Origin of the sequence: Micromonospora sp. CNB394, from assembly GCF_000374985.1 — a bacterium.
In the GTDB taxonomy this organism is placed as follows: domain Bacteria; phylum Actinomycetota; class Actinomycetes; order Mycobacteriales; family Micromonosporaceae; genus Micromonospora; species Micromonospora marina.
Map to the genome: position 1 here is coordinate 1 of NZ_KB895832.1, position 57,671 is coordinate 57,671.

Genomic DNA, 57,671 nt, shown 5'->3' on the forward strand with positions numbered 1-57,671 from the left:
GCACCGACGACATCGAGATGCACTTCCTGCCCGGCTACGCCCCTGAACTCAACCCCGTGGAACTGCTCAACCACGACGTCAAACACCATGTCGCACAAGCCCGCCCGGCCAGCCCTACAGATCTGGCCACCGCAGCCAGCCGGCACCTACGCCGCCGGCAGAACCAGCCAGCCACGGTGAAAGCCTTCTTCGGCAAGCCCGAAGTCCGCTACGCCGCAGAATAACCACGGCACATTTGCCCTACCCCTCAATAACGCCTCACCTCACCAGGCTGCGGCCAGGAAGCCGACGGTGATCAGCAGCGGCCCGGCCAGTGCCAGGCCGACCGCCCGGCGCCGCTGCCGCTCGTCGGTGAGCCGGGTGGCCCCGGTCCACCTGGCGATCCCGGCGGCGCAGCCGGCCACCAGGGCCAGCCCCAGCAGCCAGTGCAGGTGCCGTCCGGCGCCGGTGTCCGCGTAGGCGGTGGACCCGTCCGGCCCGGTCATCCGCGCGCGCAGCGAGCTGCCGGTGTCGGTGCGCCCGGCCGGTACGCCGCTGACGCGTACCCCGTGGGCCTGGAACCGGTCGCCGTCGGCGGAGAAGATGCCCCGGCAGCGCTGGGTGAATCCGCCGCCCGCGCACTCGGTGATCATCACGGTGCCGCCGGTCGAGTGCCCGACCGCCAGCCAGAACGGCCCGGCGCTCACCCAGGCGAAGAACGCGGCGAGCAGGCTCAGCGTCACCAGCACGGCCAGCCCGGCGGGCGGGCTCGGCGGCGCGGGCGGGCGGACGCGTTCCCGCCGCGCGGGCGGCCGGCCGGGAGGCGGGCGCGGCTCGTCCCGCAGCGGCGTGCCGTCCCAGTGCACCTCCTCGATCGGTGCCCAGCCGCCGGCCGGGGCGGCCTCGCGCTGCCAGCGCGGCTGGCGCACCGGCACCCGGTTCGGCACGGCGTCCACCGGCGCTCCGGTGGTCGGCTCCACCTCCACCGGCGGGTCCGCCGGGTCGAGCCGTGGCTGCGGGGCGAAGGGCCCGCCGGGCGGCACGGGCCGCGCCGCCCGCCGCGTGGCGGCGGCCGACGGCTCGGGTGCCGGTGGTCTGCTGGTCACGATGTTCATTTCACACCGGTACGTCGGTATTGTCGGTTAGCCGAGGCCGCGTGTCGGCGACAAATCGGACGTACGGTCCGAGCGCACACCCCATTGGTTCGCGGCACACCCGCGGCAATCACTAGGCTTGCTGCTCATGAGTCACGTTCTCGCCGCGGTCGCCTGGCCCTACGCCAACGGCCCGCGCCACATCGGCCACGTATCCGGATTCGGCGTTCCCTCCGACGTCTTCTCCCGGTACATGCGGATGGCCGGTCACGACGTGCTCATGGTCTCCGGCACCGACGAGCACGGCACCCCGATCCAGGTGCAGGCCGACGCCGAGGGGGTCACCCCCCGCGAGCTGGCCGACCGCTACAACCGGGTGATCGCCGAGGACCTGCGGGCGCTGGGCCTGTCGTACGACCTGTTCACCCGCACCACCACGCGCAACCACTACGCGGTGGTGCAGGAGCTGTTCAGCGGCCTGCACCGCAACGGCTACATCGTCCCGAAGGTCACCACCGGGGCGATCTCCCCGTCCACCGGCCGGACGCTGCCCGACCGCTACATCGAGGGCACCTGCCCGATCTGCGGCTACGACAGCGCGCGCGGCGACCAGTGCGACAACTGCGGCAACCAGCTCGACCCGATCGACCTGATCGACCCCAAGTCGAAGATCAACGGGGAGACACCGGAGTTCGTCGAGACCGAGCACTTCTTCCTCGACCTCCCCGCCCTGGCCGACTCGCTGCGGCAGTGGCTGGACACCCGCGAGGGCTGGCGTCCGAACGTGCTGCGCTTCTCCCGCAACCTGCTCGACGACCTCCAGCCCCGGGCCATCACCCGGGATCTGGAGTGGGGCGTGCCGATCCCGCTCGACGACTGGCGCGACCGCCCGGACAAGCGGATCTACGTGTGGTTCGACGCGGTCATCGGCTACCTGTCCGCGTCCATCGAATGGGCCCGACGCACCGGCGACCCGGAGGCGTGGCGCAAGTGGTGGTCGGCGGACGGTCAGGGGAAGGACGCCCGCTCCTACTACTTCATGGGCAAGGACAACATCGTCTTCCACTCGGTGATCTGGCCGGCGCTGCTCGGCGGCTACTCCGGTGAGGGCGCCCGCGACGGCGAGCCGGGCGAGCTGGGCCGGCTCAACCTGCCCACCGAGGTCGTCTCCAGCGAGTACCTGACCATGGAAGGGCGCAAGTTCTCCTCCTCCCGCAAAGTGGTCATCTACGTCCGGGACTTCCTGGAGCGCTACGACGCCGACGCGCTGCGCTACTTCATCGCGGTGGCCGGCCCGGAGAGCAACGACACCGACTTCACCTGGGCCGAGTTCCTGCGCCGCAACAACGACGAACTGGTCGCCGGCTGGGGCAACCTGGTCAACCGGTCGGTGTCCCTGGCGGCGAAGAACTTCGGCGCGATCCCGCCGGTCGACCCGGCCGGGCTCACCGAGGCCGACCAGGCACTGCTGGACACCGCGAAGGCCGGCTTCGCCGTCGTCGGCGACCTGATCGCCCGGCACCGGCAGAAGCAGGCCATCGGCGAGGCCATGAAGGTCGTCGCCGAGGCCAACAAGTACCTCTCCGAGCAGGCGCCCTGGAAGCTCAAGGGCGCTGACGACAAGCCCCGCATGGGCACCGTCCTGCACGTCGCGCTCCAGGTGGTCAGCGACGCCAACACGCTGCTCACCCCGTTCCTGCCGCACTCCGCCCAGAAGATCCACGAGTTGCTCGGCGGCACCGGCGTGCACGCGCCGATGCCGGTCGTCGAGGAGGTCGACGACCTCGACGGCGGACCGTCGTACCCGGTGCTGACCGGCGACTACACGGTCGGGGCGCGCTGGGAGTCCGTACCCCTGGAAGCGGGCCGGCCGCTCGCGGCGCCGAAGCCGGTGTTCCGCAAGCTCGACCCGTCCATCGTCGAGGAGGAACTGGCCCGCCTGGCCGGCTGAGCACACGCGCGGACCGCGGCCCGGGGATCTCCCCGGGCCGCGGTCGTCTCTCCCGTCAGGCGGTCGCCATGCTCGGCTCGCCGATGAACTCCATGATGGCCGTGTTGACCTCGGTGGGATGGGTCCACGGCGTGCCGTGCGGCGCACCCCTCAGCGTGACCAGCTTGGCGTCGGACAGCATGTTCACCAGCCGCTGACCCGTCACCGGGAACGGCAGCACGTTGTCCTTGTCACCCTGGATGATCAGCACCGGCACGTCGATGTTCGGCAGGTCACCGCGGAAGTCGGTTTGCCAGGCGTCCACCGAGTCGTGGGTGCCCTTGGCCGACGCCTGCGCGCCGATCTGCCAGTGCGCGCGGTACGCCTCGTCGCTGACCAGCTTCCCCCGGTTCTCGCTGGCGTTGAAGAACGCGTCGCAGAACTGGGTCAGGTAGGCGAACCGGTCCTGGATGATCGCCTTCTGGAACCCGTCGAACATGCTCTTGTCGACGCCCTCCGGATCGTCGGGCGTCTTCAGCAGGTACGGCGCCAACGGGGCCATCAGCACCGCCCGGTCCACCCGGTCCGACCCGTACGCACCCAGGTAGCGGGTCACCTCACCGGTGCCCATGGAGTGCCCGACCAGGATCGCGTCCCGCAGGTCCAGCTCGGTCATCAGCACGTCCAGGTCGGCCGCGAACGTGTCGTAGTCGTAGCCCATGGCCGGCTGCGCGGAACTGCCGAACCCTCGCCGGTCGTACGTGATCACCCGGTACCCGGCGTCCAGCAGCGGACCGCTCATCTTCTCCCAGGTCGCCCCGTTGAACGGGAAACCGTGGATCAGCACGATCGGCCGACCGGAACCGTGATCCTCGTAGTACAGGTCGATGGGTGCGGCGTTCTCCGTACCGACAGTGACGAAAGGCATGTCGGGGTTCCCCCTCGCGCGGGCTTCTCGGACCCCCCACGCCTTCCCGACCTGCCCTCGTCTATTCGTGGCGGGCCGGATAGGGCACGTCCGCCACCCGGTCGTCGGTCAGCTCGCCGCCGGGCGCCCAGACCTCGTACACGCCGCGTTCCAGGCACTGCGCGCCGGTCGCGGCCACCCCGTCCGGATCCGGGCGGCGCAGCCGCAACCGCAGCCAGCCGCCCTCCTCCCGCAGCACCAGGCACGGCACCCCGCGCCAGACCGCCGTACGCACCCGGCGGGCCGCCGCCTCCACCGGGTACCGGGCCGCCCGGGTCATCGCCAGCACCCGGAACCCGCCCGGCTGGTCGGCCACCGCCTCGTACTCCGAACCGGCGTACGTGCCGACGAGCCGGGTCGAGCGCGGAGCCTCGCCGGTCGGCACGTACTCCTGGTCGGCGGCCAGACCGGGCACCGCGGCGAGCAGGTGCCGCCACTGCGGCCCGGCCAGGCGCAGCCAGCCCCGCTGCTCCGCCTGGTAGGTGTAGAGCACCACCTCCACCCCTTCCGCCGGGTAGGCGAGCAGCGTGGCGTTCGCCGGCATCGGCAGGTCGGCGAACTCCCGGGTGACGAACTCCGGTACGAGCTGCGCGCTGCTCGGCACGAACCCGGTGCCCAGAACCGGCGGCCCGAGCCGGTCCCGGGGCGGCAACGCCATGAGCCCCCGGTGCGCCGGGCCCACCGGCACGTCGTAGTCGGCCGGGTCGGCGGCCCGCCAGCGCAGCGCGTACGCCACGTCGCCGCCCTCGGAGTCGCCCCGCAGCACCGCCATCCCGGCCGGTGTCCGCAGGTGCGCCACGTCGTGCTCCCGGTAACAGAAGCCGTGCGGCAGCCAGCCGCGCACGTACCCGGCGAGCTGCCGGGCGGAGAGCACCTTCACCATCCGGGTACCGGGCCGGACCACCGCCGACGCCCGCACCGCGGCGAGCGTCGGATCGGCCGCCGCGCCCGGCTGCTGGCTGAGCTGATGCAGGTACGCCCAGCCCCGGTCCCGGTGCACCGGCATCAGCAGCGGCGCGTCCGTGTCGTCCGCCGGCTCGGCGCCCCCGTGCACCGCGTCCACCTCGGTCGCGTGCACGAACCGGCGCCACGGATAGCCGTTGCCGGGCCGGGGACACCACTCGAACCCGGGCGCCTCGTCGGCGCTGAACAACTCGTACGCCGCGCCCCGGGCGATCTCCTCCGCCGGATGCACCCGGCCGCCGTACGTCACGCGCAACCCGGCCCGGTCGGAGGCGGGCCCGCCGGCGTGGTCCGTGACGGTCACTCCAGGACGCTAAGCCCGCCAGATGTGAGCCATGTGAACAGGCGGTGGCGGTCCGGGAACGCCGCACCGGGCGGGTGTGTGATGCTGGCCGCGATGACCGAGCAGACCGAGACCCGCAAGCAGCGCGCCGCCCGCCGGGCCGGGGAGTTCCCGCCCGCCCCCGAGCCGCTGCCCGTACCCGTGCCGGACAGCCACACCCATCTCGACATCACCGTCGGCGAGTTCGGCACGCCTCCCGGTGGCGCATCCGGCGACGACCCGGTGGCCGCCGCGATCGACGTCGCCGCCCGGGCCGGCGTGGACCGCCTCGTCCAGGTCGGGGTGGACGTCGACTCGTCCCGGTGGGGCGCCGACGTGGCCGACCGGTACGCCCCGGTGCTCGCCACCGTCGCGCTGCACCCGAACGAGGCGCCCCGGCTGGCCGACCTGGACGAGGCGCTGCGCGAGATCGAGACGCTCGCCGGCCGGGACCGGGTCCGGGGTGTCGGCGAGACCGGCATGGACTTCTTCCGTACCGGCGACGACGGGCGGGCGGCGCAGGAGGAGAGCTTCCGGGCGCACATCGCCATCGCCAAGCGGCACGGCAAGGCGCTCGTCATCCACGACCGGGACGCGCACGCCGACGTGCTGCGCGTCGTCGACGACGAGGGCGCCCCGGACACCGTGGTCATGCACTGCTTCTCCGGCGACGCCGACTTCGCCCGCGAGTGCGTCCGGCGCGGCTTCCTGCTCAGCTTCGCCGGCACCGTCACGTTCGGCAGCGCCGCCGCGCTGCGCGAGGCCGCCGCCGTCACCCCGCCCGCGCAGATGCTCGTGGAGACCGACGCGCCCTACCTCACCCCGATGCCGTACCGGGGACGGCCCAACGCGTCGTACCTGATCCCGCTGACGGTCCGCTTCCTCGCCGAGACCACCGGCACCGACCTGGACGCCCTCTGCGCCGCCCTCTCCACCAACGGTGAGCGCGCGTTCGGCCCGTGGCGTTAAGAAGGGGCCCCTCCATATCGCGAGGCGTTAAGAAGGGGCCCTTCCTTCCCCGCGGGCGGGGGCGCTTACGCTACGGGGCGTGACCGGACTCCTCGGCCCGGCGGAGATCCGGGAACTCGCCGCGCGCCTCGGCGTCACGCCGACCAAGAAGCTCGGCCAGAACTTCGTGCACGACCCGAACACCGTGCGCCGGATCGTCACCACCGCCGGCCTGACCCCCGACGACGTGGCGCTGGAGGTCGGCCCCGGCCTCGGCTCGCTCACGCTCGCCCTGCTGCCGGTCGCCGCGCACGTGCACGCCGTGGAACTCGACCCGGCGCTGGCCGCCGCGCTGCCGGAGACCGCCGCCCGCTTCGCCGGGACGGCCGCCGGGCGGCTCACCGTCCACCCGGCCGACGCGCTGCGGGTCACCGCCGCCGACCTGGGCGACCCGGCGCCGACCGCGCTGGTGGCGAACCTGCCCTACAACGTCGCCGTGCCGGTCGTGCTGCACCTGCTCGCCGAACTGCCCACGCTGCGCCACGGCCTGGTGATGGTGCAGAAGGAGGTCGCCGACCGGCTCGTCGCCGGTCCCGGCTCCAAGGTGTACGGCATCCCGTCGGTCAAACTCGCCTGGTACGCCCGCGCCCGCGCCGCCGGTAAGGTCCCGCCGAACGTGTTCTGGCCGGTGCCGAACGTCGACTCCGGCCTGGTCGCGTTCGCCCGCCGCGAACCGCCCCGGCCGGACGTACCCCGGAGGACCGTCTTCGCGGTCGTCGACGCCGCGTTCGCGCAGCGCCGCAAGACGCTGCGGGCCGCCCTGGCCGGCTGGGCCGGCGGCGCCGACCGGGCCGCCGCCGCGCTCACCGCCGCCGGCGTGGACCCGGGCGCCCGGGGCGAATCGCTCACCGTCGAGCAGTTCGCCGCCATCGCCGCGTCGGCCCCGGGCGCCCCCGGCGGCGAGCAGTAGGCTGGCGCCGTTGCCCGACCCTGCGCCGAGGAGCTGACCGTGCCGAAGCCGTTCGACATCCGCCCACGTCCGGTGGAGTCCGCCCGGTGACCGAGGCATGGCGACCGGAGGACGAGGACGGGCAGCGGCGCGGGTCCAGCGGCCCGGTCAAGGTGCGGGTGCCGGCCAAGGTCAACCTGCATCTCGGCGTCGGGCCGCTGCGGCGTGACGGCTACCACGAGCTGAACACCGTCTACCACGCGATTTCCATCTACGACGAGTTGACCGCCCGTCGCGGCGACACGCTCACCCTCACCATGGAGGGCGAGGGCGCCGGCGAGCTGGCCCTGGACGACACCAACCTGGCGCTGCGCGCCGCGCACGCGCTCGCCGGCTACGCGGGCGTCGCCCCGCACGCCCGGCTGCACCTGCGCAAGCAGATCCCGCTCGCCGGCGGGCTCGCCGGTGGCAGCGCCGACGCCGCCGCCGCGCTCGTCGCCTGCGACACGCTCTGGGGCACCGGGCTGTCCCGCGACGAACTCGCCGGCATCGCCGCCGACCTCGGCTCCGACGTGCCGTTCCTCATCCACGGCGGCACCGCGCTCGGCACCGGCCGGGGCGAGGCGGTCAGCCCGGTGCTGGCCCGCCCCACCTCCTGGCACTGGGTGGTGGCCATCGCCGACGGCGGCCTGTCCACCCCGGCCGCCTACCGGGAACTGGACCGGCTGCGCGACACCGGAGCCGCCGGCACGCCGCTGGGCAGCACCGACGCACTGCTCGCCGCCCTGCGCCAGCGCGACCCCCTGGTGCTCGCCGCCACGCTCGGCAACGACCTCCAGGACGCCGCGCTGACCATGCGCCCGGCGCTGGCCGAGACGCTCAAGGCCGGCGAAGCCGCAGGCGCGCTCGCCGGTATCGTCTCCGGCTCCGGTCCCACCTGCGTCTTCCTGGCCACCGGCGAGGCCGACGCGGTCCGGATCGCCGCCGAGATCACCGCCGCCGGGGTGTGCCGGGAGGCCCGCGTCGCGCACGGTCCGGTCGCCGGCGCCCGCGTCGTCTGACGCCCCGTACCCTTGACTCAGGCGTCCCGGGCCCCCGGGACGCCTGAGTCGTGAGGGGTGGGTCAGTGGCCAACATCGTCAACCTGGACCGGGTGTCCAAGGGGTACGGCGCCGCGGGGCCGCTGCTCACCGACGTCTCGCTCGGCCTCGACGACGCCGACCGGGTCGGTGTGGTCGGTCTCAACGGCGCCGGCAAGTCGACGCTGCTGCGGCTGCTCACCCGCACCGAGGAACCCGACGACGGCCGTGTCACCCACCGCCGCGACCTGCGGGTGGCCTGGCTGCCGCAGCGCCTGGACCTGGCCGGAGACCTCACCGTGCGGGACGTCGTGCTCGGCACCGCCTGGCTGAGCGAGAGCATGGGCGCCGAGCACGAGTGGGCCGGCGACGCGGGTGTGCGCGCCATCCTCGACGGCCTCGGCATGCCCCACCTCGGCCTGGACACGGCCGTCGGTCCGATGTCCGGTGGCGAACGCCGCCGGGTCGCGCTTGCCGCGCTGCTGGTCCGCGACGCCGACCTGCTCGTCCTCGACGAGCCCACCAACCACCTCGACGTCGGTGGCGTCGACTGGCTGGCCCGGCACCTCGTCACCCGCAAGGGCGCGCTCGTCGTGGTCACCCACGACCGCTGGTTCCTCGACGCCGTCTGCACCACCACCTGGGAGGTCGCCGACCAGACCGTCCGGGCGTACGAGGGCGGCTTCGCCGCCTGGACGCTGGCCCGCGTCGAGCGGCAGCGCGTCGCCGCCGCCACCGAGGCCCGCCGGCAGAACCTGCTCCGCAAGGAGATCGCCTGGCTGCGCCGGGGCGCCCCGGCCCGCACCTCCAAGCCCAAGTTCCGCATCGACGCGGCGAACGCGCTCATCGCCGACGTGCCGGAACCCCGCGACACCATGTCGCTGCAACGGCTCGCCACCGCCCGGCTCGGCAAGCAGGTGTACGACCTCGAACACGTCCGGCTGCACGCCGGGCCGAAGGAGATCCTGCACGACACCACGTGGCAGGTCGGCCCCGGCGACCGCGTCGCGATCCTCGGCCGCAATGGCGCCGGCAAGACCACCCTGCTGCGGATGCTCGCCGGGGTGACCGGTCCCGACGGCGGGCGCTTCGCCGCCGGGCAGACCGTCCGGCCCGCGTTCCTGTCCCAGGAACTCGCCGAACTCCCCGGCCACCTGCGCGTGCTGGAAGCCGTGGAGGAGGTGGCCCGGCGTGTGCAGTTCGGCGACCGGGAGATCAGCGCCGCCCAGCTCGCCGAGATCTTCGGCTTCGACGACAAGCGGCTCTGGACCCCGGTGAGCGACCTGTCCGGCGGTGAGCGCCGCCGCCTGCAGATGCTGCGGCTGCTCGCCGGGGAACCCAACGTGCTGCTGCTGGACGAGCCCACCAACGACCTGGACACCGACACGCTCGCCGCGCTGGAGGACCTGCTCGACTCGTGGCCCGGCACGATCGTGGTGGCCAGCCACGACCGCTACCTGATCGAGCGGGTCACCGACGTCGCGTACGGCATGTTCGGTGACGGCCGGCTGGTGCACCTGCCCGGCGGCGTCGACGAATACCTGGCGCGCGCCGCCGCGGCCGGCGGCCCGGCACCCGCCGACCTCACCCCGGCCACGGCGGCGCCGGCGCGCGAGGGCATGTCCGCGGCCGAGGTACGCGTCGCGAAGAAGGAACTCAACCGGCTGGAACGGCAGATCGCCAAGCTCGAACAGAAGGAGGCGGGCCTGCACGAGCAGCTCGCCGCGAACGCCACCGACTACGCCCGGGTCGCCGAGCTGGACGCCCAGCTCAAGGAGGTGCGGGCCGAGCGGGACCGCACCGAGGAGACCTGGCTGGCCCTCGCCGAGGAGCTTCCGGCCGGCTGACCTGCCGCCGGGGTGGGGGGTGTGCGGCGTCACTGACCGGCGTACGGGACAATCACCTGTGGAACCCTCGTCCGTTCGGTCTTTTGGAGACGCAGAGATGGCCCACACCCCCGTCAACCACCCCGCGCGGCCGATCTACCGGGCGATCGGCGGGCTCGTTGGTCTGTACTTCGTCGTCTTCGGCGGCCTCGGCGTCATCGCCAGCGCCGGCAACGACTTCCTCGCCCAGGACGGCACCAAGGTCCTCGGCCAGGGCACCAACATGGCGTTCTCGCTGCTGTCGATGCTGCTCGGCGTCGTGATCCTGGTCGGCATCGCGATCGGCCGCAACCTCGACGTGGCGATCAACCAGTGGCTGGCCTACACGCTGATGATGATCGGCCTGGCCGCGCTGGCGTTCCTCCAGACCGACGCCAACATCTTCAACTTCTCGATCATGACCGACATCGTGGTCCTGACGCTGTCGCTGGTGCTCCTGATGGTCGGCATGTACGGCAAGGTCGGCTCCGACGACGAGCACGAGGCCTGGCAGAAGGCCCGCCTGGTGCTCTGATCCCGCCTCGTACCGAAGGCCCGGCCGCTGCGCCGGGCCTTCGCCGTTCTCCGGACGGGAGCGGACAACCCGGGCGACAATGACCCCGAATCAGTCACACGGCTGGAGGGCATCATGGCGCACTTCCCGGTGAACCACCCCGCACGGCCGCTCTACCGGGTGCTGTCCGGGCTCATCGGCCTCTACATCCTGGTCTTCGGTGTCTTCGGCGTCTTCCAGACCTGGGGCGAAGGACTGTTCGGCCGGGACAGCGACTGGGCGCTCGGCCTGCGCACCAACCTGGCCTTCTCGCTGGTCTCGGTGGTCTTCGGCGCGGTCCTGCTGGTCGGCGCGTCCCGCCGCGACAACCTCGGCCACTACATGAACCTCACCGCCGGGGCGGTCTTCCTGGTCACCGGCATCCTCATGATGTCGGTGCTCCAGACCCCGGCGAACTTCCTGAACTTCTCGATGTCGACGGTCATCGTGTCGCTGCTGTTCGGGCTCGTCCTGCTCGCCACCGGCCTCTACGACAAGGTCGGCTCACCCGAGCACGCCGAGGAGGAGCGGCAGCGCCGCTATCACCCGATCGCCGACAACCGCTGAGGCTCAGCCCCGGGGGATCGGCCCCGGCTTCGACTCCAGGTGCGACAACCCGTTCCAGGCCAGGTTCACCAGGTGCGCCGCCACCGTCTCCTTGCGCGGCTTGCGCACCTCCAGCCACCAGCGGCCGGTCAGCGCCACCATGCCCACCAGGGCCTGCGAGTAGAGCTCCGCCAGCTTCGGGTCGTACCCCCGGATGGAGAACTCGCCCGCCAGGATGTGCTCCACCTGGTGCGCCACGTCGTTCATCACGCTACTGAAGTTGCCCGTCGCCGACATCAGCGGGGACTCCCGGACCAGCACCCGGAACCCGCTGGTCTCCTCCTCGATGTAGGTCAGCAGCGTCAGTGCCGCCTGCTCCAGCAGCTCCCGCGGGTTGCCCGCGGTCAACGCCGTGGTGACGCGGTCCAGCAGGGCGCGGACCTCCCGGTCCACCACCACCGCGTAGAGCCCCTCCTTGCCGCCGAAGTGCTCGTAGACCACCGGCTTGGAGACCTTGGCGCGCGCCGCCACCTCCTCGATCGAGGTCGCGTCGAAGCCGCGCTCGGCGAAGATCTGCCGGGCGATCGAGATCAACTGCTCGCGTCGCTGCGTCGCGGACATCCGCACCCGGGAGGGCTTCGCCGCCGGCACGGGCCGCCGACGGGTGCGGTCGCTGCCGGAAACGTCGGTCACCCGTCCATCCTGCCAGGCGCGGCGCCCCCGGTCAGACCGGTCGCTGTCGTACGTACGTTCTACGTTGTGCCGGTGACCGACCCACTCGCCGCCGAGGCGCGGCGCCTGCGCGTGGACGAGCAGCTCTCCGTCGCCGAGATCCGGGCTCGCCTGGGCATCAGCCGCGACCGGGTGTACGCGCTGCTGCGCGGCATCCCGCCGCCGGAGTGGACCCGGCGGCCGCGAGCCCGGGACGACGCGCGGGCCGAGGCCCTGCGGCTGCGCGCGGTGGGCCGGTCGGTCGACGAGATCGCGGTGTGGCTCGGGGTGGCGAAGTCGACCGCCTACCGCTGGGTGGGGCACATACCGCTCGACGCTTCCTCCGACGCCGCAGCACAACGCCGTCGGGCGGCCGGTGCCCGGCGTGCGCTCGTATGGGCGGGGAAGCGGACGCTGCGCGAGGCGGCCGAGTGCGAGGCGCGGAGACGGGCGGCCGACTGGGTCGGGGCGCTCGCGTCGCGGGAACTGCTACTCGTCGGTGCGGTGCTCTACATGTGCGAGGGCACGAAGAGTAGACCGGCCAACCCCCGATACGACCTGACGTTCACCAACAGCGACATCCGCCTGGTGGAACTGTTCGTCCGCTTCGTCGAGACGACCGGGCGAAGCCGCCATGAGCTGAGATATCGCGTGGCCATCCATGGGAACGCGGACGCCGAGGCGGCCGGTCGATGGCGGGCGGCCGAGCTGGGCGTGGACGTCGGTTGCTTCCAGCGAGGGCATGGCCGCGGCCCCTGCCCCCGATCCGAGACCTCCCGGGATGGACGACACCCGCTAAGCTGTCTGCGTCCCTTCGGCCGTGGTGTAACTGGCAACACCCAAGATTTTGGTTCTTGTGTTTCAGGTTCGAATCCTGGCGGCCGAGCAATTCCAGGTATAGGTGCCCTGGGGTACGCGGCAACCTGCGGGCTGCTCTGGTTAGCATGACCGCGAGACTGTCGCCGTCCCGACGGGAGCCACGTCGTGTCCCAGCCCCACCTCCGCACCGTTGTCGTGCTCGCCGCCGGTGAGGGCAAGCGGATGAAGTCGTCCCTGCCCAAGGTGCTGCACCCGCTGCTCGGCCGTACCCTGCTCGGTCACGTGCTCACCGCGGCCGGTCCGCTCGGTGCGGACCGCACGGTGGTCGTGGTCGGCCACGGCGCCGACCAGGTCCGGGAGCACCTGTCCGAGGTCGCCCCCGGTGCCACGCCGGTGCTCCAGGAGCGCCAGCTCGGCACCGGGCATGCGGTCCGCATGGCGCTGGACGCGGTGCCGGACGCGAGCGGCACCGTCGTGGTCATCAACGGGGACGTGCCGCTGCTGCGGCCGGAGACGGTCCAGGCGCTCGTCGAGGCGCACGAGGACGCCGCCGCCGCGGCGACGGTGCTCGCCGCCGAGGTGCCCGACCCGACCGGCCTGGGCCGGATCGTACGGGACGTGCAGGGGCAGCTGGAGCAGATCATCGAGGAGCGCGACGCCACCCCGCAGCAGCGCGCGCTGCGGGAGATCAACGCGGGTATCTACGCGTTCGACGCGGCCCGGCTGCGGGAGGCGCTGGGCAAGCTCTCCACCGACAACGACCAGGGCGAGGAGTACCTGACCGACGTCTTCGCGCTGCTGCGCGACGCCGGGGAGCCGGTGGCGGTGCACTGCGCCGCCGACTACGTGGAGACGCTCGGCTGCAACGACCGGGTCGAGCTGGCCGCGCTGCGCCGGCTGCTGCGGGACCGGGTGAACGAGGGCTGGATGCGTACCGGGGTCAGCATCCTCGACCCGCACACCACCTGGATCGACGTGACGGTGACCGTCGAGCGGGACGCGGTGATCGACCAGAACACGCAGCTCCAGGGCGCCACGACGGTCGGCGCGGGCGCGCTCGTCGGCCCGGACACCACGCTCATCGACACGGTGGTGGGCGCGGGCGCGAGCATCGTGCGCAGTCACGCGCTCGGCGCCGAGGTGGGCCCGCAGGCGAGCGTCGGCCCGTACGCGTACCTGCGTCCGGAGTCGCGGCTGGGCCGCAAGGCGAAGGTCGGCACGTTCGTGGAGACCAAGAAGGCGTCGATCGGTGACGGTTCGAAGGTGCCGCACCTGTCGTACGTGGGCGACGCGACGATCGGCGAGTACAGCAACATCGGCGCGGCGACCGTCTTCGTCAACTACGACGGGGTACGCAAGCACCACACCACCATCGGCAGTCACGCCCGTACCGGAGCGGACAACATGTTCGTGGCGCCGGTACGGGTGGGCGACGGGGCGTACACGGCTGCGGGTTCGGTGATCACCGGGGACGTGCCGCCGGGCGCGATGGCGGTGGCGCGTGGTCAGCAGCGCAACGTGGAGGGCTGGGTGCTGCGCAAGCGGGCCGGTACGGACGCCGCGGAGGCGGCGCGGCGGGCCGGTGAGGGTGAGCCGGACGTGGGCGGCGCCGCAAGCGAAGGTGACTGAATCCACGGGGATCGGCGGGCCGTGGGTGGATCGCTGAACCGGGGGCATACTGCAACCGAACAGTCCCCGGCCCCACCGCCGCCGGGTACCACCGACATACGGGAGCAGACGGGCCCATGGGCAGCATCGTCGCCGAAAACCGCAAGAGCCTGATGCTCTTCTCCGGGAGGGGTTTTCCGGAGCTGGCCAAGGAGATCGGTGAGGTGCTCGGCGTCGCGCCGACGCCGGCCGACGCGTACGACTTCGCCAACGGCGAGATCTTCGTACGGTACAAGGACTCGGTCCGTGGTTCGGACGCCTTCGTGGTGCAGTCCGTGACGCACGGCGTGAACACCTGGGTCATGGAGACCCTGATCATGGTCGACGCGCTGAAGCGCGGCTCGGCCAAGCGGATCACCGTGGTACTGCCGTTCTACCCGTACGCGCGGCAGGACAAGAAGCACCGCGGCCGGGAGCCGATCTCGGCGCGCCTGATCGCGGATCTGCTGAGGACCGCGGGCGCGAACCGGATCCTGACCGTGGACCTGCACACCGCGCAGATCCAGGGCTTCTTCGACGGCCCGGTGGACCACCTGTTCGCGATGGACGTGCTGGCCGAGTACGTGGAGCACAAGTACGCGGGCCGGCCGATGACGGTGGTCGCGCCGGACTCGGGCCGGGTACGCGTGGCCGAGCGCTGGACCGACCGGCTGGGCGGCTGCCCGCTGGCGTTCATCCACAAGACCCGCGATCCGCTCAAGCCGAACCAGGTGGTGGCGAACCGGGTGGTCGGTGAGGTCGAGGGCCGGGTGTGCCTGATCGTGGACGACATGATCGACACCGGTGGCACGATCACCAAGGCGGCCGACATCCTCAAGGAGCAGGGCGCGGCGGAGATCGTGGTCGCCTCGACCCACGCGCTGCTGTCCGATCCGGCGACGGAGCGGCTGAAGAACAGCCCGATCAGCGAGGTCGTGGTGACGAACACGCTGCCGCTGCCGTCGGAGAAGCAGCTGGACAAGCTGACCGTGCTGTCGATCGCCCCGCTGCTGGCGCGGGCGATTCGGGAGGTCTTCGACGACGGTTCGGTGACCACCCTGTTCGGTGGCCTGAGCTGAGCACGCCGGCCGGTCGCCGGAGAGTCTCCGGCGACCGGACCGATGCCCTGCGGAACCGGCGGGGCGGTGATATGGGGGACTGCCGGAGAGCCGGGAAATCCCTCGGGTAGACTGGTGCGGTTGCCACGGCGAGGGTGCCCGGCGGGCTGCTGACAAGCACCGCACGGAGGCGCCGTCATCGACGCGGTGCTCCGGGCGGTCGTTCATGACCCTAGCCCCAGCGAGCCCCTCGCCCCAGCACCGCCAGACGACAAGCCGCCGCAGCGAAGCATCAGGAGTTTCCCCGTGTCCGAGGTAAAGATCAGCGCCGAGCCCCGTACCGAGTTCGGCAAGGGTGGTGCCCGTCGTACCCGCCGGGCCGGCAAGGTGCCCGCCGTGCTGTACGGCCACGGCGAGAAGCCCAAGCACATCGCGCTTCCGGCGCGGGAGTTCGCCGCCGCGATCCGTAAGGGCGGTGCGAACCAGCTCTTCGCGATCGAGGTCAGCGACGGCACGCAGGTGCTGGCGCTGCCGAAGGCGATCCAGCGTGACCCGATCAAGGACACCTTCGAGCACGTGGACCTGCTGCTGGTCCGCCGGGGCGAGAAGGTCACCGTCGAGGTCCCGGTCCAGCTGACCGGTGAGGCCGCGAGGGACACGCTGATCGTGCACGACCACGACACGCTGTCGGTGACCGCCGACGCGACCAAGGTGCCGGACCACCTGGAGGCGTCGATCGACGGCGCCGAGGTGGGCACCCAGATCACCGCCGCCGACGTCGAGCTGCCGGCCGGCGTCGAGCTGGCCACGGACGCGGAGACGCAGGTCGCCTCGGTGACCGCCGCCCCGACCGCCGAGCAGCTCGAGGCCACCCTCCCCGAGGTCGAGGAGGCCACCGAGGAGGCCGAGGCCGAGGTCGGCGAGGAGACCGCCGAGGCTCCCGAGGGCGCTCCGGCCGCCGAGGGCGAGGAGACCTCGGCCGAGGCGAAGACCGAAGCCTGACCGGTCCGCGAGGCTGTGCGACAGGCGTCCCCGGTTCCCGGGGGCGCCTGTCGGCGTATCGGGACGGCTGGTCGGGCGAGCGAGCGGGAGGGGGCGTCGGGTGACGGACGAGGCGGGGCCGTGGCTGGTGGTCGGCCTGGGCAACCCGGGCCGGGAGTACGCGCACAACCGGCACAACGTCGGGTTCATGGTGGCCGACCTGCTGGCGGGCCGGGTGGGCGCGAAGTTCGGGCGGCACAGGCGCGCGATGGCCGAGGCTGCCGAGGGGCGGCTGGGGTTCGGCGGTCCGAAGCTGGTGCTGCTGAAGCCGTTGACGTACATGAACCTCTCCGGCGGTCCGGTGGCCGGGCTGGCGCAGTTCCACAAGATCCCGCCGGCGCACGTGATCGCGGTGCACGACGAGCTGGACATCCCGTACGGGCAGGTGCGGGTGAAGTGCGGCGGCGGCGAGGGCGGGCACAACGGCCTGCGCTCGATGTCGAAGTCGCTCGGCACCAAGGACTACGTGCGGGTGCGGTTCGGCATCGGCCGGCCGCCGGGACGGCAGGACCCGGCTGACTACGTACTCTCGGATTTCTCCCCGGCGGAGCGCAAGGAGCTGGAGTTCCTGGTGGACCGCGCGGCGGACGTGGTGGAGTCGGTGGTTCTGAAGGGCGTGGAGCCGACGCAGAACCTGTACCACGGGGGTTGACCGGCGGGGCGGAGCCCGGCCGGTAGCCTCGGGCGACGGGAGCGAACGCGGGTGAGGGGAGCAGCATGGGCAGTCCTCCGATGATCGACGGCGGGTTCGCCCGGTGGCTGGCGTCCCGGGCCGGTCAGGCGCTGACGGCGCTACGCGCGGAGATGGGCTTCGCCGACGCGGGCGCGCTCCGGTCGGCCGGCGACAAGGTCTCGCACGATCTGATCCGGACCGAACTGGCGAAGTGGCGGCCGGCGGACGCGGTGCTGTCCGAGGAGGACGAGGGTTCCCGGCTGGCCTGGACGGCGGAGGTGACCGATGCGGCGCTGTCGCGCCTGACCGCCGACCGGGTCTGGATCATCGACCCGCTGGACGGCACCCGGGAGTACGCGGAGGAGGGGCGCGCGGACTGGGCGGTGCACGTGGCGCTCTGGTCGCGCAACGCGTCGACGCCGCACGGTCTGGTGGCGGGTGCGGTGGCCCTGCCGGCCCAGTACCGGGTGCTCGGCACCGACCACCCGCCGGCGTACCCGCCGATGACTGTGGAGGCGGCCACCGGGGGCGGCGCACGGGTCATCCGGTTGGCGGCCAGCCGTAGCCGTCCACCGGTTTTCCTGACCGACCTGGCAGAGGACGTCGGCGCTCATCTGGTTCCGATGGGCTCGGCGGGCGCGAAGATCGCCGCCGTGGTCACCGGTGAGGTCGACGCGTACATCCACGCGGGCGGTCAGTACGAGTGGGATTCGGCTGCTCCGGTCGCTGTGGCGACGGCCACCGGTCTGCATGCTTCCCGGATCGACGGTTCTGCGCTGAAATACAACGGAGCCGACCCGCGCCTACCGGATCTGCTGGTCTGCCGCAAGGATCTCGCGAGTCGGTTGCTTGCAGCGTTGCAGCGGCATTCCGGGTAACCTGAGCGTTCTTCCTCACGAGTCCGACCTGAAAGGTCTGGAATCCGATGTACGGATCCGAGCGAATCGAGTTCGTGTCATGACGTCCCCCGCCGCGTACCAGGTGTCGCACCTCGACGCGCTCGAGGCGGAGAGCATCTTCGTGATGCGCGAGGTCGTCGCCGAGATGGAACGGCCGGTGCTGCTGTTCTCCGGCGGCAAGGACTCGATCGTGATGCTCCGGTTGGCCCAGAAGGCGTTCGCGCCGGCCAACATCCCCTTCCCGGTGATGCACGTGGACACCGGGCACAACTTCCCCGAGGTGCTCGACTACCGCGATCAGCGGGTGGCCGAGCTGGGCCTGCAGCTCATCGTGGCGAGCGTGCCGGAGGCGCTGAACAAGGGCCTGGTCCGCGAGTCCGCCGACGGCATGCGCAACCGGATCCAGACGCCGGTGCTGCTGGAGGCGGTGGAGAAGCACCGCTTCGACGCGCTGTTCGGCGGGGCCCGGCGCGACGAGGAGAAGGCGCGGGCCAAGGAGCGGGTGTTCAGCTTCCGCGACGAGTTCGGCCAGTGGGATCCGAAGAACCAGCGTCCCGAGTTGTGGTCGCTCTACAACGGCCGGCACCACCCGGGCGAGTCGATCCGGGTGTTCCCGTTGTCGAACTGGACCGAGCTGGACGTCTGGCACTACATCGAGCGGGAGCGCATCCCGCTGCCGTCGATCTACTACGCGCACGAGCGCGAGGTGATCGAGCGCGACGGCATGTTCTACGCGGTGAACGAGTTCTTCCGGGCGCGCGCCGGTGAGCAGTCGTTCACGGCCCAGGTGCGGTACCGGACCGTGGGTGACGCCTCCTGCACCGCGGCGGTCCGTTCGGACGCCGACACGGTGGAGAAGGTGATCGAGGAGGTGGCCGCCACGCGGATCACCGAGCGCGGCGCGACCCGCGGCGACGACCGGGTCAGCGAGGCCGCCATGGAGGACCGCAAGCGAGAGGGCTACTTCTGATGAGCGTCGAGACCCTGGCCCCGGCCGAGAGTGAGACGGCGCGGCCGATGGACCTGCTGCGGTTCGCCACCGCGGGCAGCGTCGACGACGGCAAGTCGACGCTGATCGGCCGTCTGCTCTACGACACCAAGTCGCTGTTCAGTGACCAGCTCGCCGCCGTCGAGGCGGTCAGCGCCGCCCGGGGCGACGAGTACACGAACTTGGCGCTGCTCACCGACGGGCTGCGTGCCGAGCGGGAGCAGGGCATCACCATCGACGTGGCGTACCGCTACTTCGCCACGCCGCGGCGGAAGTTCATCATCGCCGACACCCCGGGGCACATCCAGTACACCCGGAACATGGTCACCGGAGCCTCCACGGCCGACCTGGCGCTGATCCTCGTGGACGCGCGCAAGGGCCTGGTGGAGCAGTCCCGCCGGCACGCGTTCCTCTGCTCGCTGCTGCGGGTGCCGCACCTGGTCCTGTGCGTGAACAAGATGGATTTGGTGGACTGGTCGCAGGAGGTCTACGAGCGGATCGCGGACGAGTTCACCGCGTTCGCGGCGAAGCTCGACGTGCCGGACCTGACGGTGGTGCCGGTGTCCGCGCTCCAGGGCGACAACATCGTCACCCGCTCGGAGAACATGCCGTGGTACGAGGGCCCGTCGCTGCTGCACCACCTGGAGCGGGTGCACATCGCCTCGGACCGCAACCTGGTCGACGTGCGGTTCCCGGTGCAGTACGTGATCCGGCCGCAGTCCACCACCGTCACCGACTACCGGGGTTACGCCGGTCAGGTGGCCTCGGGCGTGCTCAAGCCGGGCGACGAGGTGATGGTGTTGCCGTCGGGCTTCACCAGCCGGATCGCGGCGGTGGAGACCGCCGACGGCCCGGTGGACGAGGCGTTCCCGCCGATGTCGGTGACGGTCCGGCTGACCGACGAGCTGGACATCTCCCGTGGCGACATGATCTGCCGTCCGAACAACGCCCCGACGGCCGTGCAGGACATCGAGGCGATGGTCTGCTGGATGGACGAGACGAGGCCGTTGCAGGTCGGCGGCAAGTACGCGATCAAGCACACGACCCGCTCGGCGCGGGCGATCGTGCGCGGGCTGCACTACCGGCTGGACATCAACTCGCTGCACCGCGACGAGACGGCCGGTGAGCTGAAGCTCAACGAGATCGGCCGGGTCCGGCTGCGGACCACGGTTCCGTTGCTGGCCGACGAGTACCGCCGCAACCGGACCACCGGCGGTTTCGTGATCATCGACGAGTCGACGAACCGTACGGTCGGCGCCGGCATGATCGTCGAAGCCGGCTGACCCCTGCCTGTAAGGAAGGGCCCCTTGTTAACAGCTCACTGTTAACAAGGGGCCCTTCCTCTACCGCAGGCGTTAAGAAGGGGCCCTTCCTTACACCTCACCCCAGGCGGGTTGCTCCGCTGGACGGCAGGACGGTGAGCGTGCCGGGGGCGGTGAAACCGCGTTCGGCGTACGCCTCGGTGACGGCGGCCGCCACCGCATCGGCGGCGTCGGCGTCGACCAGGGCGAGGACGCAGCCGCCGAAGCCGCCGCCGGTCATCCGCGCCCCGTACGCCCCGGCGGACAGCGCCGCCTCGACCGCGGTGTCGATCTCCGGCACGGTGATCTCGAAGTCGTCGCGCATGGAGACGTGCGAGGCGGTCAGCAGCGGACCGGTGTCGCGGACCCGGCCGGCGCGCAGCAGCGCTACGGTGTCGAGCACCCGTTGGTTCTCGGTCACCACGTGCCGGACCCGGCGGCGGGTCTCGTCGTCGCCGAGGCGGGCCAGCGCGGCGTCGAGGCCGGCCACCGGGACGTCGCGCAGCGCGGTCACCCCGAGCGCCGTGGCGGCGTGCTCGCAGCCGCGGCGCCGCGCGGCGTACTCGCCGTCGGCGTGCCGGTGCGGCGCCCGGCTGTCGATCACCAGCACGGCCAGCCCGGCGCCGTCCAGGTCGAACGGGATCTGCTCGACCTCCTCGGTGCGGCAGTCGAGGAACAAGGCGTGCCCGGCGCGGCCACGGATCACCGCGGACTGGTCCATGATTCCGGTGGGCGCGCCGACGTAGTCGTTCTCGGCCCGCTGGGCGAGCCGCGGCCACCGTTCGGCGGGCAGGTCGAGCCCGCCGAGGTCGACCAGCGCGGCGAGTACCGCCGACTCGATCGCGGCCGACGAGGAGAGCCCGGAGCCGACCGGCACGTCGGAGGCGACGGCGAGCCGCGCGCCCGGAACGTCGTGGCCGTCGGCGCGCAGCGCCCACACCACCCCGGCCACGTAGGCGGCCCACCCGTCGACCCGGCCCGGCTCGTCGGCCTCCGCCGCGCCGAACTCGACCGGCTCGTCGTCCAGCTCAGACCAGACGGTCCAGCGTCCGTCGGGGGCGGGCGCGGCGGCCACCACGGTACGCAGCGGCAGCGCGAAGGGCAGCACGAAGCCGTCGTTGTAGTCGGTGTGCTCGCCGATCAGGTTGACCCGGCCGGGAGCCGCCCAACGGCCCGCGGGCTCGACGCCGTACCGCTGCCGGAAGCCGGCCGTGGCGCGGTCGGCGACATTCATCTGGTGTCTCATTTCGCTCGCGACTGCGGGGCTCGCAACCCCGGCTCACTCCTCGCGCTCACGTGGTGTCTTCTTTCGTTCGCGACTGCGGGGCTCGCAACCCCGGCTCACTCCTCGCGCTCACGTGGTGTCTTCTTTCGTTCGCGACTGCGGGGCTCGCAACCCCGGCTCACTCCTCGCGCTCACGTGGTGTCTTCTTTCGTTCGCGACTGCGGGGCTCGCAACCCCGGCTCACTCCTCGCGCTCACGCTCACCAGCGACGTGTGCCCGGTAGAAGGCCCAGGCGTCGCCGACCATGTCGTGCAGGGTCGCCTTCGCCGGCGTCCAGCCCAGCTCGTCGCGGGCCAGCGCGGAGGACGCGACCAGTTCGGCCGGGTCGCCCTCGCGACGGGGGGCCACCTCGACCGGCACCGGGTGCCCGGTGACCTCGCGGACCACGTCGACCACCTGCCGGTTGGTGAAGCCGTTGCCGTTGCCGAGGTTGTAGATCCGGTGCCGGCCCGGGGTGGCCGCATCCAGCGCGAGCAGGTGGGCGCGGGCCAGGTCCTCGACGTGGATGTAGTCGCGTACGCAGGTGCCGTCGACAGTGGGGTAGTCGTCGCCGAAGATCTGGAGCTTGTCCCGCCGCCCGGCGGCCACGTCGAGCGCGATCGGGATGAGGTGGGTCTCCGGGGCGTGCCGTTCGCCGATGGCGAGCCCGTCGCGCAGGTACGCCCCGGCGACGTTGAAGTAGCGCAGCGAGACGGCGGCCAGGTCGTGCGCGATGGCCTCGGAGGTGAGCGCCATGTCGACGGCCAGCTTCGTCGCGCCGTACGTGTTGGTGGGGGCCTTGACGGCGGTCTCCGGGATGGGCAGCTCGGTGGGGTTGCCGTAGACGGCGGCGGTGGAGGAGAAGACCATCCGGGGCACCCGGGCGGCGCGGACCGCGTCGATGAGCGCGAGCGAGCCGATCGTGTTGGTGTCCCAGTACAGCTCGGGGCGGATCATCGACTCGCCGGCGGCGATCAGGGCGGCGAAGTGCAGCACGCCGTCGAACCCGGCGTCGGGGGTGAGCACCCGGGCGGCCTCGTGCACCGGCAGTTCGGCGTGGGTGGCGTCGGGGGCGAGGGCCTCCCGGTGACCGGTGCGCAGGTCGTCCAGCACGGTCACCTGGTGGCCGTGGTCGAGCAGCATCCGGGTCACCACGCTGCCGATGTAGCCGGCGCCGCCGGTGACGAGCAGTTTCACGTCGGTCCTCCTGCCTGGGCCGCGTCCCGCGGCGGCCGTCCCGTGATCACCCTACGGGCGGGGGCTGTGTCACGGCTGTCGAGTTGAGCCCGCCTCTATTCCACCATAATCTTTCACGATTGAACAGATCCGCACATTGGGCCGAGCGGGCCGCCGCCGCTGTCTACGATCCTTCTCATGCGGGAGGGTGGTGGTCCCGGGCCGCGGCGGCGACCGTCGGGGCGGCCCCGACGCGAACCCGGCCCGTTGGCCCGCACCGTGGCCCGTCTCGTGGTGCGCGGCGCCGACGGTGCGACCCGTCTGGTGACGGCACTGCTCGGGGCCAGCCCCACCGCCGGGCGGGAGCGGATCAGCGAAGCCGAACTGCGTGACCTGGTCGCCGCAAACACGCTCCTCGACCCGGACGAACGGCGGATCATCGACGAGGTGCTGCTCGCCGGCGCCCGGCTCGTCCGCGAGGTGATGGTGCCCCGCACCGAGGTGGTCTTCCTCAGCGCGGCGCTTTCGCTGGCACAGGCCCAGCGGCTGGTCCGGGCCCACCCGCACACCCGCTACCCGGTGGTGGACGGCACCCACGACGACGTGGTCGGCATGGTGCACCTGCAGGACGTGCTGCTGCGCCCGGAAGCGGACCGCCCGCTGCTGGTCGGCGACCTGATCCGGGAGGTGAAGCGCCTGCCGGACAGCAAACGCGTGCTCGCGGCGCTCACCGAGATGCGCCGGGAGGGCCACCACCTGGCCGTCGTCGTCGACGAGTACGGCGGCACCGCCGGCATCGTCACCTGTGAGGACCTCGTCGAGGAGCTGGTCGGGGAGATCCGGGACGACGAGCACGGCCCGCTCGAACCGGAACCCGCCGGTCTGCCCGCCGTCGTCGACGGCCGGCTCAACCTGACCGACTTCGCCGAGCGCACCGGTGTGCCGCTGCCCGCCGGGCCGTACGAGACGGTGGGCGGGTTCGTGATGGCGGCCCTGGGCCGGCTGCCGGTCGCCGGCGACGAGGTGCCGGTGCCGGTCGACCCGGCCACCGGATCGGTTCCCGCCGATCCGGCGGGCTGGCTGCTGCGGGTGCTCACACTCGACGGCCGGCGGGTGTCCCGCCTGGCCGTCTCCGCCGCACGGCTGCCCGAGCCCCGGCGTGAGGTGAACGGTCCGCTTCCGCCCGTACCCGCCCGATCCACCGGCCCGTCATGACGGACGCCGGGGCTTGCTGACAGAATTGCCGCCATGTCCGACGTACCCGCCCGCCCGCGCGTCTTCTCCGGCATCCAGCCGACGGCCGACTCGTTCCACCTCGGCAACTACCTGGGCGCGCTGCGGCACTGGGTGGCGTTGCAGGACAGCCACGACGCCTACTACTGCGTGGTCGACCTCCACGCGATCACCGCCGGGCACGACCCGTCGGTGCTCAAGCGCCGCAGCCGGTTGGCCGCCGCGCAGCTGTTCGCGCTCGGCCTGGACCCGGAGCGCAGCACGCTGTTCGTGCAGTCGCAGGTGCCCGAGCACTCGCAGCTGGCCTGGGTGCTCGGCTGCATCACCGGCTTCGGCGAGGCCGGCCGGATGACCCAGTTCAAGGACAAGTCGCAGAAGCAGGGCAGCGAGCGGGCCAGCGTCGGCCTGTTCACGTACCCGATCCTCCAGGCCGCCGACATCCTGCTCTACCAGGCGAACGCGGTGCCGGTCGGCGAGGACCAGCGGCAGCACCTGGAACTCTCCCGCGACCTGGCGCAGCGGTTCAACTCGCTGTTCGGCCGCACCTTCACCGTGCCCTCCCCGCACATCGTGAAGGACACCGCGAAGATCACCGACCTCCAGGATCCGGCGGCCAAGATGTCGAAGTCGTCGTCCTCCCCGGCCGGCATCATCGACCTGCTGGAGGAGCCGGCCCGTTCGGCCAAGAAGATCCGCTCGGCGGTCACCGACACCGGCCGCGAGATCGTCTTCGACGCCGAGGGCAAGCCGGGCATCAGCAACCTGCTGACGATCTACTCGGCGCTGTCCGGCCGCTCCATCGACGACCTGGTCGCCGCGTACGACGGCAAGGGCTACGGCGACCTGAAGAAGGACCTCGCCGAGGTGGTGCGGGAGTTCGTCACGCCGATCCAGGAACGTACGAACGCCTACCTGAACGACCCGGCCCAGCTCGACAAGCTGCTGGCGCGGGGCGCGGAGAAGGCCCGGTCGGTGGCCGCCGGGACGCTGCGGGACGCGTACGAGCGGGTCGGTTTCTTCCCGCCGGTGCGGTTCGAGTAACGGCCCGGACGGGCGGGAACGGGTGACGCAGCCGGTGGCCGGAGGGGTGGCGCGCGACGTGGCGGGCAGTGGCACGGCGCCCGGCGGCGCGGACACGATCCAGATCGGGATCGCTGTCGACGTCCCCGAGCCCTGGGGTGGGCTGCTCACCCGCCGCCGGGTCGAGGCCGGCGACCCGCTCGCCGTCCCCGCGCACGTCACCCTCCTCGGGCCCACCGAGATCCCGGTACGCGCGCTGCCCGCCGTCGAGGAACACCTGGACCGGGTCGCCGCCGCGCACCTGCCGTTCACGCTGCACCTGCGCGGCACCGGCACGTTCCGTCCGGTCACCCAGGTGGTGTTCGTGGCGGTGGCGGCCGGGATCAGCGAGTGCGAACTGCTGGCCGCCGCGATCAACTCGGCTCCCGAGCTGCGGCGCGAGCTGCGTTTCCCGTACCACCCGCACGTCACCGTGGCGCAGGACGTGCCGGCCGAGGTGCTCGACAAGGCGTACGAGGACCTGGCCGACTTCTCCGCGTTGTTCCAGGTGGAGGCGTTCACGCTGTTCTCGCACAGCGGGGCGACCCGGTGGCAGCCCCGCCGCGACTTCCGGCTCGGCGGCCGGAGCTGAACATCCGACCGGCCGGGGCCCCTCCGCGACGGGCGGAGATCGGCGAGGATGACGGGGTGAATGTCTTCGGCCGGATCGAGGCGGCGGCGGGGCGCCGCATCGACGCGGCCCGGGGCCGCTCGTCGGTCTTCGACCACGTCTGGCGGGCGGGGACGCTCTACGCCGACCTGCTCGCCGGGCGGCTCGCCGCCGCCATCGCCTACTACGGCTTCTTCGCCGTGTTCGCGCTCGCGCTCGTCGCGTACTGGATCTTCGGGGCGGTGCTGCGGGACAACGAGGAGGTCAGCCGCGGCGCGGCCCACTTCCTGCAGGAGAACCTGCCCTTCCTCGACCCGGTGCAGATCGCCGAGAGCAGCGGCACCGTCGGCGTGGTCGGCCTGGTCATCCTGGTCTTCACCGGCATCGGCTGGGTGGAGGCCATCCGCTCCTCGCAGCGGCTGATGTACGGCTTCAACCAGCAGCCCGGCAACCTGGTGGTGCGGCGCCTGGTCGACCTGGGCGTGCTGGTCGCGGTCTTCGTGCTGCTGTTCGTCTCGGTCGCCGCCGTGGACGCGCTGGAGTCGCTGCTGCGCTTCCTGCTGCGCAGCACCGGCTCGGTGGGCCTGACCACCGTCAGCGCGGTGCTGAGCGTGCTGGTGAACGCCGTGCTCGCCGCCGCGCTGCTGCTGGCGGTGCCCCGGCTGCGGATGAGCCGGCGCCGGCTGCGCCCGGCGGTGCTGACCGTCGCCGTCGGGATCACCCTGCTCAACACAGTGGGGCGCTACTACGTGGTACGCACCGAGCGGAACCCCGCGTACACCGTGGTCGCCACCGCCGTGGGCCTGCTGCTCTACCTCTACCTGCTCAACCAGTTGGTGCTCTTCGGTGCCGCGCTCGCCGCCACCAGCCGGTACGGCCGGGTGGTGGACCTGGCCGAGGGCGGTGCCCGGGAGGTGGACGTGGAGGCGGACGTGCTCGACGAGGAGACCGAACCGGGCACACCGGGGGGAGCGGGATGAGCGCGCGGATCCGGATCGACGCCGAGTCGGCGGTGCCGCCGTACGAGCAGGTGCGGGCGCAGTTCGCCGCGCGCATCGGGGACGGGCGGCTGCCGGTGGGCACCCGGCTTCCGGCGGTGCGGCAGCTCGCCGCCGACCTGGGGCTGGCGGTCAACACGGTGGCGCGGGCGTACCGGGAAATGGAGGGCGCCGGGCTGGTCGAGACGCGGGGCCGGCACGGCACCGTGGTCGCACCCGGCCGGGACGACGCCACCGACCGGCTGCAGCGGGCCGCCGCCGAGTACGCCGAGCAGGCGCGCCGCCTCGGTGTCCCGCCGGAGCGGGCGGTCGCTCTGGTCCGTGCGGCGCTGGACGCCGGTACGCGTGGCTGAGCGTGGTCCCCGAAGCGGGGAGAGTCGGATGATTGCGTTCCCCGGGCCGATGCGTGCCGACCATGATGGGCCGGTGGGCGCACTCGTGACACTGGACCTGCCGGACGACTCCCCGATCCGGGGCCTGCCGTGGATCATCACGTTCGGCCCGCTCGGCGCCGAGGACGACTGGGAGCCGGTGGTCTGCGGCCCGTACGAGCGACCACACGCGCTGGCGCTGGCCGAGGCGGTGGTGGCCGACGAGCAGTTGATGGCGGTGGTGGAGCCGCTGCTGCCGGCGCTCACTCCGGAGGAGATCCGCGGCGAGATCGCGGTCGCGCAGATCGCGGCCGAGGACGAGGCGGCGCAGGTCGACCAGGCGGACCTCTACGGCGACTTCGAGGACGTCATCGACGAGGAACTGGAGCGGGCCGCCGAGCGCGAGCCGGAGCCCGAGCCGGCGAGGGCACCCGACCGGGAGGAGATCCGGGCCGGGTTCGCTCGGATCGCCGCGCTGCTCACCACGAAGGGCGGCTGAGGACGCTCAGCGCCACCGACGGACGCCGGCCCCCGGGGAGCACACTCCCGAGGGGCCGGGGTCACCTCACCCCCCACCACAAGGGGTCGGCAGCCCAGCCGCCCGTCGGCGCGGGGCACAACGGACGGCCAGGTCGTTGGCGGGTTACCCGGCTCAGCGCCGTTCGAACCACGCAGCCGCGTCCACCGGCAGGACGTGCCCGTCGCCCCGCTCGGTGAGGTCGGCGCTCGCGACGAGCGGCCGGCCGTAGCCGCGCACCGTCACGTCGGCGCCGCTGATGTTCACCACGCAGGTCACCTCGGCGTCCCCGGTGGTACGGCGGAACGCCAGGACGCCGGGCTCGGTCTCCAGCCAGGTGATGGCGTCCAGACCGGCCAGCGCCGGGTGTTCGTGCCGGATGCGCAGCGCGGCCCGGTACAGCTCCAGTGTCGAGCCGGGCGCCCCGGTCTGGGCGGCCACCGACAGTGACCGCCAGGTCGCCGGTGCCGGCAGCCAGCTCAGCTCGCTGCCGTCCGGCCCGAAGCCGTACGGGGGCAGCTCGCCGCCCCACGGGATCGGCACGCGGCAGCCGTCCCGGCTCTCCCCGGTACGCCGGAACGCCGGGTCCTGACGCAGTTCGTCGGGGAGGTCCAGCACCTCCGGCAGACCCAGTTCCTCGCCCTGGTAGACGTACGCGCAGCCGGGCAGCGCAAACATCAGCAGCGCGGCGGCGCGGGCGCGGCGCAGGCCGACCTCGCCGTCGCCGTACCGGGTGACGTGCCGCTGCCGGTCGTGGTTGGAGAGCACCCAGGTGGTCGGCGCGCCGACGATCGTGGACTCGGCCAGCGCCGTGTCGATCACCTTGCGGAACGAGTCGGCCGACCAGGTGGCGTCGAGGAAGTCGAAGCTGAACGCCTGGTGCAGCTCGTCCGGGCCGATGTAGCGGGCCAGCCGCTGCGGCGTCTCCGCCCACGCCTCGGCGACCGCCATCCGGCCACCCGGGTAGCTGTCCAGGATCGGCCGCCAGGCGCGGTAGATGTCGTGCACCTCGTCCTGGTCGAAGTACGGCAGCCGGCCCTTGCCCAGCAGTTCGGACTGGCGCTGGCCGGTGGTCATCGAGTTGAAGCCGACGTCCGGCAGACCCTCGGCCTTGATCATCCCGTGGGCCACGTCGATCCGGAAGCCGTCCACGCCCCGGTCCAGCCAGAAGCGCAGCACGTCCTCGAACTCGGCCCGCACCTCCGGGTGGCGCCAGTTCAGGTCGGGCTGGGCCGGGTCGAACAGGTGCAGGTACCACTGGCCGTCGACCACGCGCGTCCACGCCGGACCGCCGAAGATGCTCTCCCAGTCGTTCGGCGGCAGCTCGCCCTGCTCGCCCTTGCCCTCGGCGAACAGGTAGCGCTCGCGCTCCGGCGAACCCGGTCCGGCGGCGAGCGCGGCGGCGAACCACGGGTGGGCGCTGGACGTGTGGTTCGGCACCATGTCCACGATGATCCGCAGGCCGAGCGCGTGCGCGTCGGTGATCATTTCGTCGAAGTCGGTCAGGTCGCCGAACAGCGGGTCCACGTTGCGGTAGTCGGCCACGTCGTAGCCGGCGTCGACCTGCGGCGAGGTGTAGAACGGCGTCAGCCAGAGCGCGTCCACGCCGAGGTCCCGCAGGTACGGCAGGCGCTGCCGGATGCCCTGGAGGTCACCCACACCGTCGGAGTTCGCGTCGGCGAAGCTACGGACGTACACCTGGTAGACGACAGCGGACCGCCACCAGTCGTCGGCGGTGCGTGAGGTGGTGCGGGGGGCGGAGGCCATCGCTGTCGGTCCCGTTCTGTGGCGGCTTCTGGTGCGGCGCAGGGTGTCTGAGCAGAATGCCGCCATCACACTGCAAGAGTCAAGCATTCCTTGCGCAAGAAATGGCCGTCATCACCCGCGCCACCCCCCGCGCCGCCTCCCGCATCCCGGGACGCCCACTCACCCGCACCGCCCGCCCCGCCCAACTCCGGGCGGGTTGAGCGGTGATCAAGGAGTTTGTGTCCGGGAGGGAGATCGACTGCGCCGCAAACTCCTTGATCAACGGGGAGAAGGGGGCGGGGCAGTGGGGGAGTGGGGAGAGGGGGTGCGGGGGTCAGGCGGGGATGGGAAGGGACGGGGCGGGGCGCTGGCGCTTGGGTGGGTCGGTGGGGCGGGCCACCGCTGTGGAACCGCGTACCACCAGCTCGGGGCGGAACAGGTACTCCGAGTTCGGGGAGGGGTGCCCGTTGATCTCGTCGACCAGGGCCCGCACCGCGGCCACGGCCATGGCGGCGACCGGCTGACGCACCGTGGTCAGCGGCGGGTCGGTGAACGCCATCAGCGGGGAGTCGTCGTACCCGACCACGGAGATGTCGCCCGGCACCGACAGCCCGCGCTGGCGGGCGGCCCGGATCGCGCCGAGCGCCATCAGGTCGGAGCCGCAGACCAGTCCGGTCACGCCGCGCTCGATGAGCCGTCCGGCGGCCGCCTCGCCGCCCTCGACGCCGAACAGGGACAGCTCCGTCAGCTCGGCCAGTTCGTCGGGGGCGATGTCGGTCAGACGCCCCATCGCGGCCTTGTAGCCGGCGACCTTGCGCTGCACCGGCACGAACCGGTCCGGGCCGGTGATCAGACCGATCCGGCGGTGCCCGAGCGCGACCAGGTGGGCGACGGCGAGTTCGGCGGACTCCCGGTCATCGCAGGAGACGAACGGCGCGGGGATGCCCGGGGCGTAACCGTTGATCATGACGATCGGCAGCGGCCGGGCCAGCAGGGTGCGGTAGCGGTCATGGTCCGCGGCGGTGTCGGCGTGCAGGCCGGAGACGAAGACGATGCCCGAGACCTGCCGGTCCAGCAGCATCTCCACGTATTCGTCCTCGCGGACGCCACCAGGGGTCTGGGTGCAGAGCACCGGGGTGTAGCCGGTGGGGGCGAGCGCGGACTCGATGATCTGGGCGAACGCCGGGAAGATCGGGTTGTCCAGCTCCGGCACGACCAGGCCGACCAGTCCGGCGCTGCGCTTGCGCAGCCGGGCCGGTCGTTCGTAGCCGAGCACGTCGAGCGCGGTGAGGACGGCCTGCCGGGTCTCGGGGGCCACACCGGGGCGGTCGTTGAGCACCCGCGACACCGTGGCCTCGCTGACTTCAGCCTGTTGGGCGATGTCGGACAGTCGAGCGCGCATGTGCGGCACTTTAGCCCAAAGGCAAAGTCTTGCGTACGCTCCTGCAAGCCCTTCCATTCTCTGCAACCTCTTGCTAACGTCCCCGCAACATGCGAGAGCAGCGGCGCAGCATCCCGCGCCGGTCAGCAAGAAATTTCAGAGGTTTCCACTGGCGGGCCGCCCTTCCCCCGGCGGGCCGCCATGACGACAGGAGTACCGATGCGCATCCGTACCGCGGGTGTGGTCGCCGTCCTCGGCCTGGCGCTCGCCGCCTCCGGCTGTGGTGACAGCGGCAGCGACAAGCCGGCCGCCGACGAGTCCGCCAAGGCGACCGGCGGCAAGCTGGTCATCTGGGCCGACGACAAGCGCACGGCCGCCCTCAAGCCGTTCGCCGAGGAGTTCGGCAAGGAGAACGGCGTGACCGTCGAGGTCCAAGCCGTCTCCAAGGACCTGCAGACCAACTTCGTCACCGCCTCGCAGCAGGGCAGCGGCCCGGACGTCGTGGTCGGCGCGCACGACTGGATCGGCAACCTGGTCCAGAACGGCGCCATCGACCCGGTGCAGCTCCCGGCCGAGCAGAAGTCCGGGTTCAACGAGACCGCGATCAAGGCCGTCACGTTCAACGGCCAGCTCTACGGTGTGCCCTACGCGACCGAGAACGTCGCGCTGATCCGCAACACCGAGCTGGCCCCCGAGGCGCCGAAGACGATCGAGGACCTGGTCGCCACCGGCAAGAAGCTCAAGGCCGAGAAGAAGGCCAGCGAGATCCTCTGCCTGCAGTCCGGCCAGAACGGCGACGCGTACCACATCTACCCGCTCTACACCTCGGGCGGCGGCTACCTGTTCGGCACCGCGGCGAACGGCGACTACGACCCGAAGGACCTGGGCGTGGGCAAGCCGGAATCGATCGCTGCCTTCCAGAAGATCGCCCAGCTGGGTGAGAAGGGCGAGGGTGCGCTGAAGCGCTCCATCACCGGCGAGAACTCCATCGCCACCTTCACCGGCAAGAAGTGCGCGTTCCTGGTCTCCGGCCCGTGGGCCGTGGCCGACGCCAAGAAGGCCGACATCGCGTACGACATCTCCCCGGTCCCCGGCTTCGCCGGTGGCAAGGAGGCCCAGCCGTTCGTGGGCGTCCAGGCGTTCTACGTGGCCGCCAAGGGCAAGAACAAGGCCCTGGCCCAGGAGTTCGTCACCAACTACGTGACCAAGCCCGAGCTGGCCGTCGCGCTGTACAAGGCCGAGCCGCGCCCGCCGGCGCTGACCGCCGCCTTCGACCAGGTCAAGGGCGAGGACGCGGACCTGGCCAAGTTCTCCGAGGCCGGCAAGAACGGCCAGGTGCTCCCGGCGATCCCGGCCATGGCCGCGATCTGGGACCCGTTCGGCAAGGCCGAGGCCGCCATCATCGGCGGCGCCGACCCGGCCAAGACGATCACGGCCGCCGGCAAGACCATCCAGGGTCAGATCAAGTAATGAGCGCGCCGCCGTCCGGCCCGGGGCCTGCACCGCAGGCCCCGGGCCGGGAGCCCGTACGCCGTGGGCTCCCGCGCACGTCCCGTACCGCGCGGCAACACGCGCCGATCACCGCGACCGGCCTCGTCGTCAAGGTGGTCCTGCTCGGCCTGGTGGCCGGGATCGCGATCTGGGCGGCGTTCCCGCTCATCGAGGCCGAACACTGGATCGGGCTGGGCGTCCTGGTGGCCACCACCGCCGGTCTGTTCTACCTCTACCTGAGCCGCCGGCACATCCCCGCCAAGTACCTGGTCCCCGGCACGCTCTTCCTCATCGCCTTCCAGGTCTTCCCGGTGCTCCACACCGCGAGCACCGCGTTCACGAACTTCGGCGACGGCCACCGTGGCAGCAAGGACGACGCGATCGTCGCCGTGCAGACCTCCTCGGTGAAGCAGGTCCCCGGCTCGACCGAGTACAACCTCACCATCGCCACCACCGGCGATCCGGCGACCGGCTCGCTGACCTTCCTGCTCAGCGACCCGAAGACCCAGGAGGTCTTCGCCGGGGACGCGGACGGGCTCCGCAAGCTCGACGCCGCCGACGTCGAGGTGAGCAGCCTCAGCGGCAAGATCACCGCCGCGGACGGCTTCACCCTGCTGAACATCGGGCAGGCCAGCAGCCGCAGCGATGCGATCACCGCGCTCATCGTGCCCACCGACGACGGCGCCATCCGCTCCAACGGCCTGACCCGGGCCTACGAGGGCAAGGCGATCCGGGCGTACGACGCCGCGTGCGACTGCGTCAAGGACAGCGAGACCGGCAAGACGTGGACCGCGGACGAGAAGGTCGGCTCCTTCGTCGCCGCCGACGGGGAACGCCTCGCCCAGGGCTGGAAGGTCGACGTCGGGCTGAAGAACTTCAGCACGGTGCTCACCGACCCGAACATCTCCAAGCCGTTCTTCGGCACCCTGGCCTGGAACTTCGCGTTCGCGATCGGCTCCACCGGCTTCACCTTCCTGCTCGGTATGGCGATCGCGCTCGCGCTGCACTCACCCCGGATGAAGGGCACCAACTTCTACCGGGTGCTGCTGATCCTCCCGTACGCGATGCCGTCGTTCGCGATGCTGCTGATCTGGCGGGACATGTTCAACACCGACTTCGGCCTGCTCAACAACCTGTTCGGGCTGAACGTCGACTGGTTCGGCGGCAACTGGTCCGCCCGGATCGCGGTGGTGCTGGTGCAGTTGTGGCTCGGCTATCCGTACATGTTCCTGGTGGCCACCGGCGCGTTGCAGGCCATCCCCCGGGAGCTGACCGAGGCGACCTCGGTGGACGGGGCGTCGCCCTGGCAGTCGTTCCGGGCGGTCACCCTGCCGCTGCTGCTGGTGGCGCTGTCGCCGCTGCTGATCGCGTCGTTCGCGTTCAACTTCAACAACGTCAACGCGATCCTGTTCACCACCGAGGGCGGCCCGTTCGCGCCGGACAACCCGACCAACGGCGCCACCGACCTGCTGATCACCTACACGTACCGGCTCGCGTTCGGCGCGCAGGGCGCCGAGTTCGGCCTGGCCGCCACCGTCTCGATCTTCATCTTCGCGATCGTGGCGACGGTGTCGGCGATCAGCTTCCGGCGGACCCGCAAGCAGGAGGAGGTGTACTCGTGACCACCATCGCGCAGACGCAGGCGGCCACCCGCCGGCCGGCTCGCCGCTCGCGCGGCCGCTGGTTCGCCCAGGTCGGCTGGCGGCACCTGGTCGGGGTGCTGGCGGTGGCGTTCAGCCTCTTCCCGATCCTGTTCGTGATCTCGGCGGCGTTCAACCCGCTCGGCACGCTCTCCTCCACCGAGCTGCTGCCGACCGGGGCGTCGCTGGAGAACTTCACGAACCTGTTCGACCAGACCGCGTTCGGCCACTGGTTCCTCAACTCGCTGCTGCTCGCGGGCGTGGCCAGCTTCGCATCGATCTTCCTGTCGTCGCTCGCGGCGTACGCGTTCTCCCGGATGCGCTTCGCCGGACGCCGGGTCGGCCTGCTCGCGCTGCTGCTGATCCAGATGTTCCCGCAGTTCCTGGCGATCGTGGCGATCTTCCTGATCTTCACCACGCTCACCGACCTCTACCCGTCGATCGGGTTCAACACCCCGTGGGGCCTGTTCCTGCTCTACATGGGTGGCGCGCTCGGCGCGAACACGTGGCTGATGAAGGGCTTCTTCGACACGCTGCCGAAGGAGTTGGACGAGTCGGCGACCATGGACGGCGCGTCGCACGTGCAGGTCTTCTTCCGGATCATGCTGCCGCTGGTGGCGCCGATCCTGGCGGTGACCGGCCTGCTCGCGTTCATCGGGTCGATCAACGAGTTCATCATCGCCAACGTGTTCCTCACCGAACCCGAGTCGAAGACCCTCGCGGTCGGCATGTTCGGCCTGGTCGCGGGCGAGCGCAACAACAACTTCGGGATGTTCGCGGCGGGCACGCTGCTCACCGCGATCCCGACGGTGCTGGTGTTCCAACTGCTCCAGCGCTACATCGTCTCCGGGCTCACCTCCGGAGCGGTAAAGGGCTGAGCCTCCTCGGCTCACGCTGCGGCAAGGGCGTCGTGTCGGCGTACACCGGAGCGGTTCTCGGGCGGACCGCCGCGGTCGGGTGAACCGGCCGCGGCGGGTGCCCGCCCCCTCTCCCTGTCGGTACGACGCGAAAGGCAGCACCATGCCCCTTCAGCCGCACCACGACGGCTCCGCCACCTACGTCCCGGAGCAGGAGCCCGCGCTCGGACAGACTGTTCCCGTCTTCGTCCGGGTACCGGCCGGATCCGGCGTCTCCGAGGTGCACGTGCGCACCACCGGCGACGGCGAGCCGCGCTTCGCCGAGGCGCGGATCGACCGCACCGAGAACGGCGACGTGTGGTGGCGGGCCGACGTCGAGGTCCGCAACCCGGTCAGCAACTACCGCTTCCTGCTCGACGGCGAACGCGGCACCCGCTGGCTCAACGCCGCCGGCCTGGCCGGGCACGACGTGCCGGACAACGGCGACTTCAAGCTGGTCGGCTACGCCCCGCCGCCGGCCTGGGCCCGCGACGCGGTGATCTACCAGATCTTCCCGGACCGGTTCGCCCGCTCGGCCGCCGCCGACGGCCGGACCCCGCCGGACTGGGCGATCCCGTGCGACTGGGACACCCCGGTCGTCGGCCGCGGCCCGGAGACGCCCCGCCAGTTCTACGGCGGCGACCTCGACGGCGTCACCGAGCGCCTCGACCACCTGGACCGGCTCGGCGTCAACACCGTCTACCTCACGCCGGTCTTCCCGGCCCGCTCCAACCACAGATACGACGCGTCGAGCTTCGACACCGTCGACCCGCTGCTCGGCGGCGACGCGGCGCTGGCCCGGCTCGCCGACGCGGTGCACGCCCGGGGCTGGCGGCTGCTCGGCGACATCACCAGCAACCACACCGGCGACGCCCACGACTGGTTCACCGCCGCCGTCTCCGACGTCGACGCGCCGGAACGCGAGCTGTACTACTTCGACCTGCCCGGCTCGGACTACGAGTCGTGGAACGGGGTGAAGTCGCTGCCGAAGCTGAACTGGGGCAGCGCGGAACTGCGCCGCCGGTTCGCCACCGCCGAGGACTCGCTGCTGCGCCGCTGGCTGCGCCCGCCGTACCGGCTGGACGGCTGGCGGGTCGACGTGGCGAACATGACCGGCCGGCGCGGCGCGGACGCGTACACCCACGAGGTGGCGCGGCTGCTGCGCGAGGTGGTGGCGCAGACCCGCCCGGACGGGCTGCTGCTGGCCGAGCACGGCCACGACCACAGCGGTGACCTGGACCGCGACGGCTGGCACGGGACGATGAACTACGTCGGCTTCACCGACCCGGTCTGGTCCTGGCTGCGTCACGGCGACGACCCGGTGCCGAACTTCCTCGGCACCCCGGGCGGGGTACGGCGACGCGACGCGAGCGCGGTGCTCGCCACCATGAACGGCTACCGGTCGCTGGTGTCCTGGCGGTCGTACACGCACTCGTGGCAGCTGCTCGGCTCGCACGACTCGGCCCGGATCCGCACCGTGGTCGGCGACGCGGCCCGGCAGGAGGTGGCGGCCGGACTGCTCGCCACCATGCCCGGCACGCCCGTGGTCTTCGCCGGTGACGAGCTGGGCCTGACCGGTACGAACGGGGAGGGCTCGCGTACCCCGATGCCGTGGCACCGGCCGCAGAGCTGGGACCGGCGCACGTTCGAGGCGTACCGGTCGTTGCTGACGCTGCGCCGCGACGAGCCGGCACTGCGGCACGGCGGCTTGCGCTGGGTGCACGCGGACGCGGACACGCTGGTCTTCCTCCGCGAGGCGCCCACGTCGACGGTGCTGGTGCTGGCCCGCCGGGCCGCCGGCACTCCGGTCCGCCTGACCGGCCTGCCCGCCGCCGACAACATCTACGGTGGTGCTCCCGCCCTGCGCCCCGGCGCCGCGACCCTCCCCGCCGACGGCCCCACCTTCCAGGTCTGGCACTGGTGAAAGAAGGGGCCCCTTGTTAACGCATTGTGCATAACAAGGGGCCCCTCCTAACACCTCAGCGCAGCAGGGTGCGGGCGCCGGCGAGGTAGGTGGCGCGGTCCGGGGAACCGGTGAGGATGCGCTGGGTGAAGTAGCCGGGGACCAGGCCGAAGAGCGCCGCGCCCACAGCGGCCGGGTCGGCCTCGGGGGGTAACTCACCGGCGTCGCGCGCCCGTCGGGCCGCGGTCACGAAGTGGCCGCGCAACCGGGTGTACGTGGCGGCGACGAACTCCGCCAGCACCGGGTCCCGCTGCGCCTCGCTCCACACCTGCAGTGCCAGCGGCAGCACGCCGTCCGGGCCGAGCTGGGCGTCGACGAAGGTCAGCGCGCGTTCCAGCACGTCGGTCAGGGGCAGCGGCGGATCGGCGGTCGAGAGGTCGGCGAAGTTCTCGTCGGCGGTGCCGACCACCGCCTGGGCGATGGCCGTGATCAGGTCGTTCTTGCTGGGGAAGTAGCGGTAGACCGCGCCGACGGAGAGCCCGGCCTCCCTGACCACGTCCTGCATCGAGGTCTGGTGGAAGCCGTCGCGCACGAAGCAGCGCCGGGCCGCCTCCAGGATCTGCTGGCGGCGGGCGGAGAGGTGCTGTTCGGAGACGCGTGGCACGACACACATTCTAAAGCGAGCGTTCGTTCTTGACGAACGCGCCGACGGCGGCGCACGCTTCATTTCAATAGAACGAACATTCGTTTTAAGGAGAGACGATGCTCCGCTCCCGCTCGCCCTGGACCGTCGCCGCGCTGCTCGTCGGCGCCGTGGTGATGGTGCAGGCGCTGCTCGTACCGCTGTTCGCGGCGCCCGCCACGCACCTCGCGCCGCGCGACCTGCCGGTGGCCGTGGCCGGCCCACCGCCGGTCGTCGCCGAGCTGACCGCACGGCTCACCGCGGCCCGGCCCGGCGGCTTCGCAGTCACCACACTGCCGGACGCGGCGGCGGCCGACCGGGCGTTGCGGGACCGCGAGGTGTACGCCGCGTTCGTGGCCGGCCCGGACGGCGTCGCCCTGCACACCGCGCCGGCCGCCGGCCCGGCCGTGGCGGTCCTGCTCACCGAGGCCGCCGGCCAGCTCTCGCCCGGCCGCCCGGTGCCGGTGACCCAGGTCGTGCCGACCGACCCGGACGACCCGCGCGGGGCCGGCTTCGCCGCCGGGTTCCTGCCACTGGCGCTCACCGGCATGCTGGCCGGCGCGCTGCTCACGCTGCTGGTCGCCGGCCGTCGCGCCCGCCTCGCCGGCCTGATCGGGTACGCGGTGCTGGCCGGCGCGGCAGGCGTCGCGGTGCTGCACGGCTGGCTCGGCCTGCTCGACGGGAACCTGTGGCGGGAGGCCGGCGCGATCGGGCTGTTCTCGCTCGCCGCCGCCGGCACCGTGGCGGGACTCGGCGCGCTGCTCGGCCGGGCCGGGATCGGGCTCGGCGCGCTGCTCGTGTTCCTGCTCGGCAATCCGCTCTCCGCCGTCTCCGCCGCCCCGGAACTGCTGCCACAGCCGTGGGGCGTGGTGGGCCAGTTCCTGCCGGTCGGCGCCGGTGGCACACTGCTGCGCTCGGCGGCCTTCTTCGACGGCGCGGGCGCCGGTCGGCCGCTGGCCGTGCTGGCCGCGTACGCGCTGGTCGGGCTCGGGTTGGTCCTGGTCGGGCGGCGCTTTGCCACCGACGCCCGGGTGCCGGTGGCGCCGCCGACGCGAGCCGAGGTCACGGTATGACTGCTTCTGCGCGGGGCGACTACTACGAAGCGTCGTTGATGGGGGAGGATGGGCCGCGTGGAAGCTCTTCGACTGATTCTCCTCTACGTCCATCTGATCGGCTTCGCGCTGCTGCTCGGTGGCGCGATTGCCCAGTACGTCACCGGCCGGCTGCGGATCAACGCGGCAATGCTCTGGGGCGCGATCATCCAGATCCTCACCGGCGTCGGGCTGTCCGCTCCGCTGCGGGACGGGGACGAGCCGGCCCCGGCGAAACTTGTTACCAAGTTGGTGCTCGCGCTGCTGATCTTCGTCATGGTCTTCTTCTCCCGTAAGCGGGAGACCGTCAACCGTGGCCACTTCCTCGCGATCGTCGGTTTGACGCTGGTCAACGCAGCCGTGGCGGTGTTCTGGCGTTAGTTCGCCGCGAGCCGGGGAAGCTCGGGAAACGGACGTTCGCGACACCGCCGCGTACGCCTGCCAGCCGGACAAGTGACGTGCCCCACGCAAGGGTTACGCCGGGGTAACGGACGCTCAACAGTCGTGCACGATTGTCGGCCGGTGGGTGGGCGCGGGCGTACGCTCCCGTCCGTAACGTGGGACGCCGGCGGCACACCGCAGGCCGGCGAAAGGGCTGCACACCGTGCACGACGCGGTGTGCAAGGGGAAGGAGACGTCTTGCGCTCTGTGCGTGGGATGCGGATCGCCTCCGCCGTCGTGGCGGGTGGACTCGTGCTGGGCGCTGCCGCGTGTGGTGAGGCTCCGGACGACGACAACAACGCCGGTGGCGACGGCGGCAAGAAGTACAGCGCCTGCATGGTGACCGACGTCGGCGGCGTCGACGACAAGTCCTTCAACGCCTCGGCCTGGAAGGGCCTCCAGGAGGCGCAGAAGGAGAACGACAACATCGAGATCAAGAACGTCCAGTCGAAGGCCGAGGCGGACTACGAGGTCAACCTGACCGGGTTCGTCAACCAGCAGTGCGACTTCATCCTGGCCGTCGGTGGCCTGATGTCGGACGCCACCAAGGCAGCGGCCGAGAAGAACCCGAACCAGCAGTTCGGTCTCGTCGACGCCAACCCGGGCGTGAGCAACGTCTACCCGATGCAGTTCGACACCGCGCAGGCCGCGTTCCAGGCCGGCTACCTGGCCGCCGGGATGAGCAAGACCGGCAAGGTCGGTACGTACGGTGGCCTCCCGATCCCGCCGGTCACCATCTTCATGGACGGCTTCGCCGACGGCGTGGCGTACTACAACACGGCCAAGAGCAAGAACGTCCAGGTGCTGGGCTGGGACAAGGCCACCCAGAAGGGCTCCTTCACCAACGACTTCGTCAAGCAGGACGAGGGCAAGAAGGTGTCCGACGCGCTCGTCGCGCAGGGCGCCGACATCGTGATGCCGGTCGCCGGCGGCGCCGGGCTCGGCACCACCGCCGCGGCCAAGGCCTCGGGCGGCAAGTACTCGGTCGTCTGGGTGGACATCGACGGCTGCGACAGCACCCCGGACTGCTCGGCGATCCTGACCACCGTCGTCAAGAACATCCCGGACGCCGTCAAGGAGGCCGTGCTGAAGGCCGCCGGCGGCGAGAAGCTCCAGTCCACTCCGGGCTTCGTCGGCACGCTGGCGAACAACGGCGTCTCGATCGCCCCGTACCACGACTTCGACAGCAAGGTCCCGGCGGACCTGAAGGCCGAGGTCGACAAGATCAAGGCGGACATCGCCGCCGGCACCATCACCGTCACCTCGAAGGCCCAGCCGACCAAGTGACCGCTTCGCCGGCCACCGCGGTGCGATCATCGGCAGCGGGGGCCGGCGGACAGCAGCTCTGACGATCCGGCCGTCCCGGCGCAACGGGGAAGGTACCCCAGCGCCGGGGCGGCCGATCACCTTGAATCCCCCGACCATCCCCACCCGGCGTGGTGGCGGCGCGGCAGGTCGCTACGCTGCACCATCGCTCGCACTCCAGGAGGTTGCGCTGAGACTCGAACTGCGCGGCATCACCAAACGGTTCGGTGATCTGGTCGCCAACGACCACATCGACCTGACGGTGGAGCCTGGAGAGATCCACGCCCTGCTCGGCGAGAACGGCGCCGGCAAGTCGACCCTGATGAACGTGCTCTACGGCCTCTACCAGCCGGACGAGGGTGAGATCCTGGTCGACGGCAAGCCGCTGAAACTGCGGGGCCCGTCGGACGCGATCGCCGCCGGGATCGGGATGGTGCACCAGCATTTCATGCTGGTGCCGGTCTTCACCGTGGCCGAGAACGTCATGCTCGGCGCCGAGCAGGTCAGAGGGCCCTTCGCAGGCATCCTCGACCGTCGGCGTGCCCGGCGCGAGGTCGCCGAGGTCTCCGAGCGGTACAACCTGCGGGTCGACCCGGACGCGGTGATCGAGGACCTGCCGGTCGGCATCCAGCAGCGGGTGGAGATCGTCAAGGCCCTCACCCGCGACGTCGACCTGCTGATCCTCGACGAGCCCACTGCCGTGCTCACGCCGCAGGAGACCGAGGAACTGCTCACCGTCATGCGGTCGCTCAAGGCCGCCGGCAAGTCGATCGTGTTCATCACCCACAAGCTGGGCGAGGTGAAGGCGATCGCCGACCGGATCACCGTGATCCGGCGCGGGAAGACGGTCGGCACCGCCGAGCCGAGCGCCAGCCGGGACGAACTGGCCGCGCTGATGGTCGGGCGCAGCGTCCGGCTGACCGTGGACAAGCAGCCGGCCACCCCCGGCAAGCCGGTCCTGGAGGTTTCCGGCCTGGTCGTGGACGACGACCGGCAGGTACGCGCGGTCGACGGCGTCGACCTGACCGTGCACGCCGGTGAGGTGCTCGGCGTCGCCGGCGTGCAGGGCAACGGCCAGACCGAGCTGATCGAGGCGATCATGGGCCTGCGCCCGGTGCTCACCGGCACGATCAGCCTCGACGGCGAGCCGACGCACGGCTGGTCGACCAAGAAGGTGCTCCGCGCCGGTGTCGGCTACGTGCCCGAGGACCGCAGCGTGGACGGCCTGGTCAAGGAGTTCTCCGTGGCGGAGAACCTGGTACTGGACGTCTACGACCGGCCGCCGTTCGGCAAGGGCCTGTCGCTGAAGCCCGACGCCATCGCCAAGTCGGCGCGGGAGCGGATCGAGCAGTTCGACGTCCGTACCTCCTCGGCCGACGCGGCGGTCGGCACACTCTCCGGCGGCAACCAGCAGAAGGTGATCGTGGCCCGGGAGCTGTCCCGGCCGCTGAAGCTCTTCATCGCCGCCCAGCCCACCCGGGGCGTGGACGTCGGCTCGATCGAGTTCATCCACAGCCGGGTCATCCGCGAGCGGGACATCGGCACCGCGGTCATGGTGGTCTCCAGCGAACTGGACGAGGTGATCGGCCTGGCCGACCGGATCGCGGTCATGTACCGCGGCCGGATCATCGGCGTCGTCGGCCCGGACACCCCGCGTGAGGAGATCGGCCTGCTGATGGCCGGCATCACCCCGGACGCCGCCACCCCGGACGCCGCCACCCCGGACGCCGCCACCCCGGACGCCGCCACCCCGGACGCCGCCACCGCGACCGAGGACGGCCCTGGCAACGAGGACGAGGCATGACCAACCCGAACCCCGCTTCGGGCTCGCCGGACAAGGAGCCGGCGACCGAGGCGCAGGAGTCGCTGAGCGAGGCCCGGGCGACGCCGACGCAGCCGGCCGGTGACACCGAGCAGACGGTGCCCGCCACCGCGACCGCGAAGAGACCGTCCCCGGCCGGGGAAGCCCGCCCGAGCATGGGTCGGCTGTTCCTGGACAACCTGTGGGCGGCCAACACGGTCACCGTGACGGTGCTCGCGGTGCTGCTGGCCATGGTGGTCGGCGCGGTGCTGATCATCGTGTCCGACCCGGAGGTGCTCGCCACCTACGGCTACATCACCGCCCGGCCCACCGACGCGCTGAACGCCAGCTGGACGGTGGTCAGCGAGGCGTACGCGAACCTGTTCAAGGGCGCGATCTTCGACCCGGACGCGGTCGGCTTCACCGCCGCCATGAGCCCGATCTCGGAGACGCTCACCTACGCCGCGCCGCTCGTCTTCACCGGCCTGTCGGTGGCGCTCGCCTTCCGCGGCGGCCTGTTCAACATCGGCGCCCAGGGCCAGGCCACCATCGGCGTGATCCTGGCCGCCGTGGCCGGCTTCGCGCTGCCGCTGCCGCCCGGCGTGCACCTGCTGGTGGCGTTGATCGCCGGCGCGCTCGGCGGTGCGCTCTGGGGCTTCATCCCCGGCATCCTCAAGGCACGGGCCGGCGCGCACGAGGTGATCAACACGATCATGCTCAACTACGTGGCGGTCTACTTCCTGACCTGGATCATCGTCCAGAGCGGGGTGCAGGACCCGAACCGGGCGGACGCGATCAGCAAGCCGGTCGACTCCTCCGCGCAGCTGCCCCGCCTGCTCGGCGACGACCTGCGGGTGCACGCCGGCATCCTGCTCGCGGTGGCGGCCACCTGGTTCATCGCCTGGCTGCTCAACCGCTCCACGCTCGGCTTCGAGCTGCGGGCGGTGGGTGCGAACCCGGACGCGGCCCGGACCGCCGGCATCAGCGTCACAAAGACGTACGTGCTGGTGATGGTGTTCGCGGGCATGCTGGCCGGTCTCGGTGGCTCGACCATGGTGCTCGGCACCACTGCCACGGCGCTGACCCCGCTGGTGATCGCGCAGATCGGCTTCGACGGCATCCTGGTCGCGCTGCTCGGCCGCGTGAAGCCGTGGGGTGTGCTGCTGGCCGCGCTGCTCTTCGGTGCCCTCCAGGCCGGCGGCAACCGGATGCAGTCGTACTCCGGCATCTCGCTGGAACTGGTCACCGTGCTCCAGGCGCTCATCGTCATCTTCATCGCCGCGCCTGCCCTGGTGAAGACGATCTTCCAGCTCCGGGCGGCCCGCGCCGCCCGGTTGCAGACGAGCCTCGCGAAGGGCTGGTGAGCATGTCCACCACCGCTGTCCCCGAGGTCGCCGTAACCGCGGTCGACGAGGGTTTCTGGACCCGTAACCGGAAGATCGGCGCGGTCCTGCTGGCGCTCGGCGTGCTCGCGGCGGTGCTGTTCGGCGCACTCGCGACCGACCAGCACGCGCGGTTCACGCTCAGCGAGACCGAGGGCGGGGCCGCCCTGGAGATCAACGGTACGGTCGGCGCGATCCTGTTCGGGCTGATCACCGCCGCGGCCGGAGGCGCCCTGCTGGCCGGTGTGCCGAAGCGCTGGTTCACGCTGCTGCTCGGCGCCGGGCTGGTCGCCTTCGTGCTGAGCTTCCTGTGCTGGCAGGTCTCCGCCGCGCCCGAGGGCCGCAACTTCATGCCGCTGGTGAACGTCGTCCGCGGTACGTTCATCCTGGCCCTGCCGCTGATCTTCGGTGCGCTCGCCGGTGTGCTCTGCGAGCGCTCCGGCGTGGTGAACGTGGCGATCGAGGGCCAGCTCCTGATGGGCGCCTTCTCCGGCGCGCTGTTCGGCAGCATGTCCGGCAGCGTCTGGGTGGGCCTGGTGGCTGCCGCCATCGGCGGTGCGTTCATCTCGTTCCTGCTGGCCGTGTTCTCCATCCGCTACCTGGTCGACCAGGTGGTCATGGGCATCGTGCTCAACCTGCTCGCGGTCGGCATCACCGGCTTCCTCTACGAGCGGCTGATGCAGACCGACGCGGCGAAGTACAACAGCGCGCCCCGGTTCGGCAACTGGGAGATCCCGCTGCTGTCCGACATCCCGCTGATCGGTCCGGCGCTGTTCCGGGGCAACATCTTCCTCTACCTCGGCCTGCTGCTGGTGCTCGTCATCCACCTGGCGCTGTTCCGTACCCGGTGGGGCCTGCGGACCCGCTCGGTGGGCGAGCACCCGACCGCGGCGGACACGCTGGGCGTGAAGGTGCTGCGGCTGCGCTACCGCAACGTGATCCTGGCCGGTCTGGTGGCCGGCGTCGGCGGCGCCTCGTACACGCTGGCGCTCTACTCGTTCACCAAGAACATGATCGGCGGCAAGGGCTTCATCGCCCTGGCCGCGCTGATCTTCGGCCGGTGGAGCCCGACCGGCGCGCTGCTCGCGGCGCTGTTCTTCGGCTTCGCCGACCAGCTCGCCACCTACCTGGGCGCGATCGGCAGCAGCATTCCGAGCCAGTTCCTGGCGATGCTGCCGTACCTGGCGACGATCCTGGCGGTGGCCGGGCTGGTCGGCAAGGTCCGGGCGCCGGCCGCCGACGGCAAGCCGTACATCAAGGGCTGACCGCTTGCCGCGACACAGTGCCCGGCGGGTCGCCCCGCCGGGCATCGTCGTCTCCGGCCGCGCCCGCGACCGATCGGGTGTGAATTGGGCAGAATGGGGGTCGTGATGGAGATCGACTGGGAGCGGCTGCGTACCGCCGCCACCGAGGTCATGCGCCACGCCTACGTGCCGTACTCGAAGTTCCCGGTGGGTGCCGCCGCGCTCGTCGACGACGGCCGGGTCGTGGTCGGCTGCAACGTGGAGAACGCCGGATACGGCGTCACGCTCTGCGCCGAGTGCGGTGTGGTCTCGCAGCTGCACGCCACCGGCGGGGGCCGGATCGTGGCGTTGTCCTGCGTCGACGCCACCGGTGAGCCGTTGATGCCGTGCGGCCGGTGCCGGCAGCTGCTCTGGGAGCAGGGCGGGCCGGAGTGCCTGGTCGAGGCGAAGGGCGGGCCGTTGCGGATGGCGGAGCTGCTGCCGCACGCGTTCGACGTGGCCGACATCGAGGCGGTGACCGGCGAGCACCCGGTGCCGGTGGTGCCGGACCGGCTGGCCGCCTGGCGGGGCCGGGGCACCGTGTTCGTCCACCCCGACCTGTCGGGCGGGCAGCAGGTCTGGACGACGTACTGGGAGCGGTCGTCCGGTGAGACCGAGGGCGCCGAGACCGGCGTGCTGGAGGAGGGCTCGACCTGGGACGACCCGGCCGAGGCGATCGAGTGGGGGCTGGCGCGGACGCCGCGCGTGGTCGTGGTGGACGCCTCGGGGACGATCTTCTGGGCCGGTGAGGGTGAGCCACCGACGGAGATCCCGGTTCGTTGGGGTTGAGCTGGAGGGCCTGGGCCGACCGTGCCCGGCTCCGGGCGGTCAGGCTTGATCCCTCCGCCGGTCACGGTCGGCCCAGGCCGGACCTGGTCACCGTCCGCGGAAAGAGTGCGGTCCGCGGCGATTGTTGATCTATTGATGGGAACTCAAAGGTGAGTGCTTTTACGGCGATTGACGTCATCCGGGCCAAGCGGGACGGGGGCGTGCTGAGCGACGGGCAGATCGACTGGGTGGTCGACGCGTACACCAGGGGTCTGGTCGCCGACGAGCAGATGTCGGCGCTGGCCATGGCGATCCTGCTGCGCGGCATGACCGCGCCGGAGATCGCCCGGTGGACCGCCGCCATGATCGCCAGCGGCGAGCGGCTCGACCTGTCGCCGGTCTCCCGGCCGACTGTGGACAAGCACTCCACCGGCGGCGTCGGTGACAAGATCACCCTGCCGCTGACCCCGCTGGTGGCCGCGTGCGGCGCGGCGGTGCCGCAGCTGTCCGGCCGGGGCCTGGGCCACACCGGCGGCACGCTGGACAAGCTGGAGTCGATCCCGGGCTGGCGGGCGGCGCTGTCCAACGACGAGTTCATCGCGCAGCTCCGCGACGTGGGCGCGGTGATCTGCGCGGCCGGCGACGGGCTCGCCCCGGCCGACCGCAAGCTGTACGCCCTGCGCGACGTCACCGGCACGGTCGAGGCGATCCCGCTGATCGCCAGCTCGATCATGAGCAAGAAGATCGCCGAGGGGACCGGCGCGCTGGTGCTCGACGTGAAGGTCGGCTCCGGCGCGTTCATGAAGAACGCCGACGACGCCCGCGAACTGGCCCGCACCATGGTTGAGCTGGGCGGCGCGCACGGCGTACGGACGGTCGCCCTGCTCACCGACATGTCCACCCCGCTCGGCCTCGCAGTGGGCAACGCGGTCGAGGTGACCGAGTCGGTGGAGGTGCTCGCCGGCGGTGGTCCCGCCGACGTGGTGGAGCTGACGCTGGCGCTGGCCCGGGAGATGCTCGACGCGGCCGGCCTGCCGGACGCCGACCCGGAGGCGGCGCTGCGGGACGGCCGGGCGATGGACTCCTGGCGCACGATGATCCGGGCGCAGGGCGGTGACCCGGACGCCCCGATGCCCGTCGCGAACGAGGTCGAGGTGGTCACCGCGACCGAGGACGGGTGGATCGCCGAGGTCGACGCGTACGCGATCGGGGTGGCCGCCTGGCGGCTCGGCGCGGGCCGGGCGCGCAAGGAGGATCCGGTGAGCGTCCCGGCGGGCGTGGTGCTGCACAAGCGCCGCGGTGACCGGGTGCGCGCCGGTGACCCGCTGTTCGAGCTGCGCGCCGAGCACGCCGAGCGGATCCCGGCCGCGCTGGCCGAGGCGCGCCGCGCGGTGCGGATCGCGCCGGACGCGCCGGACGCGCCGCCGCTGGTCGTCGAGCGGATCGGCTGACCGGGCCCGGCCGTGGTGCCGGCCCGGCCGGAGCCGCTATCCTCCCAGGCCAGGGGGACCGGCCGGCCACGAGCCGAGGTGAGCAGACAGGGGCTTGACCGTGCGCGTACCCGCTCCCGACCCCCGGGCCGTCCGCGAGGCGAGCCTGGACGAGTTGTCCCGGCTGGGTCTTCCGCTGCCGCCGCCGCAGTTCCCGCTGGTGTGGGAGCCGGGTGACGAGATCGAGCTGCGGCCGACCCCGGAGATCGAGGCCCGGATCGCGGTGCTGCACGTGATCCTGGCCCGCTGCTTCGGGATGCCCGCGCGGGCGGCGACGGGCTGGCTGCTGGAGTCGCACCTGGTCGACTCGGTGACGCCGCCGGAGTGGCAGTTCGTGATGGGCGGCCGGGGCGACCACAGGTCGTTCGTGCTGCACCACGACGCCTTGTTCTCGCTGGCCTGGGTGCTCGGGCTGGCCAAGGAGCTGGACCCGACGGTGCCGGTGGACGAGCGGCTGGTCGAGCGCATGCCGAACCTGGTCGCGGGGGAGACGTTCGGCCAGTGGCGGGCCCGGATCCTGGCCGCGCCGCAGCATCCCGGTGACGCCGCGGCGCTGCTGGACCTGCACTACTGCCTCGACTGGGCGTACCTGGAGATCGAGAAGGCGGGTGGCGCGCTGCCGGGGTTGGTGGACGCCAACGCGATCGGGCAGCGCCGGTGGGCGCTGGAGTGGGCGGTGGTGCTGCGCGGGCCGTACCACGACGAGCCGCCGGGCTGGGAAGAGGTGGACCTGTCCACCTGAGGCGGGTCAGCGCGGGCGGTGCACGCCGAGCCGGACCGAGAGCGTGACCGGCGCCGGCTCGGGCAGCGCGGCGATGCGCGCGGCGAGCCGCCGCGGGTCGGCGTGCCAGGCGCTCGGTCCCATCCCGACGAGCGTGGTGACCTCGGCGCGGGTGAGCGCGAGCCGGGCCCGGTACCCGGTCGCGGACTCCTCGGTGAAGTGGCCGCGGAGGCTGCCGGCGACCCGGTCGGCCTTGTCCGGGTCCACCCGCAGCAGGTCCAGCGCGTCGACGAGTTCGGTCAGGTGGTCGGCGGCCGGGGTGACCACCAGCAGCGCGCCGCCGGGGTCGAGCACCCGATGGAACTCCGGGCCATTGCGCGGCGCGAACACGTTCAGCAGCACGGCGGTGGACCGGTCGGCCAGCGGCAGCCGCTGCCACGTGTCGGCGAGCGCGGCGGCGGCCCGCGGGTGTGCCCGGGCCGCGCGGCGCATCGCCGGCTTGGAGACGTCCAGGGCCAGGCCGGCGGCGTCCGGCAGCGCCGCCAGCACCGCCGCGAGGTAGTGCCCGGTCCCGGCACCGGCATCGACCACCAGGGGGTACGGGCCGGAGTCCGCGACGCGTACCGCAGTGGTGGCCAGCGCGGCGGCGACGGTGTCGTAGTGGCCGGCGGCGAGGAAGCCGGCGCGGGCGGCGACCATCTCGGCGCTGTCCCCGGTGTGCGGGGCGCGGCCGGTGCGCAGGTTCACGTACCCCTGCCGGGCGATGTCGAAGCTGTGCCCGCGGGGACAGCGCAGCGCGCGTGCGGTGCCGGCGGTGGTCTCGGCGAGCGGTTCGGCGCAGACCGGGCAGCGCAGCCGGGCGAGGACGCGGTCGTCCACGACTCAGTCCTCCGCTTCCGACCGGGCGGTGGGGCGGCCGGTGAGGTGGTCGATCACCCGCTGGCTGAGCGTGCCGAGCGCGGCCACCTCGGCCGGGGTGAGCCGGTCGATCAGGTGCCGGCGGACGGCCGCGGCGTGCCCGGGTGCGGCGGCCTCGACGGCCTGGCGCCCGGCCGGGGTGAGCACGACGACCGAGCCGCGGCCGTCGGTGGCGCACTCCTCCCGGGTGACCAGTCCGCGTTGCTGCATCCGGGAGATGTGGTGGGACAGGCGGCTGCGGGACCAGAGCATCCGGTCGGCCAGTTCGCTGAGCCGTAGTCGTTGCTCAGGGGTCTCGGACAGGTCGCTCAGGACGTCGTAGTCCGGCTCGGAGAGACCGGCGTCCTGCATCAGCTCCCGGGCCAGTTCCAGGTCGAGCAGGCGGCGCATGCGGCGGTAGCCGCGCCAGGCGCGGTCCTCCTGCGCGTCCAGCCAGCCCGGTTCGTCCATGCGCCGATCCTACCGGTGTTGTTGACACGTCACCAAGTTGCCGTTCAGGTCGATCGATGGCATGTCAACCAAACTGCCGTCCGGGCTGGTGCGGCTGCTCACCGGCCTGGCCCTGTGCGGCGTCAGCGTCGCGCTGATGGTCCGCGCCGATCTCGGGCACGCTTCCTGGAACGTGCTGCACCAGGGCCTCGCCGACCGCACCGGCCTGCCGATGGTACGGCCGCCCCAGCTGTCCAACCTCGACCACCTGACCGGGCCGGTCCACCGTCCGGCCCGCACCGGGGGTGACTAGGGTCTGAGCATGGTCGCAATCTCGTACGAGGACATCGTCAAGGTCCCGAAGGCGCTGCTGCACGATCACCTCGACGGCGGCCTGCGGCCCGCGACGATCGTCGAGCTGGCCGCCGAGGTCGGCCACGAACTGCCCACCACCGACCCGGCGGCGCTCGGCGTCTGGTTCGCCGAAGCGGCGAACTCCGGCTCGCTGGAGCGCTACCTGGAGACGTTCGCGCACACGGTGGCGGTCATGCAGACCCCCACCGCGTTGCGCCGGGTCGCCCGCGAGTGCGCGCTGGACCTGGCCGCCGACGGCGTGGTCTACGCCGAGGTCCGGTTCGCGCCGGAGCAGCACCTGGAGCAGAACCTGACCCTGGACGAGGTGGTCGACGCGGTGGTCACCGGGTTCCGGGAGGGCAGCGCGCTGGCCGCCGAGGCGGGCACCCCGATCCGGATCGGCACGCTGCTCACCGCGATGCGGCACGCGGCCCGCTCGCAGGAGATCGCCGAGCTGGCCGTCCGGCACCGCGACACCGGTGTGGTCGGCTTCGACATCGCCGGTGCCGAGGCGGGGTTCCCGCCCACCCGGCACCTGGACGCGTTCGAATACCTCCAGCGGGAGAACTTCCACTTCACCATCCACGCCGGTGAGGCGTTCGGCCTGCCGTCGATCTGGCAGGCGATCCAGTGGTGCGGCGCCGACCGGCTCGGTCACGGCGTCCGTATCGTCGACGACATCACCCCGGGCAACCCGCCGGTGCTGGGCCGGCTGGCCGCGTACGTGCGGGACAAGCGCATCCCGCTGGAGCTGTGCCCCTCGTCGAACGTGCAGACCGGCGCGGCGGCCTCGATCGCGGACCACCCGATCGGGCTGCTGCGCGACCTGCGCTTCCGGGTGACTGTCAACACCGACAACCGGCTGATGAGCGGCACCTCGATGTCGCGGGAGATGGCGCTGCTGGTGGAGGCCTTCGGCTACGGCTGGAAGGAACTCCAGTGGTTCACCATCAACGCGATGAAGAGCGCCTTCATCCCGTTCGACGAGCGGCTGCGGATCATCGACGAGGTGATCAAGCCGGCGTACGCCGAGCTGATCGGCTGATCACGACCGGCGGGGGTGGCCGGAGAGCAGCGCGGCCACCCCGCGCAGCACCTGCCCGGCCCGGGCCGCCTCGGCGCCCAGCCCGGTCTGCCGGCGCAGCACGGCCGGCTCGGCGCGCAGCAGCGCGACCCCGCGCCGGAGCAGCACCCGGGGCGCCTTGCGCTGCTCGGCGAGATCCCGGGCGAGGCGGCGCAGGAACGTCGCGCCGCGCGGGCGGCGCAGCGCGTACGCCCCGGCGAGCAGCCCGAGTCGCCGGCACTCGGCCACGATCTCGGCCGCGAAGATCCCCTCGGCGACGAAGATTGGCGATCCGTCGACATGGAATGGCCGTGTGGCTACCCGACGGTCCGCGCCGATCGCATAAACCGGCACTTCGGCCTTGCCCTCACGGGCCAGCCGGGCGATTGTTTGCACCGCCGTGTCCGCATCCCAGGACAAGGGCGACTCCCAGTCCACCTGTCCGTTCCGACGCGGACACGTAGGGTCGTCGCCGTCCTTGTAGAAGTCGTCCAGGCAGAGCACCGGAAGTCCGGTTCGCTGGGCTATGTATGACTTTCCTGACCCGGAGGGGCCGGCAAGCAGCACGACGCGGTACGGATGTTCCATTACGTTATGTGACTCCGGCCAGACGGATTGCTATCAAATTGCATCAACATCTCATCACACCTCCGGTGAGGGACAACCTGGTCTTTCTCTTTGCGGAGCGGCGTGATGGAATCTCGGAGGTCCGACCCGCCGGGTCGGTCGCTCGGCGTTGCCCGCAGGGTGGCGTGGGGCGCGGTAATGCGAGGGCGGTGACGTGAGCAAACGGCCAACGACGGCGGGCTCCTTCCTGTCGCGGCTGCGTCGGCCGATGAGTCGGCTGCGCGACATGCCGATCTGGTCCAAGCTCGGTCTGATCATGATCGTGCCGACCATCGCCACGGTCGTGGTGGGCACCAGTGGTCTGGTCGACCACCTGGAGACGCTCAACAACGCCAACCGGGCGGGGGATCTGGCCAATCTGATCGGCTACTCGGGTGACCTGGTCGACAGCGTGCAGGACGAGCGGGTCGGCGCCGTGCTCTTCCTCGGCGCGAAGGAGTTCCAGACCCGGGCGCAGTACCAGGAGGGTTACAACCGCGCCAACCAGCGGGTGGACCAGAGGAAGTCGTCCTACCTGCGGCAGCGTGGCGAGATCGACGACCTGCCCCGCAACTTCGTCGGGTTGCTGGACACGATCGACACCCAGCTCAAGGACCTTCCGGCGACCCGTAGCCAGGTGCTGAACGGCAAGCTGAAGATCAATGACGCCGACCAGGCGTACCGGCAGCTGATCGAGGACCTGCTCGCGATCCGCGACTCGGCCACCCAGCTCGCCGGCGACAACGACCTGAGCGACCGGATGCGCGCGGCGGCCGCGGTGGCCCGGCAGAAGGAATACCTGACCCAGCGCCGGGTCGTCGTCCACCAGGCGCTCACCCAGAACCAGTACACCGCCGCGCTGCGCGAGCAGTTCATCGCCAGCGGCACCGGCCAGTCGCAGTCGCTGGCCACCTTCCAGGCCGTCGCCACCGAGCCCGACAAGCTGTTCTACGAGCAGACCGTCTCCGGGCCCGACCTGCGCAAGGCCGACCGCTTCACCAGTTTCATCTCCGGCAACAACAACGGCTCGATGGAGAACGCCCCGTTCGGGGCGGACCAGTGGGACCAGACCATGGTCGCCAACGCCGAACTGATCCGTACCGTCGAGTCCCGCCTGGACGGCAACGTGGTCCAGCAGGCCGACGCGCTGCGCTCGGACACCCAGCGCCAGGTGTTCCTGGAGACCGGCCTGCTGCTCACCATGCTGCTGCTGGCCATCCTGTTCGCGTACCTGGTGGCCCGCTCGATGGCCCGCTCGCTGCGCGACCTGCGCCAGGGCGCCCTGGCGGTGGCCCAGTACGGGCTGCCGCAGGCGGTCGCCCGGCTGCGCGACCCGCAGGTGACCGGTCAGCTCTCCCCGGTGCAGCTGGCCAACCAGATCGCCGAACCGCTGCCGGTGCGGAGCAAGGACGAGTTCGGCCAGGTGACCGAGGCGTTCAACGCCGTCCACCTGGAGGCCGTCCGGACCGCCGCCGAGCAGGCCGCCCTGCGGGCCTCGGTCGCGACCATGTTCGTCAACCTGGCCCGCCGCTCGCAGATCCTGGTCGACCGGCTGATCGGCCACCTCGACCGGCTGGAGCGCGGCGAGGAGGACCCGGACCGGTTGGCCGAGCTGTTCCAGCTCGACCACCTGGCCACCCGGATGCGCCGCAACGACGAGAACCTGCTGGTCCTCGCCGGTGCGGACTCCACCCGTGTGCAGCGCGAGCCCGCCGCCCTGATCGACGTGCTCCGCGCCGCCCAGTCCGAGGTCGAGCACTACACCCGGATCGAGTTCGGCGTGATCGACCGGGACATCGAGGTCGCCGCCCACGCGGTCAACGACCTGGTGCACCTGGTCGCCGAGCTGTTCGACAACGCCACCGCCTTCTCCCCGCCGGACTCACAGGTCATGGTGGAGGCCCGGCGGGTCGGCGACCGCGCCTCCCTCTACGTGGAGGACCGCGGCATCGGCATCAGCTCGGAACAGCTCCGTGACCTCAACGAGCGGCTGGCCACGCCGCCGCAGGTGGACGTCGCGGTCTCCCGGATGATGGGCCTGGTCGTGGTCGCGCGGCTGGCCGCCCGGCACGGTGTCCGGGTCGAGCTGCGACCGGGCGCCGACCGGGGCACCGTCGCCGACGTGACGCTGCCGACCTCGGTCCTGGTGCCGCGCGCCCTGGCCGGCCGCGGCCAGCCCGGACCGGCCCTGCCGCCCGCCGCCCCGCAGCAGAACGGCCCGGCGCCCGCCTTCGGCGCCCTGGCCGCCTTCGGCAACAACAACCCGCCGAGCCTGCCGCCGGCGCCGCACCCGGGCTCATCGGGCAACCAGGTCACGCTCGGCGGCCGGGCCTTCGACCCGGCACCGCGCAACGGCTCGGGCACCCCGGCGAACGCCGGTGGCGGCCGGGCGATGCCGGCCTGGTCCGACCTGACCGGCGCCAACCCGTCCGGCGGGGACGGCGGATTCGGCTCCCGGCCCTCCAACGGCCAGTCCATGGACCCGCTGCCCCAGCGGCGCAACCCGGCCGACGACGACCCGGGCAGCACCGGCCAGCAGCCGGCGATCCCGCGCCAGCTGCCGAGCAGCCCGGAGGCGCGGCCCTACAGCCCGCCGCCGGTCTCCGCGCCGCCGGTCCCGCCGGTGTCGGCGCCGCCGCTGCCTCCGGTCTCCGGCGCCCCGGTCTCCGGTCACCCGCTGCCGTACCGTCCGGTCTCGGCCGCCCCGGTCTCCGGCGACCCGTTCCCGGGCCGTCCGGTCTCCGCGGCGCCGGTCTCCGGCGACCCGCTGCCGTACCGTCCGGTCTCGGCCGCGCCGGTCTCCGGGCACCCCGCGTCGGCTGTTCCGGTCTCCGGACAGCCCGCCGCCGGTCAGCCGGCCGCCGCGCCGCCGACGAACCAGCCGCAGGCACGCTCGATGCCCGCCCCGGGTGTCAGCGCTCCGCCGGTCTGGCCCCCGGTCGCGCCGACGCCCGCTCCGGCGGCGCCGGAACGGCCTGCGAGCGGTATGGACATGACCACCGAGCTGCCCCGGGTGCCGCGCACGGAGATGCCGGCCACCCCGCAGCCGGCGGCCGGCCAGCCCGCCGCCGCTCCGGCCACGAACCGGCCGTCCGAGGCCCGGCCCGCCACCCCGGCGGCTCCGTCGTCGCGACCGGCCGCGCCGCAGCAGCCGGGCAACCGCCAGCGGTACGCGGACGAGACGATGGAGCTGCCGATCTTCCGGGAGCTGGAGTCGGCATGGTTCCGCACCCGCCGGCCCGGGCCCAACGACGAGGCGGCGGCTCCGGCCGCGCCGACGAACGGTGGCGCCGCCACCCAGCAGTTCGCCAAGGTGGACACCGCCGGCCGGCCCGTGCCGCAGCCGACACCAGCAACGACAGGTAACACACCGATGGCACACACTCCGACGGCAGGCGGAGCACCGCGTGACAACGGCGCGGCGAACGGCAACCCCCGTCCCGCGTACACCGGCGGGTTGCCGACCCGGCAGCCGGCCGCGCCGCCGCAGCCCTCCTCACCCTGGCAGACCGCTGCCGACGACGGCTGGCGGGCCGCCTCCGCGGCCACCGAGGTGCCGGTGGCGGAGACCACCCGGAAGGGCCTGCCGAAGCGGAAGCCGATGGCGCAGCTCGTGCCGGGCAGCATCGACAAGCCTTCCGCGTCCGTGCAGCGGCGTACACCGGAGGGAGTCCGGGGCCTGCTCTCGGCCTACCATCGGGGCGTGCAGCGCGGACGTAACACCGACAGCAACACGACCGGCCCGGAGGGCACTCCGGGCGGGCAGCAGTCCTCGCAGTCTGACTCAGGCCCGGTGGCCGGGAGCGGGCAGAAGGAGCAACAAGGATGACTACTACGCAGGATCTCGGATGGCTGCTCGCCAACTTCGCCGACCGGGTGCCCGGTGTGGCGCACGCGGTCGCGGTCTCGGCCGACGGCCTGCTTCTCGCCTCGTCCCGTGACCTTCCGCGGGACCGCGCCGACCAGCTCGCCGCGATCGCGTCCGGTCTGGTCAGCCTCACCCAGGGCGCGGCCCGCTGCTTCGAGGGCGGGGCGGTGTTGCAGACAGTGGTCGAGATGGACAACGGTTTCCTGTTCCTGATGTCCATCTCCGACGGCTCGTCGTTCGCGGTGCTGGCGGCGCGGAGCTGCGACGTGGGTCAGGTCGGGTACGAGATGGCCCTGCTCGTGGACCGGGTGGGCGACGCCCTGACGCCGCAGCCGCGCACGGCTGTGGGGATGATGGGCTGAATGACGCGCTGGCCGGTGGGTCAGGTGCGGGAACAGCAACGACAGCGACGGATGTCACCGGGGCGAGCCGGTGCCGGGTACGAGGGAGGTGAGCGGCGAAATGGTGGATCGTGACGAGCCGACCGGAGCGTTGGTCCGGCCGTACGCCGTCACCCGCGGTCGTACCCGTCCCCGGCTCGACATCGCCCTGGAGGCACTCGTCGAGACGACGGTGCGCGGCCGAGCGGTTGCCACTGGCAATGGTGGCCACGGTCGTGAACACCAGTACATCGCCGCGTTGTGTGACGGACGTGTGCAGTCGCTCGCTGAGATCGCGGCGCGGATGCAGCTTCCGCTCGGCGTGGCCCGGGTGCTCATCGCCGACATGGCGACGGACGGCCTGGTCGCGGTCCACGAGCCGACCATTTTGGACGACTCGGATGACGCGGTGGGCACTGAACTGCTGGAGAGGGTGCTGAGTGGACTTCGCAGGCTCTGACATGTCGCACCGGCCGCCGGTCCCGAGCGGGCGCGTGACGTCGGCGAAGATCGTTATCGCCGGTGGGTTCGGCGTCGGCAAGACGACGCTGGTCGGCTCGGTCTCGGAGATCACGCCGCTGACCACCGAGGCGATCATGACCTCCGCCGGCGTGGGCGTCGACGACACCCGGCAGGTGCCGGGCAAGACGACGACCACGGTGGCCATGGACTTCGGTCGTATCTCGATCGACCGGGATCTGATCCTGTACCTGTTCGGTACGCCGGGTCAGACGCGGTTCTGGTTCATGTGGGACGAGTTGGTCCGGGGTGCGATCGGCGCGGTGGTGCTCGTCGACACCCGGCGGCTCGCCGACTGCTTCGCCGCCATCGACTTCTTCGAGCACCGGCGGCTGCCGTACCTGGTGGCCATCAACTGCTTCGACGGCATGCAGTACCACGATCCGCAGGACGTCCGGGACGCGCTGGCGATCTCCCGCGACGTGCCGGTGGTGCCGTGCGACGCCCGGAACCGGGAGTCCACGAAGCACGTGCTGATCTCGCTGGTCGAGTACGTGCTCACCATGCGGCGCTCGCGGGCCGTCGCGCCCGCCTGACCGACGCGCGGAAGCGCCCGGCGGCCTCAGGGCCACCGGGCGCTTCCTGCCGTCCGGGGGTGGACACGTTGAGCGATCACCCGGTGACCGGCCACGCGGGACGGTCACCGGGGTGACGGTCGAGGTCAGGCGAACCGGGTCCAGGCGCCCCGGAACACCTGGTACACGGCGAGCGAGTCGGGCTCCATGCCGCCGTGCCGGTCGGCGCGGAACGCGTACCCGCCGGCGATGCCCTCGACCGTCTGCGCCTGCAGGAGGGCCCGCAGCCGGCCCCGGTCGAGGCTCGTCGCCATCCGCGCCGACGTGGCGAGGAGCTGGAGCGCGTCCGAGGCGTACGGGGCGAAGTCCGGGCTGACGCCGTGCCGCTGCGTGTAGCGGTTGACGAAGTCCCTGCGGGCCAGCTGCGCCGTCGTGGTGGCGGTCGCGGTGGAAACGTCCAGGCAGGCCGGGTGCACCGCGTACGCGCCCTCCACGGCGGTGGCGTTCGCTCCCTGCACCGTGTCGTCGGCGACCGCGCCGGCATCGAAGAAGATCGGGCCGCGGTGACCGGCGGCGCGCAGTTCCCGTGCCGCGACACCGGAGTCGGGCGCGGTACCCCAGACCACCACGCCGTCCCGCTGGCTGCCGGCGACGCGCTCGGCGGCGGCACGGAAGCGGCGGCCGGTGGCCGGCAGGCGTACCGTGCGGGCCAGGTCGGTGCTGCTGTCGGCGAGCGCCTCCCGCATCGCCCGCACACCCGAGTCGCCGTGCAGGCCGTCGGCGGCGAGCACTGACACCCGCCGGATCTTCTGGGAATCGAACAGCTCCACCAGGCGACGCGCCATGTCGACGGCGTCCGGGGTGAGCTTGTAGGTGAACGTGCGTTCCTCCAGCGGCAGCACGATGCGGTCACCGTAGCCGAGGGACAGGAACGGCGTCTTGACCCGCTGGGCGGCCGCCGCGAGGGCCGTCGAGGTCTCGCCGAGCACGCCGCCGATGAGGGCCTGGGCGCCGGCCCGGGTGAGGTCGGCGGCATGGCGGGCGGCGACCTCGGGGTTGCTGCCGTTGTCCAGGATCTGGAGCCGGACCGACCGGACCAGGTTTCCCACTGGTACGCCGGTCCGGTTGAGCGAGTCGGCGGTGAGCTGAAGAGCCTGCCGCTGGGCGACGCCGAGCAGCGCCCCGGCGCCGGTCAGCTCGAGGCTCGCGCCGACGATCAGATCCTGGTCGGTCGGCGCGCTGCTGGACGGGCCGTCGTCCGGCCGCTGGCCCTGCGGGGCGCAACCGGCGAGCAGCAGGCTGCCGGCAGCGGCGGCGAGGACGCCCCGCCGGGTGAGCACAGTGGAGTCGAACGCCGGTGTCGCCAATGGAATCGCCTTCCCACCCCGGCGAACAGGCGCCGCCGCTGGTCCGCCGGGTATGTTCCCGGCCGGTCCAG

General features: G+C 72.0%; 52 protein-coding genes, 1 tRNA gene and 2 pseudogenes. 42 read left to right on the plus strand and 13 right to left on the minus strand.

Features of this window, described 5'->3' with window-relative positions:
- Positions 1-224, plus strand: a 224-nt coding sequence (locus C569_RS32275; protein ID WP_196806719.1) for a transposase, incomplete at its 5' end; no start/stop codon positions are given.
- Between the two features lie 39 nt (positions 225-263).
- Here C569_RS32275 and C569_RS0112020 read toward each other — a convergent pair.
- Positions 264-1,094: a hypothetical protein gene (locus C569_RS0112020; protein WP_018786027.1), complete on the minus strand. Its 831-nt coding sequence runs from the start codon at positions 1,092-1,094 to the stop codon at positions 264-266.
- A 127-nt stretch (positions 1,095-1,221) separates the two neighbouring features.
- Here C569_RS0112020 and metG point away from each other — a divergent pair, with 127 nt between their 5' ends.
- Positions 1,222-3,024 (plus strand): methionine--tRNA ligase, encoded by a 1,803-nt coding sequence (gene metG / locus C569_RS0112025; RefSeq protein ID WP_026268048.1) that lies wholly within the window; start codon positions 1,222-1,224, stop codon positions 3,022-3,024.
- 55 nt (positions 3,025-3,079) lie between these two features.
- On the opposite strand, the gene C569_RS0112030 is transcribed toward metG, so the two are convergent.
- Together C569_RS0112030 and C569_RS0112035 are read right to left on the minus strand one after the other, a co-directional pair.
- Complete coding sequence (locus C569_RS0112030) at positions 3,080-3,931, minus strand: alpha/beta fold hydrolase (RefSeq protein ID WP_018786029.1); 852 nt, start codon at positions 3,929-3,931, stop codon at positions 3,080-3,082.
- A 61-nt stretch (positions 3,932-3,992) separates the two neighbouring features.
- Complete coding sequence (locus C569_RS0112035; RefSeq protein ID WP_018786030.1) at positions 3,993-5,237, minus strand: hypothetical protein; 1,245 nt, start codon at positions 5,235-5,237, stop codon at positions 3,993-3,995.
- Positions 5,238-5,318: 81 nt separating this feature from the next.
- Here C569_RS0112035 and C569_RS0112040 point away from each other — a divergent pair, with 81 nt between their 5' ends.
- From C569_RS0112040 to C569_RS0112065, 6 genes are all read left to right on the plus strand, one after another.
- Positions 5,319-6,224 carry a TatD family hydrolase gene (locus tag C569_RS0112040; RefSeq protein ID WP_018786031.1) on the plus strand — a complete coding sequence of 302 codons (906 nt, stop codon included), beginning with the start codon at positions 5,319-5,321 and terminating at the stop codon, positions 6,222-6,224.
- A 79-nt stretch (positions 6,225-6,303) separates the two neighbouring features.
- Positions 6,304-7,173, plus strand: a complete 870-nt coding sequence (gene rsmA, locus C569_RS0112045; protein ID WP_018786032.1) for a 16S rRNA (adenine(1518)-N(6)/adenine(1519)-N(6))-dimethyltransferase RsmA — start codon at positions 6,304-6,306, stop codon at positions 7,171-7,173.
- Positions 7,174-7,259: 86 nt separating this feature from the next.
- Positions 7,260-8,213 (plus strand): 4-(cytidine 5'-diphospho)-2-C-methyl-D-erythritol kinase, encoded by a 954-nt coding sequence (locus C569_RS0112050; RefSeq protein WP_018786033.1) that lies wholly within the window; start codon positions 7,260-7,262, stop codon positions 8,211-8,213.
- Positions 8,214-8,278: 65 nt separating this feature from the next.
- The gene (locus C569_RS0112055) at positions 8,279-10,078 is read left to right on the plus strand and encodes an ABC-F family ATP-binding cassette domain-containing protein (RefSeq protein WP_018786034.1); all 1,800 of its coding nucleotides are present in this window, start codon (positions 8,279-8,281) and stop codon (positions 10,076-10,078) included.
- Positions 10,079-10,175: 97 nt separating this feature from the next.
- Positions 10,176-10,631 (plus strand): DUF4383 domain-containing protein, encoded by a 456-nt coding sequence (locus C569_RS0112060; RefSeq protein ID WP_018786035.1) that lies wholly within the window; start codon positions 10,176-10,178, stop codon positions 10,629-10,631.
- A 114-nt stretch (positions 10,632-10,745) separates the two neighbouring features.
- The gene (locus C569_RS0112065) at positions 10,746-11,216 is read left to right on the plus strand and encodes a DUF4383 domain-containing protein (RefSeq protein WP_018786036.1); all 471 of its coding nucleotides are present in this window, start codon (positions 10,746-10,748) and stop codon (positions 11,214-11,216) included.
- Positions 11,217-11,219: 3 nt separating this feature from the next.
- On the opposite strand, the gene C569_RS0112070 is transcribed toward C569_RS0112065, so the two are convergent.
- Entirely contained in the window at positions 11,220-11,888 is a 669-nt protein-coding gene (locus C569_RS0112070) for a TetR/AcrR family transcriptional regulator (protein WP_018786037.1), read from the minus strand.
- Between the two features lie 171 nt (positions 11,889-12,059).
- Between C569_RS0112070 and C569_RS34875 the strand changes: the two are divergent.
- From C569_RS34875 to C569_RS0112110, 9 genes and pseudogenes are all read left to right on the plus strand, one after another.
- Positions 12,060-12,212, plus strand: a pseudogene (locus C569_RS34875) (helix-turn-helix domain-containing protein); the annotation flags it as partial.
- A gap of 508 nt (positions 12,213-12,720) precedes the next feature.
- Positions 12,721-12,792: transfer RNA gene (locus tag C569_RS0112075), tRNA-Gln, on the plus strand.
- 98 nt (positions 12,793-12,890) lie between these two features.
- Positions 12,891-14,414 (plus strand): annotated as a pseudogene (gene glmU, locus C569_RS0112080) (bifunctional UDP-N-acetylglucosamine diphosphorylase/glucosamine-1-phosphate N-acetyltransferase GlmU); the annotation flags it as partial.
- A 56-nt stretch (positions 14,415-14,470) separates the two neighbouring features.
- Positions 14,471-15,451, plus strand: a complete 981-nt coding sequence (locus tag C569_RS0112085; RefSeq protein ID WP_018786039.1) for a ribose-phosphate diphosphokinase — start codon at positions 14,471-14,473, stop codon at positions 15,449-15,451.
- Positions 15,452-15,736: 285 nt separating this feature from the next.
- Positions 15,737-16,432 carry a 50S ribosomal protein L25/general stress protein Ctc gene (locus tag C569_RS0112090; RefSeq protein ID WP_018786040.1) on the plus strand — a complete coding sequence of 232 codons (696 nt, stop codon included), beginning with the start codon at positions 15,737-15,739 and terminating at the stop codon, positions 16,430-16,432.
- Between the two features lie 100 nt (positions 16,433-16,532).
- On the plus strand, positions 16,533-17,123 hold the full coding sequence (gene pth / locus C569_RS0112095; protein WP_018786041.1) for an aminoacyl-tRNA hydrolase: 591 nt from the start codon (positions 16,533-16,535) through the stop codon (positions 17,121-17,123).
- Positions 17,124-17,188: 65 nt separating this feature from the next.
- Complete coding sequence (locus C569_RS0112100; protein ID WP_026268049.1) at positions 17,189-18,022, plus strand: inositol monophosphatase family protein; 834 nt, start codon at positions 17,189-17,191, stop codon at positions 18,020-18,022.
- A gap of 79 nt (positions 18,023-18,101) precedes the next feature.
- Complete coding sequence (gene cysD / locus C569_RS0112105) at positions 18,102-19,013, plus strand: sulfate adenylyltransferase subunit CysD (protein WP_018786043.1); 912 nt, start codon at positions 18,102-18,104, stop codon at positions 19,011-19,013.
- Positions 19,013-20,314, plus strand: a complete 1,302-nt coding sequence (locus C569_RS0112110) for a sulfate adenylyltransferase subunit 1 (protein ID WP_018786044.1) — start codon at positions 19,013-19,015, stop codon at positions 20,312-20,314. The genes cysD and C569_RS0112110 overlap by 1 nt, the downstream gene beginning before the upstream one ends.
- Positions 20,315-20,411: 97 nt before the next feature.
- Here the strand turns inward: C569_RS0112110 and galK are convergent, their stop codons facing one another.
- Both galK and galE read right to left on the minus strand, forming a co-directional pair.
- Entirely contained in the window at positions 20,412-21,566 is a 1,155-nt protein-coding gene (galK, locus tag C569_RS0112115; protein WP_018786045.1) for a galactokinase, read from the minus strand.
- Between the two features lie 231 nt (positions 21,567-21,797).
- Entirely contained in the window at positions 21,798-22,793 is a 996-nt protein-coding gene (galE, locus tag C569_RS0112120) for a UDP-glucose 4-epimerase GalE (protein WP_018786046.1), read from the minus strand.
- Between the two features lie 177 nt (positions 22,794-22,970).
- Between galE and C569_RS0112125 the strand changes: the two genes are divergently transcribed.
- The 6 genes from C569_RS0112125 (at position 22,971) to C569_RS0112150 (ending at position 27,542) form a co-directional block, all read left to right on the plus strand.
- Positions 22,971-23,987 (plus strand): hemolysin family protein, encoded by a 1,017-nt coding sequence (locus C569_RS0112125; RefSeq protein WP_196806720.1) that lies wholly within the window; start codon positions 22,971-22,973, stop codon positions 23,985-23,987.
- A gap of 33 nt (positions 23,988-24,020) precedes the next feature.
- Positions 24,021-25,046 carry a tryptophan--tRNA ligase gene (gene trpS, locus C569_RS0112130; RefSeq protein ID WP_018786048.1) on the plus strand — a complete coding sequence of 342 codons (1,026 nt, stop codon included), beginning with the start codon at positions 24,021-24,023 and terminating at the stop codon, positions 25,044-25,046.
- A 22-nt stretch (positions 25,047-25,068) separates the two neighbouring features.
- Positions 25,069-25,656, plus strand: coding sequence for a 2'-5' RNA ligase family protein (locus tag C569_RS0112135; protein ID WP_018786049.1), 588 nt, complete (start codon positions 25,069-25,071; stop codon positions 25,654-25,656).
- Positions 25,657-25,712: 56 nt separating this feature from the next.
- Positions 25,713-26,654 (plus strand): YhjD/YihY/BrkB family envelope integrity protein, encoded by a 942-nt coding sequence (locus C569_RS0112140; RefSeq protein WP_018786050.1) that lies wholly within the window; start codon positions 25,713-25,715, stop codon positions 26,652-26,654.
- Complete coding sequence (locus tag C569_RS0112145; RefSeq protein WP_018786051.1) at positions 26,651-27,025, plus strand: GntR family transcriptional regulator; 375 nt, start codon at positions 26,651-26,653, stop codon at positions 27,023-27,025. The genes C569_RS0112140 and C569_RS0112145 overlap by 4 nt, the downstream gene beginning before the upstream one ends.
- Positions 27,026-27,098: 73 nt before the next feature.
- Positions 27,099-27,542, plus strand: coding sequence for a hypothetical protein (locus C569_RS0112150; protein WP_018786052.1), 444 nt, complete (start codon positions 27,099-27,101; stop codon positions 27,540-27,542).
- Between the two features lie 153 nt (positions 27,543-27,695).
- On the opposite strand, the gene C569_RS0112155 is transcribed toward C569_RS0112150, so the two are convergent.
- Both C569_RS0112155 and C569_RS0112160 read right to left on the minus strand, forming a co-directional pair.
- Complete coding sequence (locus C569_RS0112155; protein WP_018786053.1) at positions 27,696-29,327, minus strand: glycoside hydrolase family 13 protein; 1,632 nt, start codon at positions 29,325-29,327, stop codon at positions 27,696-27,698.
- Between the two features lie 313 nt (positions 29,328-29,640).
- On the minus strand, positions 29,641-30,708 hold the full coding sequence (locus tag C569_RS0112160; RefSeq protein ID WP_026268050.1) for a LacI family DNA-binding transcriptional regulator: 1,068 nt from the start codon (positions 30,706-30,708) through the stop codon (positions 29,641-29,643).
- 198 nt (positions 30,709-30,906) lie between these two features.
- Here C569_RS0112160 and C569_RS0112165 point away from each other — a divergent pair, with 198 nt between their 5' ends.
- The 4 genes from C569_RS0112165 (at position 30,907) to C569_RS0112180 (ending at position 36,638) form a co-directional block, all read left to right on the plus strand.
- Positions 30,907-32,157, plus strand: a complete 1,251-nt coding sequence (locus C569_RS0112165; RefSeq protein ID WP_018786055.1) for a maltose ABC transporter substrate-binding protein — start codon at positions 30,907-30,909, stop codon at positions 32,155-32,157.
- Positions 32,157-33,800, plus strand: a complete 1,644-nt coding sequence (locus C569_RS0112170) for an ABC transporter permease subunit (protein ID WP_018786056.1) — start codon at positions 32,157-32,159, stop codon at positions 33,798-33,800. Before C569_RS0112165 ends, C569_RS0112170 begins: the two co-directional genes overlap by 1 nt.
- Positions 33,797-34,696, plus strand: coding sequence for a sugar ABC transporter permease (locus C569_RS0112175; protein WP_018786057.1), 900 nt, complete (start codon positions 33,797-33,799; stop codon positions 34,694-34,696). The genes C569_RS0112170 and C569_RS0112175 overlap by 4 nt, the downstream gene beginning before the upstream one ends.
- Before the next feature lie 142 nt (positions 34,697-34,838).
- Positions 34,839-36,638 carry a glycoside hydrolase family 13 protein gene (locus C569_RS0112180; RefSeq protein ID WP_018786058.1) on the plus strand — a complete coding sequence of 600 codons (1,800 nt, stop codon included), beginning with the start codon at positions 34,839-34,841 and terminating at the stop codon, positions 36,636-36,638.
- Between the two features lie 55 nt (positions 36,639-36,693).
- On the opposite strand, the gene C569_RS0112185 is transcribed toward C569_RS0112180, so the two are convergent.
- Positions 36,694-37,281: a TetR/AcrR family transcriptional regulator gene (locus tag C569_RS0112185; RefSeq protein WP_026268051.1), complete on the minus strand. Its 588-nt coding sequence runs from the start codon at positions 37,279-37,281 to the stop codon at positions 36,694-36,696.
- 98 nt (positions 37,282-37,379) lie between these two features.
- Between C569_RS0112185 and C569_RS0112190 the strand changes: the two genes are divergently transcribed.
- From C569_RS0112190 to C569_RS0112230, 9 genes are all read left to right on the plus strand, one after another.
- The gene (locus C569_RS0112190; protein ID WP_018786060.1) at positions 37,380-38,372 is read left to right on the plus strand and encodes a hypothetical protein; all 993 of its coding nucleotides are present in this window, start codon (positions 37,380-37,382) and stop codon (positions 38,370-38,372) included.
- Between the two features lie 57 nt (positions 38,373-38,429).
- Positions 38,430-38,771: a hypothetical protein gene (locus C569_RS0112195; protein WP_026268052.1), complete on the plus strand. Its 342-nt coding sequence runs from the start codon at positions 38,430-38,432 to the stop codon at positions 38,769-38,771.
- Positions 38,772-39,047: 276 nt separating this feature from the next.
- Positions 39,048-40,118, plus strand: a complete 1,071-nt coding sequence (locus tag C569_RS0112200; RefSeq protein WP_018786062.1) for a BMP family protein — start codon at positions 39,048-39,050, stop codon at positions 40,116-40,118.
- Between the two features lie 121 nt (positions 40,119-40,239).
- The gene (locus tag C569_RS0112205) at positions 40,240-41,940 is read left to right on the plus strand and encodes an ABC transporter ATP-binding protein (RefSeq protein ID WP_018786063.1); all 1,701 of its coding nucleotides are present in this window, start codon (positions 40,240-40,242) and stop codon (positions 41,938-41,940) included.
- A gap of 173 nt (positions 41,941-42,113) precedes the next feature.
- The gene (locus C569_RS0112210) at positions 42,114-43,301 is read left to right on the plus strand and encodes an ABC transporter permease (RefSeq protein WP_369753419.1); all 1,188 of its coding nucleotides are present in this window, start codon (positions 42,114-42,116) and stop codon (positions 43,299-43,301) included.
- Between the two features lie 2 nt (positions 43,302-43,303).
- Positions 43,304-44,584 carry an ABC transporter permease gene (locus C569_RS0112215; RefSeq protein ID WP_026268053.1) on the plus strand — a complete coding sequence of 427 codons (1,281 nt, stop codon included), beginning with the start codon at positions 43,304-43,306 and terminating at the stop codon, positions 44,582-44,584.
- 105 nt (positions 44,585-44,689) lie between these two features.
- Positions 44,690-45,391, plus strand: coding sequence for a cytidine deaminase (locus C569_RS0112220; RefSeq protein ID WP_036345705.1), 702 nt, complete (start codon positions 44,690-44,692; stop codon positions 45,389-45,391).
- Between the two features lie 149 nt (positions 45,392-45,540).
- Positions 45,541-46,821 (plus strand): thymidine phosphorylase, encoded by a 1,281-nt coding sequence (locus C569_RS0112225; protein WP_026268054.1) that lies wholly within the window; start codon positions 45,541-45,543, stop codon positions 46,819-46,821.
- A gap of 100 nt (positions 46,822-46,921) precedes the next feature.
- Complete coding sequence (locus C569_RS0112230) at positions 46,922-47,602, plus strand: DUF4272 domain-containing protein (RefSeq protein ID WP_026268055.1); 681 nt, start codon at positions 46,922-46,924, stop codon at positions 47,600-47,602.
- Positions 47,603-47,608: 6 nt separating this feature from the next.
- Here C569_RS0112230 and C569_RS0112235 read toward each other — a convergent pair whose 3' ends face one another.
- Together C569_RS0112235 and C569_RS0112240 are read right to left on the minus strand one after the other, a co-directional pair.
- Positions 47,609-48,460, minus strand: a complete 852-nt coding sequence (locus C569_RS0112235) for a putative RNA methyltransferase (protein WP_018786069.1) — start codon at positions 48,458-48,460, stop codon at positions 47,609-47,611.
- 3 nt (positions 48,461-48,463) lie between these two features.
- Positions 48,464-48,949 (minus strand): MarR family winged helix-turn-helix transcriptional regulator, encoded by a 486-nt coding sequence (locus C569_RS0112240; protein WP_018786070.1) that lies wholly within the window; start codon positions 48,947-48,949, stop codon positions 48,464-48,466.
- A gap of 61 nt (positions 48,950-49,010) precedes the next feature.
- Between C569_RS0112240 and C569_RS0112245 the strand changes: the two genes are divergently transcribed.
- Together C569_RS0112245 and C569_RS0112250 are read left to right on the plus strand one after the other, a co-directional pair.
- Positions 49,011-49,241, plus strand: a complete 231-nt coding sequence (locus C569_RS0112245) for a membrane protein (protein ID WP_018786071.1) — start codon at positions 49,011-49,013, stop codon at positions 49,239-49,241.
- 9 nt (positions 49,242-49,250) lie between these two features.
- Entirely contained in the window at positions 49,251-50,327 is a 1,077-nt protein-coding gene (locus C569_RS0112250; RefSeq protein ID WP_018786072.1) for an adenosine deaminase, read from the plus strand.
- On the opposite strand, the gene C569_RS0112255 is transcribed toward C569_RS0112250, so the two are convergent.
- On the minus strand, positions 50,328-50,765 hold the full coding sequence (locus tag C569_RS0112255) for an ATP-binding protein (RefSeq protein WP_231394770.1): 438 nt from the start codon (positions 50,763-50,765) through the stop codon (positions 50,328-50,330).
- Between the two features lie 361 nt (positions 50,766-51,126).
- Between C569_RS0112255 and C569_RS0112260 the strand changes: the two genes are divergently transcribed.
- From C569_RS0112260 to C569_RS0112275, 4 genes are all read left to right on the plus strand, one after another.
- Entirely contained in the window at positions 51,127-54,780 is a 3,654-nt protein-coding gene (locus C569_RS0112260) for a nitrate- and nitrite sensing domain-containing protein (RefSeq protein ID WP_026268057.1), read from the plus strand.
- A complete protein-coding gene (locus C569_RS0112265) occupies positions 54,777-55,181 on the plus strand; it encodes a roadblock/LC7 domain-containing protein (protein WP_013283992.1) in 405 nt (134 codons plus the stop codon). Before C569_RS0112260 ends, C569_RS0112265 begins: the two co-directional genes overlap by 4 nt.
- Before the next feature lie 100 nt (positions 55,182-55,281).
- On the plus strand, positions 55,282-55,659 hold the full coding sequence (locus C569_RS0112270) for a DUF742 domain-containing protein (protein ID WP_036345708.1): 378 nt from the start codon (positions 55,282-55,284) through the stop codon (positions 55,657-55,659).
- Position 55,660: 1 nt separating this feature from the next.
- Positions 55,661-56,254, plus strand: a complete 594-nt coding sequence (locus tag C569_RS0112275) for an ATP/GTP-binding protein (protein ID WP_018786076.1) — start codon at positions 55,661-55,663, stop codon at positions 56,252-56,254.
- 125 nt (positions 56,255-56,379) lie between these two features.
- Here the strand turns inward: C569_RS0112275 and C569_RS0112280 are convergent, their stop codons facing one another.
- Positions 56,380-57,600, minus strand: a complete 1,221-nt coding sequence (locus C569_RS0112280) for an ABC transporter substrate-binding protein (protein WP_018786077.1) — start codon at positions 57,598-57,600, stop codon at positions 56,380-56,382.
- Between the last annotated feature and the right edge of the window lie 71 nt (positions 57,601-57,671).

Coding starts and splice junctions, on each gene's coding strand:
- C569_RS0112020 (WP_018786027.1), bottom strand. CDS start 1,094: ATGAACATCGTGACCAGCAGACCACCGGCACCCGAGCCGTCGGCCGCC.
- metG (WP_026268048.1), top strand. CDS start 1,222: ATGAGTCACGTTCTCGCCGCGGTCGCCTGGCCCTACGCCAACGGCCCG.
- C569_RS0112030 (WP_018786029.1), bottom strand. CDS start 3,931: ATGCCTTTCGTCACTGTCGGTACGGAGAACGCCGCACCCATCGACCTG.
- C569_RS0112040 (WP_018786031.1), top strand. CDS start 5,319: ATGCTGGCCGCGATGACCGAGCAGACCGAGACCCGCAAGCAGCGCGCC.
- C569_RS0112060 (WP_018786035.1), top strand. CDS start 10,176: ATGGCCCACACCCCCGTCAACCACCCCGCGCGGCCGATCTACCGGGCG.
- C569_RS0112065 (WP_018786036.1), top strand. CDS start 10,746: ATGGCGCACTTCCCGGTGAACCACCCCGCACGGCCGCTCTACCGGGTG.
- C569_RS0112085 (WP_018786039.1), top strand. CDS start 14,471: ATGGGCAGCATCGTCGCCGAAAACCGCAAGAGCCTGATGCTCTTCTCC.
- C569_RS0112100 (WP_026268049.1), top strand. CDS start 17,189: ATGGGCAGTCCTCCGATGATCGACGGCGGGTTCGCCCGGTGGCTGGCG.
- cysD (WP_018786043.1), top strand. CDS start 18,102: ATGACGTCCCCCGCCGCGTACCAGGTGTCGCACCTCGACGCGCTCGAG.
- C569_RS0112110 (WP_018786044.1), top strand. CDS start 19,013: ATGAGCGTCGAGACCCTGGCCCCGGCCGAGAGTGAGACGGCGCGGCCG.
- galK (WP_018786045.1), bottom strand. CDS start 21,566: ATGAATGTCGCCGACCGCGCCACGGCCGGCTTCCGGCAGCGGTACGGC.
- C569_RS0112125 (WP_196806720.1), top strand. CDS start 22,971: ATGCGGGAGGGTGGTGGTCCCGGGCCGCGGCGGCGACCGTCGGGGCGG.
- trpS (WP_018786048.1), top strand. CDS start 24,021: ATGTCCGACGTACCCGCCCGCCCGCGCGTCTTCTCCGGCATCCAGCCG.
- C569_RS0112145 (WP_018786051.1), top strand. CDS start 26,651: ATGAGCGCGCGGATCCGGATCGACGCCGAGTCGGCGGTGCCGCCGTAC.
- C569_RS0112155 (WP_018786053.1), bottom strand. CDS start 29,327: ATGGCCTCCGCCCCCCGCACCACCTCACGCACCGCCGACGACTGGTGG.
- C569_RS0112160 (WP_026268050.1), bottom strand. CDS start 30,708: ATGCGCGCTCGACTGTCCGACATCGCCCAACAGGCTGAAGTCAGCGAG.
- C569_RS0112165 (WP_018786055.1), top strand. CDS start 30,907: ATGCGCATCCGTACCGCGGGTGTGGTCGCCGTCCTCGGCCTGGCGCTC.
- C569_RS0112170 (WP_018786056.1), top strand. CDS start 32,157: ATGAGCGCGCCGCCGTCCGGCCCGGGGCCTGCACCGCAGGCCCCGGGC.
- C569_RS0112180 (WP_018786058.1), top strand. CDS start 34,839: ATGCCCCTTCAGCCGCACCACGACGGCTCCGCCACCTACGTCCCGGAG.
- C569_RS0112190 (WP_018786060.1), top strand. CDS start 37,380: ATGCTCCGCTCCCGCTCGCCCTGGACCGTCGCCGCGCTGCTCGTCGGC.
- C569_RS0112200 (WP_018786062.1), top strand. CDS start 39,048: ATGCGGATCGCCTCCGCCGTCGTGGCGGGTGGACTCGTGCTGGGCGCT.
- C569_RS0112210 (WP_369753419.1), top strand. CDS start 42,114: ATGGGTCGGCTGTTCCTGGACAACCTGTGGGCGGCCAACACGGTCACC.
- C569_RS0112215 (WP_026268053.1), top strand. CDS start 43,304: ATGTCCACCACCGCTGTCCCCGAGGTCGCCGTAACCGCGGTCGACGAG.
- C569_RS0112220 (WP_036345705.1), top strand. CDS start 44,690: ATGGAGATCGACTGGGAGCGGCTGCGTACCGCCGCCACCGAGGTCATG.
- C569_RS0112240 (WP_018786070.1), bottom strand. CDS start 48,949: ATGGACGAACCGGGCTGGCTGGACGCGCAGGAGGACCGCGCCTGGCGC.
- C569_RS0112245 (WP_018786071.1), top strand. CDS start 49,011: ATGTCAACCAAACTGCCGTCCGGGCTGGTGCGGCTGCTCACCGGCCTG.
- C569_RS0112250 (WP_018786072.1), top strand. CDS start 49,251: ATGGTCGCAATCTCGTACGAGGACATCGTCAAGGTCCCGAAGGCGCTG.
- C569_RS0112265 (WP_013283992.1), top strand. CDS start 54,777: ATGACTACTACGCAGGATCTCGGATGGCTGCTCGCCAACTTCGCCGAC.
- C569_RS0112270 (WP_036345708.1), top strand. CDS start 55,282: ATGGTGGATCGTGACGAGCCGACCGGAGCGTTGGTCCGGCCGTACGCC.
- C569_RS0112275 (WP_018786076.1), top strand. CDS start 55,661: ATGTCGCACCGGCCGCCGGTCCCGAGCGGGCGCGTGACGTCGGCGAAG.